Source organism: Streptomyces sp. NPDC038200 (genome assembly GCF_055600785.1).
In genome coordinates this window covers 56,622-113,087 of record NZ_JBVJYH010000017.1, presented here as the reverse complement: position 1 = coordinate 113,087, position 56,466 = coordinate 56,622, and the positions used below count along the sequence as shown (strand labels likewise).

At 70.7% G+C, this 56,466-nt stretch carries 53 protein-coding genes, 1 tRNA gene and 2 pseudogenes (2 of these 56 running past the window's edge); 43 read left to right on the top strand and 13 right to left on the bottom strand.

What is annotated here, in order from left to right:
• The 9 genes and pseudogenes from ACZ7KF_RS29730 to ACZ7KF_RS29690 all read left to right on the top strand — a co-directional run.
• Positions 1-976: the 3' portion of an FtsK/SpoIIIE domain-containing protein gene (locus ACZ7KF_RS29730; protein ID WP_471081576.1), read on the top strand. 392 nt of this gene lie to the left of the window's left edge; the window shows 976 of its 1,368 coding nt (coding positions 393-1,368); its start codon lies off the left edge, out of view; its stop codon occupies positions 974-976.
• A gap of 87 nt (positions 977-1,063) precedes the next feature.
• A complete protein-coding gene (locus tag ACZ7KF_RS29725) occupies positions 1,064-1,777 on the top strand; it encodes a DUF2637 domain-containing protein (protein WP_471081573.1) in 714 nt (237 codons plus the stop codon).
• A gap of 13 nt (positions 1,778-1,790) precedes the next feature.
• The gene (locus ACZ7KF_RS29720) at positions 1,791-1,970 is read left to right on the top strand and encodes a mobile element transfer protein (RefSeq protein ID WP_061927187.1); all 180 of its coding nucleotides are present in this window, start codon (positions 1,791-1,793) and stop codon (positions 1,968-1,970) included.
• 15 nt (positions 1,971-1,985) lie between these two features.
• The gene (locus ACZ7KF_RS29715; RefSeq protein WP_389494740.1) at positions 1,986-2,141 is read left to right on the top strand and encodes a hypothetical protein; all 156 of its coding nucleotides are present in this window, start codon (positions 1,986-1,988) and stop codon (positions 2,139-2,141) included.
• A gap of 20 nt (positions 2,142-2,161) precedes the next feature.
• Entirely contained in the window at positions 2,162-2,467 is a 306-nt protein-coding gene (locus ACZ7KF_RS29710; RefSeq protein ID WP_471081570.1) for a SpdD-like protein, read from the top strand.
• A gap of 100 nt (positions 2,468-2,567) precedes the next feature.
• Positions 2,568-3,945 (top strand): annotated as a pseudogene (locus tag ACZ7KF_RS29705) (replication initiator).
• Complete coding sequence (locus ACZ7KF_RS29700) at positions 3,945-4,115, top strand: helix-turn-helix transcriptional regulator (protein WP_135790125.1); 171 nt, start codon at positions 3,945-3,947, stop codon at positions 4,113-4,115. Before ACZ7KF_RS29705 ends, ACZ7KF_RS29700 begins: the two are co-directional and overlap by 1 nt.
• Positions 4,112-5,485, top strand: a complete 1,374-nt coding sequence (locus ACZ7KF_RS29695; protein ID WP_471081567.1) for a tyrosine-type recombinase/integrase — start codon at positions 4,112-4,114, stop codon at positions 5,483-5,485. Before ACZ7KF_RS29700 ends, ACZ7KF_RS29695 begins: the two co-directional genes overlap by 4 nt.
• A 217-nt stretch (positions 5,486-5,702) precedes the next feature.
• On the top strand, positions 5,703-7,745 hold the full coding sequence (locus ACZ7KF_RS29690) for a TerD family protein (RefSeq protein WP_471081842.1): 2,043 nt from the start codon (positions 5,703-5,705) through the stop codon (positions 7,743-7,745).
• A 287-nt stretch (positions 7,746-8,032) separates the two neighbouring features.
• On the opposite strand, the gene ACZ7KF_RS29685 is transcribed toward ACZ7KF_RS29690, so the two are convergent.
• Positions 8,033-8,104 (bottom strand) — tRNA-Arg (locus ACZ7KF_RS29685).
• Positions 8,105-8,216: 112 nt separating this feature from the next.
• On the opposite strand from ACZ7KF_RS29685, the pseudogene ACZ7KF_RS29680 reads away from it, so the two are divergent.
• The 25 genes and pseudogenes from ACZ7KF_RS29680 to ACZ7KF_RS29560 form a co-directional block, all read left to right on the top strand.
• Positions 8,217-8,744: pseudogene (locus ACZ7KF_RS29680) on the top strand (response regulator); the annotation flags it as partial.
• A 284-nt stretch (positions 8,745-9,028) separates the two neighbouring features.
• A complete protein-coding gene (gene nrtL, locus ACZ7KF_RS29675) occupies positions 9,029-10,126 on the top strand; it encodes an ArgS-related anticodon-binding protein NrtL (RefSeq protein WP_471081564.1) in 1,098 nt (365 codons plus the stop codon).
• Positions 10,127-10,177: 51 nt separating this feature from the next.
• A complete protein-coding gene (gene lysA, locus ACZ7KF_RS29670) occupies positions 10,178-11,569 on the top strand; it encodes a diaminopimelate decarboxylase (RefSeq protein WP_471081561.1) in 1,392 nt (463 codons plus the stop codon).
• A gap of 346 nt (positions 11,570-11,915) precedes the next feature.
• Complete coding sequence (locus ACZ7KF_RS29665) at positions 11,916-13,205, top strand: homoserine dehydrogenase (RefSeq protein ID WP_471081839.1); 1,290 nt, start codon at positions 11,916-11,918, stop codon at positions 13,203-13,205.
• A 6-nt stretch (positions 13,206-13,211) separates the two neighbouring features.
• A complete protein-coding gene (thrC, locus tag ACZ7KF_RS29660) occupies positions 13,212-14,270 on the top strand; it encodes a threonine synthase (protein ID WP_471081558.1) in 1,059 nt (352 codons plus the stop codon).
• A gap of 279 nt (positions 14,271-14,549) precedes the next feature.
• Complete coding sequence (gene thrB, locus ACZ7KF_RS29655) at positions 14,550-15,467, top strand: homoserine kinase (protein WP_471081555.1); 918 nt, start codon at positions 14,550-14,552, stop codon at positions 15,465-15,467.
• Between the two features lie 403 nt (positions 15,468-15,870).
• Positions 15,871-17,895 (top strand): transcription termination factor Rho, encoded by a 2,025-nt coding sequence (gene rho / locus ACZ7KF_RS29650; protein ID WP_471081552.1) that lies wholly within the window; start codon positions 15,871-15,873, stop codon positions 17,893-17,895.
• 411 nt (positions 17,896-18,306) lie between these two features.
• Entirely contained in the window at positions 18,307-19,437 is a 1,131-nt protein-coding gene (locus ACZ7KF_RS29645) for an LCP family protein (RefSeq protein WP_471081549.1), read from the top strand.
• A 229-nt stretch (positions 19,438-19,666) separates the two neighbouring features.
• Positions 19,667-19,888: a 50S ribosomal protein L31 gene (gene rpmE, locus ACZ7KF_RS29640; protein ID WP_030740744.1), complete on the top strand. Its 222-nt coding sequence runs from the start codon at positions 19,667-19,669 to the stop codon at positions 19,886-19,888.
• Between the two features lie 108 nt (positions 19,889-19,996).
• The gene (gene prfA, locus ACZ7KF_RS29635) at positions 19,997-21,064 is read left to right on the top strand and encodes a peptide chain release factor 1 (RefSeq protein WP_471081546.1); all 1,068 of its coding nucleotides are present in this window, start codon (positions 19,997-19,999) and stop codon (positions 21,062-21,064) included.
• 35 nt (positions 21,065-21,099) lie between these two features.
• Positions 21,100-21,945, top strand: coding sequence for a peptide chain release factor N(5)-glutamine methyltransferase (prmC, locus tag ACZ7KF_RS29630; RefSeq protein ID WP_225827325.1), 846 nt, complete (start codon positions 21,100-21,102; stop codon positions 21,943-21,945).
• Positions 21,946-21,997: 52 nt separating this feature from the next.
• Positions 21,998-22,645, top strand: coding sequence for an L-threonylcarbamoyladenylate synthase (locus ACZ7KF_RS29625; RefSeq protein ID WP_471081543.1), 648 nt, complete (start codon positions 21,998-22,000; stop codon positions 22,643-22,645).
• Positions 22,642-23,319, top strand: coding sequence for an arsenate reductase/protein-tyrosine-phosphatase family protein (locus ACZ7KF_RS29620; RefSeq protein ID WP_471081540.1), 678 nt, complete (start codon positions 22,642-22,644; stop codon positions 23,317-23,319). The genes ACZ7KF_RS29625 and ACZ7KF_RS29620 overlap by 4 nt, the downstream gene beginning before the upstream one ends.
• 89 nt (positions 23,320-23,408) lie before the next feature.
• Positions 23,409-24,647, top strand: coding sequence for a serine hydroxymethyltransferase (locus tag ACZ7KF_RS29615; protein ID WP_225827328.1), 1,239 nt, complete (start codon positions 23,409-23,411; stop codon positions 24,645-24,647).
• A 192-nt stretch (positions 24,648-24,839) separates the two neighbouring features.
• Positions 24,840-26,168 (top strand): MraY family glycosyltransferase, encoded by a 1,329-nt coding sequence (locus ACZ7KF_RS29610; RefSeq protein ID WP_471081537.1) that lies wholly within the window; start codon positions 24,840-24,842, stop codon positions 26,166-26,168.
• Positions 26,169-26,470: 302 nt separating this feature from the next.
• A complete protein-coding gene (locus tag ACZ7KF_RS29605; RefSeq protein ID WP_471081534.1) occupies positions 26,471-26,911 on the top strand; it encodes a hypothetical protein in 441 nt (146 codons plus the stop codon).
• 210 nt (positions 26,912-27,121) lie between these two features.
• Entirely contained in the window at positions 27,122-27,958 is an 837-nt protein-coding gene (gene atpB, locus ACZ7KF_RS29600; protein ID WP_471081531.1) for a F0F1 ATP synthase subunit A, read from the top strand.
• Positions 27,959-28,029: 71 nt separating this feature from the next.
• A complete protein-coding gene (locus tag ACZ7KF_RS29595) occupies positions 28,030-28,278 on the top strand; it encodes an ATP synthase subunit c family protein (RefSeq protein ID WP_018544514.1) in 249 nt (82 codons plus the stop codon).
• A 37-nt stretch (positions 28,279-28,315) separates the two neighbouring features.
• Entirely contained in the window at positions 28,316-28,861 is a 546-nt protein-coding gene (locus tag ACZ7KF_RS29590; RefSeq protein WP_225827332.1) for a F0F1 ATP synthase subunit B, read from the top strand.
• A complete protein-coding gene (locus ACZ7KF_RS29585; RefSeq protein ID WP_471081528.1) occupies positions 28,858-29,673 on the top strand; it encodes a F0F1 ATP synthase subunit delta in 816 nt (271 codons plus the stop codon). Before ACZ7KF_RS29590 ends, ACZ7KF_RS29585 begins: the two co-directional genes overlap by 4 nt.
• 132 nt (positions 29,674-29,805) lie before the next feature.
• Positions 29,806-31,398: a F0F1 ATP synthase subunit alpha gene (gene atpA, locus ACZ7KF_RS29580; protein WP_471081525.1), complete on the top strand. Its 1,593-nt coding sequence runs from the start codon at positions 29,806-29,808 to the stop codon at positions 31,396-31,398.
• Between the two features lie 21 nt (positions 31,399-31,419).
• Positions 31,420-32,337 carry a F0F1 ATP synthase subunit gamma gene (locus ACZ7KF_RS29575; RefSeq protein ID WP_471081522.1) on the top strand — a complete coding sequence of 306 codons (918 nt, stop codon included), beginning with the start codon at positions 31,420-31,422 and terminating at the stop codon, positions 32,335-32,337.
• Positions 32,337-33,773 (top strand): F0F1 ATP synthase subunit beta, encoded by a 1,437-nt coding sequence (gene atpD, locus ACZ7KF_RS29570; protein WP_471081519.1) that lies wholly within the window; start codon positions 32,337-32,339, stop codon positions 33,771-33,773. Before ACZ7KF_RS29575 ends, atpD begins: the two co-directional genes overlap by 1 nt.
• A gap of 110 nt (positions 33,774-33,883) precedes the next feature.
• Positions 33,884-34,258 carry a F0F1 ATP synthase subunit epsilon gene (locus ACZ7KF_RS29565; RefSeq protein ID WP_225827337.1) on the top strand — a complete coding sequence of 125 codons (375 nt, stop codon included), beginning with the start codon at positions 33,884-33,886 and terminating at the stop codon, positions 34,256-34,258.
• 153 nt (positions 34,259-34,411) lie between these two features.
• On the top strand, positions 34,412-34,858 hold the full coding sequence (locus tag ACZ7KF_RS29560) for a DUF2550 domain-containing protein (protein WP_471081516.1): 447 nt from the start codon (positions 34,412-34,414) through the stop codon (positions 34,856-34,858).
• 63 nt (positions 34,859-34,921) lie between these two features.
• On the opposite strand, the gene ACZ7KF_RS29555 is transcribed toward ACZ7KF_RS29560, so the two are convergent.
• The 3 genes from ACZ7KF_RS29555 to ACZ7KF_RS29545 all read right to left on the bottom strand — a co-directional run bounded on the left by ACZ7KF_RS29555 (position 34,922) and on the right by ACZ7KF_RS29545 (position 38,689).
• On the bottom strand, positions 34,922-36,742 hold the full coding sequence (locus ACZ7KF_RS29555; RefSeq protein WP_471081513.1) for a glycosyl hydrolase family 18 protein: 1,821 nt from the start codon (positions 36,740-36,742) through the stop codon (positions 34,922-34,924).
• Positions 36,743-36,866: 124 nt separating this feature from the next.
• Positions 36,867-37,520, bottom strand: coding sequence for a response regulator (locus tag ACZ7KF_RS29550; RefSeq protein ID WP_471081510.1), 654 nt, complete (start codon positions 37,518-37,520; stop codon positions 36,867-36,869).
• On the bottom strand, positions 37,517-38,689 hold the full coding sequence (locus tag ACZ7KF_RS29545) for a sensor histidine kinase (protein WP_471081507.1): 1,173 nt from the start codon (positions 38,687-38,689) through the stop codon (positions 37,517-37,519). Before ACZ7KF_RS29545 ends, ACZ7KF_RS29550 begins: the two co-directional genes overlap by 4 nt.
• A gap of 151 nt (positions 38,690-38,840) precedes the next feature.
• Between ACZ7KF_RS29545 and ACZ7KF_RS29540 the strand changes: the two genes are divergently transcribed.
• Both ACZ7KF_RS29540 and ACZ7KF_RS29535 read left to right on the top strand, forming a co-directional pair.
• Positions 38,841-39,437, top strand: coding sequence for a hypothetical protein (locus ACZ7KF_RS29540; protein WP_471081503.1), 597 nt, complete (start codon positions 38,841-38,843; stop codon positions 39,435-39,437).
• On the top strand, positions 39,434-39,937 hold the full coding sequence (locus ACZ7KF_RS29535) for a DinB family protein (RefSeq protein WP_471081500.1): 504 nt from the start codon (positions 39,434-39,436) through the stop codon (positions 39,935-39,937). The genes ACZ7KF_RS29540 and ACZ7KF_RS29535 overlap by 4 nt, the downstream gene beginning before the upstream one ends.
• Positions 39,938-39,984: 47 nt before the next feature.
• Here the strand turns inward: ACZ7KF_RS29535 and ACZ7KF_RS29530 are convergent, their stop codons facing one another.
• From ACZ7KF_RS29530 to ACZ7KF_RS29520, 3 genes are read right to left on the bottom strand one after another with little or no spacing between them, the layout of a single operon-like run.
• The gene (locus tag ACZ7KF_RS29530) at positions 39,985-40,557 is read right to left on the bottom strand and encodes a cob(I)yrinic acid a,c-diamide adenosyltransferase (RefSeq protein ID WP_471081497.1); all 573 of its coding nucleotides are present in this window, start codon (positions 40,555-40,557) and stop codon (positions 39,985-39,987) included.
• Positions 40,558-40,570: 13 nt separating this feature from the next.
• Positions 40,571-41,320, bottom strand: coding sequence for an ABC transporter permease (locus tag ACZ7KF_RS29525; RefSeq protein WP_471081494.1), 750 nt, complete (start codon positions 41,318-41,320; stop codon positions 40,571-40,573).
• An 8-nt stretch (positions 41,321-41,328) separates the two neighbouring features.
• Positions 41,329-42,114 carry an ABC transporter ATP-binding protein gene (locus ACZ7KF_RS29520; RefSeq protein ID WP_471081491.1) on the bottom strand — a complete coding sequence of 262 codons (786 nt, stop codon included), beginning with the start codon at positions 42,112-42,114 and terminating at the stop codon, positions 41,329-41,331.
• 80 nt (positions 42,115-42,194) lie between these two features.
• On the opposite strand from ACZ7KF_RS29520, the gene ACZ7KF_RS29515 reads away from it, so the two are divergent.
• The 4 genes from ACZ7KF_RS29515 (at position 42,195) to ACZ7KF_RS29500 (ending at position 47,178) form a co-directional block, all read left to right on the top strand.
• Positions 42,195-42,836, top strand: coding sequence for a TetR/AcrR family transcriptional regulator (locus ACZ7KF_RS29515; protein WP_471081488.1), 642 nt, complete (start codon positions 42,195-42,197; stop codon positions 42,834-42,836).
• 122 nt (positions 42,837-42,958) lie between these two features.
• The gene (locus ACZ7KF_RS29510; RefSeq protein WP_471081485.1) at positions 42,959-43,807 is read left to right on the top strand and encodes a 3-hydroxyacyl-CoA dehydrogenase family protein; all 849 of its coding nucleotides are present in this window, start codon (positions 42,959-42,961) and stop codon (positions 43,805-43,807) included.
• A 158-nt stretch (positions 43,808-43,965) separates the two neighbouring features.
• A complete protein-coding gene (locus tag ACZ7KF_RS29505; protein WP_030610139.1) occupies positions 43,966-44,289 on the top strand; it encodes an STAS domain-containing protein in 324 nt (107 codons plus the stop codon).
• Between the two features lie 267 nt (positions 44,290-44,556).
• Positions 44,557-47,178 carry an ATP-binding protein gene (locus ACZ7KF_RS29500; RefSeq protein ID WP_471081482.1) on the top strand — a complete coding sequence of 874 codons (2,622 nt, stop codon included), beginning with the start codon at positions 44,557-44,559 and terminating at the stop codon, positions 47,176-47,178.
• Positions 47,179-47,738: 560 nt separating this feature from the next.
• Here the strand turns inward: ACZ7KF_RS29500 and nucS are convergent.
• A complete protein-coding gene (gene nucS / locus ACZ7KF_RS29495) occupies positions 47,739-48,410 on the bottom strand; it encodes an endonuclease NucS (protein WP_471081479.1) in 672 nt (223 codons plus the stop codon).
• Between the two features lie 276 nt (positions 48,411-48,686).
• On the opposite strand from nucS, the gene ACZ7KF_RS29490 reads away from it, so the two are divergent.
• The gene (locus ACZ7KF_RS29490) at positions 48,687-49,079 is read left to right on the top strand and encodes an SCO5389 family protein (RefSeq protein WP_471081476.1); all 393 of its coding nucleotides are present in this window, start codon (positions 48,687-48,689) and stop codon (positions 49,077-49,079) included.
• Positions 49,080-49,197: 118 nt separating this feature from the next.
• On the opposite strand, the gene ACZ7KF_RS29485 is transcribed toward ACZ7KF_RS29490, so the two are convergent.
• On the bottom strand, positions 49,198-50,226 hold the full coding sequence (locus ACZ7KF_RS29485; RefSeq protein WP_471081473.1) for an LLM class flavin-dependent oxidoreductase: 1,029 nt from the start codon (positions 50,224-50,226) through the stop codon (positions 49,198-49,200).
• Between the two features lie 222 nt (positions 50,227-50,448).
• Between ACZ7KF_RS29485 and ACZ7KF_RS29480 the strand changes: the two genes are divergently transcribed.
• Positions 50,449-50,781: an ATP/GTP-binding protein gene (locus tag ACZ7KF_RS29480; RefSeq protein ID WP_225827353.1), complete on the top strand. Its 333-nt coding sequence runs from the start codon at positions 50,449-50,451 to the stop codon at positions 50,779-50,781.
• 11 nt (positions 50,782-50,792) lie between these two features.
• Here ACZ7KF_RS29480 and ACZ7KF_RS29475 read toward each other — a convergent pair whose 3' ends face one another.
• From ACZ7KF_RS29475 to ACZ7KF_RS29460, 4 genes are all read right to left on the bottom strand, one after another.
• Positions 50,793-51,659 carry an ABC transporter permease gene (locus tag ACZ7KF_RS29475; protein ID WP_471081470.1) on the bottom strand — a complete coding sequence of 289 codons (867 nt, stop codon included), beginning with the start codon at positions 51,657-51,659 and terminating at the stop codon, positions 50,793-50,795.
• Positions 51,656-52,990 carry an ABC transporter ATP-binding protein gene (locus ACZ7KF_RS29470; protein WP_471081467.1) on the bottom strand — a complete coding sequence of 445 codons (1,335 nt, stop codon included), beginning with the start codon at positions 52,988-52,990 and terminating at the stop codon, positions 51,656-51,658. The genes ACZ7KF_RS29475 and ACZ7KF_RS29470 overlap by 4 nt, the downstream gene beginning before the upstream one ends.
• Before the next feature lie 131 nt (positions 52,991-53,121).
• A complete protein-coding gene (locus ACZ7KF_RS29465; protein ID WP_471081464.1) occupies positions 53,122-53,895 on the bottom strand; it encodes an ABC transporter permease in 774 nt (257 codons plus the stop codon).
• 3 nt (positions 53,896-53,898) lie between these two features.
• Positions 53,899-54,852: an ATP-binding cassette domain-containing protein gene (locus ACZ7KF_RS29460; protein ID WP_471081461.1), complete on the bottom strand. Its 954-nt coding sequence runs from the start codon at positions 54,850-54,852 to the stop codon at positions 53,899-53,901.
• Between the two features lie 127 nt (positions 54,853-54,979).
• Between ACZ7KF_RS29460 and ACZ7KF_RS29455 the strand changes: the two genes are divergently transcribed.
• Positions 54,980-56,466, top strand: the 5' portion of a protein-coding gene (locus ACZ7KF_RS29455; protein WP_471081457.1) for an outer membrane protein assembly factor BamB family protein. Its footprint extends 22 nt past the window's final position; only the first 1,487 of its 1,509 coding nucleotides appear in the window; its start codon is at positions 54,980-54,982; its stop codon lies beyond the right edge, outside the window.

The window sequence follows — 56,466 nt, the reverse complement described above, 5'->3', positions numbered from 1 at the left end:
GCTGGAGCTGCGGCTCGTCGGCTGGGACGTCCTCGCCGACGTCCGGCCCGCTCGTCGGTGGCTGCAGACCGGACCGCTGTCCCTGCCGCTGGCGCTGCGTGAGGACGGACACTGGCACGTCCGGGACTTCCGGACCGTGCCGCACGAACTCATCCTCGGCGCCACACAGTCGGGCAAGTCCGTATACCTGCGCAACCTGCTATGCGGGCTGGCCCGGCAGCCCGTCGCGCTCGTCGGCATCGACTGCAAATGGGGTGTCGAACTGGCCCCGTTCGCGCCCCGTCTGTCGGCGCTCGCCGATACGCCGGACCGTGCGAATGACCTCCTGGACGTCCTGGTGGAGGAGATGGAAGCGAGGTTCCGCCTGATCGGCATGACGGGCGGGGCCGGTGCGGACGCCGTGCTCACCTCGGACGTATGGGGCTTGCCGGAGAAGGTGCGGCCGGTGCCGGTCGTGGTCGTCGTCGATGAGGTGGCCGAACTCTTCCTCGCCGCGAGCAAGGACGACGAGAAGCGGCGGGACGCCATGGTCACCAAGCTCATCCGCCTCGCCCAGCTCGGCCGCGCGGCCGGCATTTATCTGGAGGTGTGCGGGCAGCGCTTCGGCGCCGAACTCGGCAAGGGCGCCACCATGCTCCGCGCCCAGCTCACCGGGCGGGTCTGCCACCGCGTCAACGACGAGACCTCCGCCAACATGGCACTCGGCGACATCGCACCCGAAGCGGCACTTGCCGCCACCTCCATCCCGACCGAACGGCCCGGCGTCGCGGTCGTCGGCGACTCCTCCGGCGGCTGGTCCCGCGTCCGCTCGCCCCACCTCACCCTCAACGACGCGGCGGCCGTCTGCCGCGACACCTCGGGCCTGGTCCCGGAACTGCCCCGACTCGCCACCTTCCGGCCCGTCGTCGCCGTGAAGCCCGCCGGGCCTTCCCCTGCTGCTCCTGTCGCGCCCACCGCTCGGCCGGTGACCGAGTAACCGCACTCCTTCTCCCACGGCCGGCGTGACCGCCTCGCGCCACGTCCCTACCCCTCCCATGCCCGAAACAGGAAGGAAGCCGAGCCGATGCGAGCCCACCTGGCCCGAGTGGACGCCGTGGTCGTCCAGGCCGTCATCGCGGGCGCCCTGTCCTTCTCCCACCTGCACGACCTCGCCGCCGCGGCCGGACAGGGCGGCTGGAAGGCGTGGGCCTACCCGGTGAGTGTCGACCTGCTGCTGGTCGCAGCCTGGCGGCGGATGCGCCAACAGCAGCAAGCGGGGCAGACGGCAGGGAGCCCCCGGCTGTGGTTCCTGGTGGCCCTGGCCGCATCCCTAGGCGCCAACGTCGCCACCGCCGGCCTCCTCGACCTGGACCACGTACCGGCCTCGCTCCGCGTGGTCGTCGCGGGCTGGCCCGCCGTCGCCTTCTTCGGTGGAACGCTGCTGGCCCACGCTCCGCACGGCAAGGAAGCGCCGGCGGCCCCGGCCCCCTCCTCGATGACGCACACGGATGCGGAACCGCACCCCGCCCCGGCGGCCGTCGACGGGCCCGATCGCGACGCACTTCCGGCGCCTCACTCCGGCCCCGAACCGGCTGCGGAACCCATCACCGAGCCGGTCGCCACTCCGCCCCCGGCGCCCTCCCTCGCCGTCTCATTGCCGCCCGCCCTCGTGGACCGCGTCCGGGCCCTGGCCGAGGAACACCGGTCGGTCACGGGTCACCCGGCCGACCCCGACGCCGTACGCGCTCGGCTCGGCCTGCCTCCGTCCATGACCCCGTCCGTCGCCGCGCACCTCTGAGAGGAGCACCACCGTGAACCGGCGCTTCCGCAACGTCCGCCGCATAGGCCCCGTCAACGTCGCCTCCTACGTCGACCGAGGACGCAACCGCCACCTGGCCGCCTGCACCGCACCCCGCTGCGACTTCTCCGCCGAGTACGACAGCCGCGCCGCCGCCGAACTCGCCGCCCGTACCCACCGCTGCCCGGCCTGACAGGAGACCACCGCAATGGACGTTCCGCTCTGGCTCGCCCTGCTCGTCGTCGGCGTCCTCGGCGTCAAGCTCATCCGCCCGCCCTGGTGGCTCATCGCCGTCCTGCTCCTCGGCGGCTACCTCCTCGCCGACAGCCTGCTCGCCCCCGTCATCAACAGCTTCCTCAAGTGACCCGTGAAGGAGATCCGTTCATGTTCCGTCCGAAGGTCCCGACCATGCCTCAGCCCACCGGTCTCGTCGCCCCGTCCGCCGTGGTCGAACCGACCACCATCGCGCCGGGCGTTCTGGCTCCGCCGCCGGCCATCGCAGCACCGGCCCCGTTCCGCTCGGCCAACCGGCTCACGCCTGGCACCGCGCTTGCTCTCGTCGGCGGAGGCACGGCCGTGGTCCTGGTCGTCGGCGCCGTCCTGGTCAGCATGCTCCTCGCCGTCGCCATCACCGCCACGTCCGTGGCCGTATGCGCCGTCGTCATCCGCTCCATCCTCACCCGCCGCTGACCTCATCACTCCGCGCACTCGGCCTGCGCTCGCTGTCTAGCCCCCTCGACAGGTCGGGCGTCTGCGCCGAATGTCCGTCCCTGCAAGGAGGAACCCGCACATGCGCCCTGCGGCTCCGACCGCAGCTATTCGCCAGCTGGCAGCACTCGCGCAGCACGGCGACCTCAGCTCCTACGCACGTCAGATCCAGCGCCTCGGTGGCTGCGAGCGGCCCGTCCGGATGGAGGGTCACCGGCTCGACGTCCACGCCGCCACGGGTGAGATCGTCCGCGAGATCGCCGACCGCGACCTCCCGGCCGGACAGCTCCTCATCCGCTGCAACAACCGCCGCGCAACCCGATGCGCCTCCTGTGCCGAGATCTACCGCAAGGACACCTTCCACCTCGTCACCGCCGGACTGAGCGGCGGCAAAGGCATCGGCCCCGCCGTCGCCGGGCACCCCCGGGTCTTCGCCACACTCACCGCCCCGTCCTTCGGCCCCGTCCACAACCGGCCTGGCGGTGGCCGGTGCCGCTGTGGGCGCTTGCACTCAGACGACGACCCCGACCTCGGTACCCCCCCTGGACCCGGACCGCTACGGCTACCGCGCAGCCGTCCTGTGGAACGCGCACGCCGGGGCACTGTGGGCCCGCTTCACCATCTACCTGCGCCAGCACCTCGCCTCCCGTGCCGGCATCAAGCGCTCGGAACTGCGCCACTGCCTCAAGGTCTCTTACGCCAAGGTCGCCGAGTACCAGCGGCGCGGAGCCGTCCACTTCCACGCCGTCATCCGCCTCGACGGCCCGGACGGCGCCGAGGACACCCCGCCGGCCTGGGCCACCACGGAACTGCTCACCGACGCGATCCGCTCCGCCGCCCGCCTCGCCGAGGCACCCGGCCCCGTTCTCGACGGCCGCGCTTACGCCTTCTGCTTCGGCGACCAGCTCGACATCCGCCCCATCCGCTCCACCGACTTCGCGGGCACCTCGGAACTGTCCAGCCGCGCCGTGGCCGCTTACATCGCCAAGTACGCCACCAAGGGCGCCGAGACCGCCGGCACCCTGGACCGCCCCATCCGCAACCCGATCACCGACCTGATCGGCTCGGGTGTCACCGACCACGCCCGGCGCATGATCCTCACTTGCTGGTACCTCGGCGCCCTGCCGGAACTCGAGCCTCTGCGCCTGCGCAAGTGGGCCCACATGCTCGGTTTCCGCGGCCACTTCTCCACCAAGTCCCGGGCCTACTCCGTCACCCTCGGCGCCCTCCGCCAGGAACGCGCCGATCACAACGAAGCCCTGGCCCGCGAACGCGCGGTTGAGGCCGGCCACCCGCTGCCCGACCCGGACACCGTCCTCGTCCTCTCCCACTGGGTCTTCGCCGGGACGGGCCTGACTGCGGCAGAACACCTCATCACTCACGGCACTGGCGCCCCTGCGGGCCAGGCAGACGACGACACGGAAGGAGCGCTGACGTGGACCACCGACGCGACGAACTGATGACCGTCCCGCAGATCCTCGCGGAGCTGGGTGGGGTGTCTCGCCGCACCTTCTACCGGTGGCGTGAACTGGGTCAGGGGCCCGCTGCGTTCAAGCTGCCCAATGGCGAACTTCGGGTGTGGCGGGCTGACTTCGCCGCTTGGCTGCGGCAGCTGGAGGCGGCGGCGTGAAGTCTCTTGACGTGAAGGTGTGGGGTGTCCGGAAGCGGAACACCAAGAATCCGTCCTATGACGTCCGGTGGATGGTCGCCGGGAAGGTCTTCTCCGAGCAGTTTCGCACCAAAGGGCTGGCGGACCACTACCGATCCAAGCTGCTCCGCGCTACCCATGCCGGTGAAGAGTTCGACACGGTGACGGGGCTGCCGGAATCGATGGTCGAGAAGGCGGCCTCGATGACCTGGTACGCCTTCGCTCTGAAGTATCTCGCCATGAAGTGGCCGCACGTGGCGCCGAACACGCGCAACGGGATCAATGAAGCGCTGACTGCAGTGACGATGGCCCTTCTCGACGAGCGTCCGGGTCAGCCGTCCGAGGAACTGGTCAGGAAGGCGCTTCGCAACTGGGCCTTTGTCCTCCCCGGTCCGGACGAGCGTGAATTGCCGACCGAGGTCGCGAACGTTTTGCACTGGGTGGCCAAGGCGTCGCGCCCGCTCTCGGACCTCGGGGACGCCGCGATCGGCAGGGCCGTCCTGGACTCGCTCAGACTCAAGCTCGACGGGACGGCGGCAGCCGCGGAGACCGTTCGGCGCAAGCGTCGGACACTGGTCAACGCGCTGCACTACGCGGTGGACCTAGGAGAGTTCAAGGAGAACCCGATCACGGGCATTCGCTGGAAGAAGCCGAAGGTCGCGGGGGAGGTCGACCCCCGGGTGGTTGCCAATCCCGAGCAGGCTCGTTCCCTGCTGACCGCGGTCTCGTACGTCGGTGGGTACGGCCGTGCGCGTGGCCGTCGACTCGTCGGCCTGTTCGCGCTCATGTACTACGGCGCCTTGCGTCCGGCTGAGGCGGTCGGCCTCACCAGCGCGGATGTGAAGCTGCCCGAGACAGGCTGGGGGACAGTCCTGCTGAACCGGACACGTCCCAGTGTCGGCAAGCAGTGGACGGACTCCGGCGAGACCCATGACGACCGCGGTCTGAAGAACCGGCCGGCAGAGGAGGTCCGCATCGTGCCGATCCCGCCCCAGCTCGTCGCCATCCTCCGGCAGCACCTCGACACCTTCGGCACCGCCGAGGACGGGCGGCTGTTCACCAACGAGCGCGGGGGAGTGGTCGGCTCGTCCACGTACTACCGCGTCTGGCAGGAGGCCCGAGCGCTGGCGCTTCCGCCGGCCGCGGTCGCCTCTCCGCTCGCTGCGCGTCCGTACGATCTCCGGCACTCGGCGCTGTCGACCTGGCTCAACTCCGGGGTGGACCCGACCGAGGTAGCCGAGCGCGCGGGAAACAGCGTTGAGGTCCTGCTGAGCCGCTACGCCAAGTGCATCGACGGGCGGCAGGAGATCGCCAACCGCAAGATCGAAGAGTTGTTGCGCGAGTACGAGTGATCACGTACGGCATCAAGCTCAGGCCTCCGGCTTTGTCTGGGGGCTGAGCCATTGATGCAGTTGATCTGAGGGAGGCTTGACGATCCCGTTTGGCCTCGCGCTCCGCTCCGTGGGCACTACAGTTACCTGTGTGCGGCGCGTCACATTGCCTCGCTTGTCAGGCGGCTGGGATTGCGCGCACGCTTCTGTGCCCGGCTTGCGTTGGTTGGGGGGCATTATGCATGAAATGATCAAGGGCTCGAATGTAGCGCTGTCAGCCCTGAGCGAGAACGTCGGTTCGGTGATCGTCAGTTTGGGCTGGGGGAGTCCGACCGGCGAAGGCGACGCAGACGTCTCGGTTCTGCTGCTGGACCTGAACGGGAAGGTTCGTAGCGACACCGACTTCTACTTCTACAACAACCCAGTTGCCGCTGACGGCAGTGTGCAGCTTCTGGGTAAGACGCCGACGGCGGACGGAAGCGAGGACCGGATCAGCTTCGACCTGACTGCAGTCCCTGCTCAGGTCGACCGCATAGTCTTGGCCGCCAGTCGGTACAACGGAGCGCGTTTCGGTGAGCTTGAGGACGTGCAGTTGTCGCTGGCCGACGGAGTTGGTGAGGACCTGCTTCGCTTTGCCGTCGATGACGTCGACTCCATGAGTGCGATCATCTTCGGTGAGCTGTATCGGCGCGGAGAAGAGTGGAAGTTCCGCGCTGTCGGCCAAGGCTATGACACCGGTCTCGCCGGTCTGGCAACGGACTTCGGCGTCGACGTCGAGGACGACGCGGAAGCAGTAGAAGCGCAGGAAGATGAAGCGATTGAAGATCACGAGGGCATGACAGCCTCGGCCTCGGTCGATGAGCCGAGACCACAACAAGCGTCCGAGGCCGTTCCGTCTCCTCGTCAGCCCGAAGGCAGCGAGTCACGGAAGCCGACGACTGCTCGACCTCGTACCGCGAAGAAGAAGGTCACCCTGCCCAAGGTGGCCAAGAAGACCTTGGCGGAGAACGAGTCCTGGAGGGAGGCCCGGCTCTTTCCAGTGTCGGCGCTGAAGAGCGACCGGGACCGTGAAATGCGGGCCACCTCGGTGCTGCTGTCGGTGATGACGCAGGTGCCGGAGTTCGGCAGGAGACTGACCGCAGCCTTCGGAGCGCCGGCAGGCCGCATGGAGACCTTCACCGAGGTCACTCTGCCGCACGGCGACACACCGCGGCGCCCCGACGGGGTGATCCGCGTCGAGCGGGCCGGCAAGCTGTGGACGGCCTTGGTCGAGACGAAGACCAACGGCAACGCCCTCAAGGCTGATCAGGTGCAGGCGTACATGGACATCGCCGCGCGCCGTGGCTACGAGGCCGTTATCACGCTGTCGAACGACGTGGCGCTGGAGGGCAGTCCGCTCATCGACGTCAAGATCGACGGACGGCGCAAGCACAAGGTCGCTCTCTGGCACCTCTCCTGGGCAGAAGTTACGCATCAGGCACAGATGCTGATCCGCCATGAAGGCGTTGGCAACGCGGCGCACGCCTGGCTGCTTCAGGAGCTGCTGTACTACCTGCAGCACGACAACTCCGGTTGCCACGGCTTCCAGAACATGGGCCCGGCCTGGGTACCCGTACGCAACGGAATCGATGACGAAACCCTGTGCCAGGGAGATGTGCGCGCACTGGAAGTCATCGAGAGCTGGGAGCGGCTCATCCGGCAGGTATGTCTCGGACTGGGCGGCGAACTGGGGCAGAAGGTACTGCCTGTGCAGCGCACCAGGCGGGGAACGGATCCAGGGGCACGCAGGAGCCGTTTCGCCGATCAGCTCTGCCTCGATGGAAAACTGCAGGCGGAACTGCGCATCGAGGGAACGCCCGGCATCCTGGCGGTCAGCGCGGACCTTCGCACAGGCAAGCTGCGCACCTCTATCGAGATCCCTGCACCAGAACAGGGCTACCCCCTGTCCTGGGCGAAACGGCTCATCCGGAACTTGGAAGAAGCACCAGCGACTCTCCATATCGAAACCCTCGTTGACGGGGAGCAAGGTGGCCCGCGGGGGACCTTGGAACGGCTCCGCCCCGAGCCGGCGGACATGCTCCCGAAGGGCAGCGGCACCCGCATCACCGGCTTCCGCCTGTCTTTGGTCAAGAGCATGGGAAGCAGTCGCGGCAACGCCGAGTCCGGCTTCATCCGCAGCGTCGACGACGCGGTGCACCGCTTCTACTCCACCGTGGTGGTCCCTTTGGATCGTGCGACACCCCGCCGAGTATCGTCCAAGGGAGGGGCGGCGACGGGCTGAGCCGTAGCAATCACGTTGGCCGGCGGGCTGCGTGTGGCTGCCGCTGGCAGTCGTGGGCTCCTGTCGGCGAAGGGCTACGGTCATTGAGGAGCATGAGCCCCTGGACTCGTCCGGGGGCCTTCCCATTCGCTGGGGCTGACCTGGGCAGACGTCTCAAGATCCTGTCCACGAATAGTCCACAGACCCCGGCATACGCTCGCTCCGGGCCGCACACGCCTGCACATACGCGAAGACCCCGGCCTCAGCGTTTCCGCTGGTGACGGGGTCTTTGGGCACCTAATCCAAGGTGCCCCCGGCAGGATTCGAACCTGCGCACACGGCTCCGGAGGCCGTTGCTCTATCCCCTGAGCTACGGGGGCGTGTCGGGCGCTGAGCTTCTCGCTCGCGGCGACGGGTAGAACACTAGCAGGTCCCGAGGGGTGATCAGGAACCCGTTTCCCCGCGTGGGGATGGGTGGGTCCCCTGTAGGGGGTGGAAGTGGGGAAAACCCGGACGCGGTGGCCGGTCCGGACCTACTCTCGAGTTGTGCCAGGCGCTTCGGGTCGGGTGCTTGTTGTGGACGACAACAAGGTCATCCGGCAGCTGATCAGGGTCAACCTCGAGCTGGAAGGGCTGGAGGTCGTGACCGCGGCCGATGGTGCCGAGTGTCTGGACGTGGTGCACGAGGTGCGTCCCGACGTCGTGACGCTCGATGTCGTCATGCCCCGGCTGGACGGACTGCGCACCGCCGCCCGACTCCGGGCCGATCCCCGTACGCGCCACCTGCCCCTCGCCATCATCAGCGCCTGCACCCAGTACGAGGTCGAGACCGGCCTCGACGCGGGTGTGGACGCCTTTCTCGCCAAGCCCTTCGAACCCGCCGAGCTGGTGCGGCTGGTGAAGGGCCTCCTCGAACGGAACACCGGACAGGAGGGGCGTGGGGGAGAGGGGCGCGGTCGTGGGGGAGACGGTGGTCTTGGGGGCGGTGGCGGAGCAGGTCGCGGAGGAGGCCGAGGAGGCCTCGGTGGCGGGCGTGGTGGCGGAGACGGCACCGGAGAGTTCGCCAGGGACAAGGCCGGAGAGGTCGCCGAAGACGCGGCGGTCGGAGAGGTCGCCGGAGGGGCCGACGGCGAGCGGTGACGGTGGGGCGTCCGACTCCGGGCGGTGACGGTCGGGCCTCCGACGGGGTGTCCGGAGGGAGTCCGGAAGGGATGTTCTTCGTCCGGGGGATGTTCTTCGTAGGGTGGGCCGGCAAGGGATAACCGCCTCGCGTACCCACCCCCCTCCTCCCCTAGGCTTGTCCCGTGACCCCCGCCGAGCTCTCCCGCACCGTGTTGCACGCGGTGCGTCGTGCTGTCGATGACGGGGAGCTGAGCGTGACCGTTCCGGAGCGGGCCGTGGTGACCGAGCCGGGGCCGGGAGGGTGCGGGGACTTCGCCACCACCATCGCGCTGCGACTCGCCCGGTCGGCCGGACAGCCCCCGCAGCACGTCGCCGAGATCCTGCGCCATCGTCTCGTCGAAGCCGACGGCATCCGGGACGTCGCCGTCACCGGGCCCGGGTTCCTCAACATCAGCCTCGACGACGACGCCGATCCGGTCACCGGGCTCGTCCGGGAGATCCGGGAGCAGGGCCTCCGGTACGGGCATGGGGACGCCCTCGCCGGGCAGGTCCTCGCGCTGCGCGTGCCGTACGAAGTGCGGGCCGAGGTCGTCGCCGACGCCGTCGTACGTCTCGTGGGAACCCAGGGCGGGCGCGCCACCGTCGAGCACGGCGAGCCCGCGAACCTGCGGCCCGTCCCCGCTCCGGAGGACCCCGCCCCGCTGGGCCTCGACGCCGCCCAGTGGGCCCTGCTCCACCCCGCCGCGCACGACCGGCCGCGGATCACCGCCGATCATCTGGTCCAGCGCGAGGGCAACCCCCTCTTCCGCGTCCGGTACGCCCACGCCCGCGTCCGCTCCCTGAGCCGCAACGCCGCCCGCCTGGGCTTCACCGCCGACCCCGGCCCCCTGATGCCCCCCGCCACCTCCGCGGGCGCCGCCGCCGACCCCGGCCCCCTGATGCCCCCCGCCACCCCCGCGGACGCCGCCGCCGACCCCGGCCCCCTCGCGCCCGCCACCCCCCCGGACGCCGCCGCCGTCGCCCGGCCCCTTCTGGCCCCCCTCGCCGACCACCCCCGCATCCTCGCCGCGGCCGCCACCCACCGTGCCCCGGACCGGCTTGCCCGGCATCTCGTCACCGTCGCCGATGCCGTGCTGCCCCTGCTGCCCTTCGTGCTTCCCCTCGGTGAGGAGAAACCCTCGGCCGCCCACCGTGCCCGGCTGGCCCTCGCCGAAGCCGCCGGGACGGTGCTGGCCGGTGGCCTGTCCCTGCTCGGCATCGACGCACCCGAACACCTCTGAGGGCGAGCGAGAGCAGATGCGCCCCGGAGAGAGACAGAGAGTCTGAGAGTCATGAGCCGTTCCGCCCATCCCGCCGGGCCCCGCCACGCCGATGTCCTGCCCGAGGGGCACTACTCCGCGCCGCCCGCCGACCTCAACGTCCTGGACCGGAAGGTGTGGGCCCAGACGGTCACGCGCGGCGAGGACGGTGTGGTCAGCGTCGGGGACATCCCCGTCACCCGGCTCGCCGAGGAGTTCGGCACCCCCGCCTACATCCTCGACGAGACCGACTTCCGCGCCCGGGCGCGTGCCTGGCGTACCGCGTTCGGTCCGGACGCCGACGTCTTCTACGCCGGGAAGGCATTCCTCTCCCGGGCCGTGGTGCGGTGGCTGAACGAGGAGGGGCTCAATCTCGACGTGTGCTCCGGTGGCGAGCTGGCCACCGCGCTGTCCGCCGGGATGCCCGCCGAGCGCATCGCCTTCCACGGCAACAACAAGTCCGTCGAGGAGATCCACCGCGCCGTCGACGCCGGCGTGGGGCGGATCGTCCTCGACTCCTTCCAGGAGATCGTGCGCGTCGCCCATATCGCGCAGTCCCTGGGCAAGCGGCAGAGGGTCCAGATCCGGATCACCGTGGGTGTGGAGGCACACACGCACGAGTTCATCGCCACCGCCCACGAGGACCAGAAGTTCGGGATCCCGCTCGCCGGGGGGCAGGCCGCCGAGGCGGTACGGCGGGCGCTCCAGCTGGACGGTCTCGAACTGATCGGCATCCACTCCCACATCGGGTCGCAGATCTTCGACATGTCCGGGTTCGAGGTCGCCGCCCACCGGGTCGTCGGGCTGCTGAAGGACATCCGGGACGAGCACGGGGTCGAGCTGCCCGAGATCGACCTCGGCGGCGGCCTCGGCATCGCGTACACCAGCGGCGACGACCCGCGCGAGCCGCACGAGATCGCCAAGGCGCTCACCGAGATCGTCACGCGGGAGTGCGAGAGCGCCCGGCTGCGGACGCCGCGGATCTCGGTCGAGCCCGGCCGTGCCATCGTCGGGCCGACCGCCTTCACGCTGTACGAGGTCGGCACGGTCAAGCCGCTGGACGGGCTGCGGACGTACGTCTCCGTCGACGGCGGTATGTCGGACAACATCCGGACGGCGCTGTACGACGCCGAGTACAGCGTCGCGCTCGTCTCCCGTGTCTCCGACGCCGAGCCGATGCTCGCCCGGGTCGTCGGCAAGCACTGCGAGAGCGGGGACATCGTGGTCAAGGACGCGTTCCTGCCGGCCGACCTGGCACCGGGTGACCTGGTCGCCGTGCCGGCCACGGGCGCGTACTGCCGGTCGATGGCCAGCAACTACAACCACGTGCTGCGGCCGCCCGTCGTCGCCGTGCGCGACGGCGAGGCCCGCGTGATCGTCCGGCGGGAGACGGAGGAGGACCTCCTGCGTCTCGACGTCGGGTGAACCTTCCGGTGGAGACCGTCGGGCGACCCCTCCGGCACAGGGCGCCGGGTGAGCCGTTCGGCGAAATCCGCCGGGTGAGTCCTCCGGCGAAAACCGCCGGGTGATCCTTCCGGTGGGAACCGCCGGGTGAGCCCTTCGGTGGAGACCGTCGGGTGGGTCGCTCAGCCGGGAGCCGGTGGCTCCGAGGGCGGGAACCCGCCGGAGACACCGGGGGTGGAAGATCTACGGTCTGCCACCCCCGTACAAATGAAATAGATGTCTCACGATCCGGACGAAGGGTAGAAACTCCCGTCCGGTGAGTGAGACTGGTCCAACCGTAGACGGTATGAGGAAACGAGGTCGGATGATGCGTACGCGTCCGCTGAAGGTGGCGCTGCTGGGCTGTGGAGTGGTCGGCTCAGAGGTGGCGCGCATCATGACGACGCACGCCGACGACCTCGCCGCCCGGATCGGCGCCCCGGTCGAGCTGGCCGGTGTCGCCGTGCGACGCCCGAGCAAGGTGCGCGAGGGCATCGACCCGAGTCTGGTCACCACCGACGCCACCGCCCTCGTCAAACGCGGCGACATCGACGTGGTCGTGGAGGTCATCGGAGGGATCGAGCCGGCCCGGACGCTCATCACCACCGCCTTCGAGCACGGCGCCTCCGTCGTCTCCGCCAACAAGGCCCTGCTCGCCCAGGACGGGGCCGCCCTGCACGCCGCCGCCGGGCAGCACGGCAAGGACCTCTACTACGAGGCCGCCGTCGCCGGCGCCATCCCGCTGATCCGGCCGCTGCGCGAGTCCCTCGCCGGCGACAAGGTCAACCGCGTGCTGGGGATCGTCAACGGGACGACCAACTTCATCCTCGACAAGATGGACTCCACCGGGGCCGGGTACCAGGAGGCCCTGGACGAGGCCACCGCCCTCGGGTACGCGGAAGCCGACCCCACCGCCGACGTCGAAGGGTTCGACGCCGCCGCCAAGGCCGCCATCCTCGCCGGCATCGCCTTCCACACGCGCGTGCGCCTGGACGACGTCTACCGCGAGGGCATGACCGAGGTCACCGCCGCCGACTTCCGCTCCGCCAAGGAGATGGGCTGCACCATCAAGCTGCTCGCCATCTGCGAGCGCTCGGCGGACGGGGCGTCCGTCACCGCCCGTGTGCACCCGGCCATGATTCCGCTGAGCCATCCGCTCGCCTCCGTGCGCGGCGCGTACAACGCCGTCTTCGTGGAGAGCGACGCCGCCGGGCAGCTCATGTTCTACGGTCCGGGCGCCGGCGGCTCGCCGACCGCCTCCGCCGTCCTCGGCGACCTCGTCGCCGTCTGCCGCAACCGGCTGAACGGCACCACCGGACCCGGCGAGTCCGCCTACGCCGACCTGACCGTCTCCCCGATGGGCGACGTCGTCACGCGCTACCACATCAGCCTCGACGTCGCGGACAAGCCGGGCGTGCTCGCCCAGGTCGCGACGGTGTTCGCCGAGCACGGGGTGTCGATCGACACCGTTCGGCAGCAGGGCAAGGACGGCGAGGCCTCCCTCGTCGTCGTCACCCACCGGGCCTCCGACGCCTCCCTCTCCGGGACCGTCGAGGCACTGCGCAAGCTCGACACCGTGCGGGGTGTCGCCAGCATCATGCGGGTTGAAGGAGAGTAACCAGCAATGACCCACCAGTGGCGCGGAATCATCGAGGAGTACCGGGACCGGCTGCCGGTATCCGACACCACGCCGGTCGTGACGCTCCGCGAGGGCGGCACGCCGCTCGTGCCCGCGCAGGTGCTCTCCGAGCGCACGGGCTGCGAGGTCCACCTCAAGGTGGAGGGGGCCAACCCGACCGGCTCCTTCAAGGACCGTGGCATGACCATGGCCATCAGCAAGGCGAAGGAGGAGGGGGCCAAGGCGGTCATCTGCGCCTCCACGGGCAACACGTCCGCCTCCGCCGCCGCCTACGCCGTACGCGCGGGCATGGTCTCCGCCGTGCTCGTGCCGCAGGGCAAGATCGCCCTGGGCAAGATGGGCCAGGCCCTCGTGCACGGTGCGAAGATCCTCCAGGTCGACGGCAACTTCGACGACTGCCTCACCCTCGCCCGCGCGCTGAGCGAGAACTACCCCGTGGCGTTGGTGAATTCGGTCAACCCGGTGCGTATCGAGGGCCAGAAGACGGCCGCCTTCGAGATCGTGGACATGCTCGGCGACGCGCCCGACATCCACGTCCTCCCGGTCGGCAACGCGGGCAACATCACCGCCTACTGGAAGGGCTACACGGAGTACGCCGCCGACGGCATCGCCTCCCGGACCCCCCGGATGTGGGGCTTCCAGGCGTCCGGCAGTGCCCCGATCGTGCGCGGCGAGGTCGTCAAGGACCCCTCGACGATCGCCACCGCGATCCGCATCGGCAACCCCGCCTCCTGGCAGTACGCCCTCGCCGCCCGCGACGAGTCCGGCGGCGCCATCGACGAGGTGACGGACCGTGAAATCCTGCGCGCCTACCGTCTGTTGGCCGCGCAGGAGGGCGTCTTCGTGGAGCCCGCCTCCGCCGCCTCCGTGGCCGGTCTGCTCAAGGCCGCCGAGCAGGGCAAGGTCGACCCGGGCCAGCGCATCGTGTGCACCGTCACCGGCAACGGCCTGAAGGACCCCGACTGGGCCGTGGCCGGAGCCCCGCAGCCGGTCACCGTTCCGGTCGACGCGGCGACCGCGGCCGAGCGCCTCGGCCTCGCCTGACCTGCCCGGTCCGGGATTCCCTGACAGGGTGCACAGGGGGCTTACGACACGCATCGTGCGCCTCCTGTGCGCCCTATGTCGCCACAGAACCTTCCTTCGATAGGCTGTACTGAACCCGCCTACCGCATATGCCCTCGCGTGTGGCACGGCGCCGCGTCGTCTCCGCGGCCCCACGGGTCTTCGTACGTCATCGGATGTCCACCGAAACATCGGTCGAATGTCCACCGAGCCCCTCGATGTCATTCGACCGTCACGCAGCTCAAGGAGAGTCTTCGAGCGATGGCCGGTCCAGCGTTCCGCGCCGCCGCCGTCCGGGTGCGCGTCCCCGCCACCAGCGCCAATCTCGGCCCGGGCTTCGACGCCCTCGGCCTCGCGCTGGGGCTGTACGACGACGTGGTCGTCCGGGTGGCCGACTCCGGGCTGCACATCGACATCGCGGGTGAGGGCAGTGAGACCCTGCCGCGGGACGAGAGTCACCTCCTCGTCCGCTCCCTGCGCACCGCCTTCGATCTGCTGGGCGGACAGCCCCGCGGCCTGGAGATCGTCTGTGCGAACCGCATCCCGCACGGCCGGGGCCTGGGTTCCTCCTCCGCCGCCATCTGCGCCGGGATCGTCGCGGCCCGCGCGGTGACCATAGGCGGCGAGGCCCGCCTGGACGACGCGGCGCTGCTGGAGCTGGCCACCGAGATCGAGGGCCACCCGGACAACGTGGCCGCCTGTCTGCTCGGCGGCTTCACCCTGTCCTGGATGGAGGGCGGCACCGCCCGTGCCATCAGGATGGAGCCCGACGATTCCATCGTTCCGGTGGTTTTCGTGCCCGGAAAGCCGGTCCTGACCGAGACCGCGCGCGGTCTGCTCCCGCGCACCGTGCCGCACGTCGACGCCGCCGCCAACGCGGGCCGCGCCGCCCTGCTCGTCGAGGCCCTGACCAGGCGCCCCGAGCTGCTGCTGCCCGCCACCGAGGACCGCCTCCACCAGGAGTACCGCGCGCCGGCCATGCCGGAGAGCGCCGCGCTGGTGGAGCGGCTGCGCGCCGACGGCATCCCGGCCGTCATCTCGGGCGCCGGGCCCACTGTCATGGCCCTCGCCGACGTCGGCTCCGCCGACAAGGTGGAGGCCCTGGCCGGCACCGACTGGGCCGCCAACCGGCTGAGCCTGGATGTGCAGGGAGCGAGCGTGCTGCCGCTTGCGACCTGACACACGGTTGCCGGATTTGGAGAGGGGGAATGTTTGTTGGATCCGGTAGTGTTAATCTCAAGTCTGCACCCGACCCCACCATGGCGAGGTGCCTCGTGTCCCCGTCCGGGACAGACATTCTTCCGGGAGCCTCCCGCGCCACTCCGTGTTCCCTGCGCCGTACCTGGGCAGTACGTCGTATGCGAACACTGAGCGGGCCGCCGGGCACGCTTCGGAATCGGTGCTACCACGCCACGTGACACTGGGTGCCACGGCTCGCGGAAGCGCCATCACCGCACATTTCTTCCGCCGCTTTGGCGGACCACCGCCCCGGCACGGTTCACAGAAGACAGGACCGTAGCCGGACAGCACAACCGGTCGCCGAGCCAGACAGGCCGACGTCCGCTCCAGGGAAGGACCCTTCGTGAGCGACACCACCGATCTGATGGGCGCACGTGTCGAGGAGACCGCTGCCGCGCCCGCCACGGACGCCTCCGCGCCTGCCACCGGTGCCGGCTCCCGGCGGCGCCGCGGTACCGGCCTCGAGGGCATGGTGCTGGCCGAGTTGCAGCAGGTCGCCTCGGGCCTCGGGATCAGGGGCACCGCGCGGATGCGCAAGAGCCAGCTGATCGAGGTCATCAAGGAGGCGCAGGCCGGGAGCGGAAGCGCCGCCCCGGCCGCCAAGGCCGACGCCCCCGCCGAGACCAAGCCGAAGCGCCGGGCCACCTCCAAGGCCCGCACGGGCGACGACGCCGAGAAGAAGGCGGAGAAGGCCGCCGAGGCTCCCGCCGAGAAGGCCGTGGCCCAGCAGCAGATCGAGATCCCCGGCCAGCCGGCCTCCGACGACGCCCCGACCGAGCGCCGCCGCCGGCGTGCCACCGCCGAGGCGGGTGCCCCGGCGAACAGCGGCACGGAGACGATCGCCGCCGAGGCGAAGAGCGAGTCCAAGGCCGAGGCGCCCGCCCAGCAGGCGCAGGGCGACGCCCCCAAGGGCGACGCGGGCGACGGCGAGGGCCGTGGCCGCCGCGACCGCCGCGAGCGAGGCCGGGACCGCGACCGTGGTGACCGCGGTGAGCGTGGCGACCGCCGTGGCGGCAAGGGCGACGACCAGCAGCAGGGCCAGGGCGGCGGCCGTCAGGACCGCCAGCAGCAGGGCCAGCAGCAGGGCGGCGGCCGTCAGGACCGCAACGCCGGCCCGCAGGACGACGACGACTTCGAGGGCGGCCGGCGCGGCCGTCGTGGCCGCTACCGCGACCGCCGGGGCCGTCGTGGCCGCGACGACATCGCCGAGCCGCAGGTCGCCGACGACGACGTGCTGATCCCCGTCGCGGGCATCCTGGACATCCTCGACAACTACGCCTTCATCCGGACCTCCGGCTACCTGCCCGGTCCGAACGACGTGTACGTCTCCCTCGCCCAGGTCCGCAAGAACGGCCTGCGCAAGGGTGACCACGTCACCGGTGCGGTCCGCCAGCCGAAGGAGGGCGAGCGCCGCGAGAAGTTCAACGCGCTGGTCCGTCTCGACTCCGTCAACGGCATGGCGCCCGAACACGGCCGCGGCCGCCCGGAGTTCAACAAGCTGACCCCGCTCTACCCGCAGGACCGGCTCCGTCTGGAGACCGACCCGGGCGTGCTCACCACCCGCATCATCGACCTGGTGTCGCCGATCGGCAAGGGTCAGCGTGGTCTGATCGTGGCCCCGCCGAAGACCGGCAAGACCATGATCATGCAGGCGATCGCCAACGCGATCACGCACAACAACCCCGAGTGCCACCTGATGGTCGTCCTCGTCGACGAGCGTCCGGAAGAGGTCACCGACATGCAGCGGTCGGTCAAGGGCGAGGTCATCTCCTCGACCTTCGACCGTCCGGCCGAGGACCACACGACCGTCGCCGAGCTGGCCATCGAGCGCGCCAAGCGACTGGTGGAGCTGGGTCACGACGTCGTCGTCCTGCTCGACTCCATCACCCGTCTGGGCCGTGCCTACAACCTGGCCGCGCCGGCCTCCGGCCGCATCCTGTCCGGTGGTGTCGACTCGACCGCGCTGTACCCGCCGAAGCGGTTCTTCGGTGCGGCGCGCAACATCGAGGACGGCGGCTCGCTGACCATCCTGGCCACGGCGCTCGTGGACACCGGGTCCCGCATGGACGAGGTGATCTTCGAGGAGTTCAAGGGCACCGGCAACATGGAGCTGAAGCTCGACCGGAAGCTCGCCGACAAGCGCATCTTCCCGGCGGTGGACGTGGACGCGTCCGGCACCCGTAAGGAAGAGATCCTGCTCGGCAACGAGGAGCTGGCCGTCGTCTGGAAGCTCCGCCGGGTGCTGCACGCGCTGGACCAGCAGCAGGCGATCGAGCTGCTTCTCGACAAGATGAAGCAGACCAAGTCGAACGTCGAGTTCCTGATGCAGATCCAGAAGACGACGCCGACGCCGGGCAACGGCGACTGAGCGCCGTTGAGGTGACTGTGCTCGGCCGGCCGCGGATCTTCCGTGGCCGGCCGAGCCGTTTCTCCGCGCCCCCAGGGTGTCGAGGCCGCCCCCCGTCCAAGGCGACGGGGGGCGGCGTCGTACGCGGACACGGGCGCCGGAAGGACCCCGGGCGAGATCTTTGCCACAGGGAGCCGCGCGGGAGCCGTTTTCCGGGCGTACGACCTCCTGGCCCGAATCCCCTGGTGAGCGCGGATCGTCCGCAGCGAGCGACTACACAGGGTGCCCATCGTCGTACGCGATGGGCATTGAGCGTTGTGCAACCCTTTCCCGAGTTTCTCCGTCTGACCTGGCGGAGCGACTATGGAGCGGTGACGACCGCACCTGACCCTGACCGCAGGGGGTAACCGACCGCCGAGACCTAGGAGCGATGTGGCCGCCGAGAGCACACCGGAGCCGGGCATAACCGAGCCGGGCGTGACCGCGCCCCGCCGCGGGGGCAAGGGGCGCCGCCGCAAGACCCGCAGCACGGGGAGCAAGGCCCTGCGCGCGACGGCCTGGACGGCCGCGGGCGTGGTCGTGCTGGGCGGCGCCGGCGCCGGGGTCGTGTACTTCAAGCTCAACGGCAACCTGCACAGCGTCGACATCAACCAGGCCCTCGGCAGCGACCGGCCGTCGAAGATCGACAACGGCTCCCAGAACATCCTGGTCCTCGGCTCGGACACCCGCTCCGGCAAGAACAAGAAGCTGGGCGGCGGCACGGACGACGGCAGTGCCCGCTCCGACACGGCGATGATCGTCCACGTGTACGAGGGCCACAAGAAGGCCAGTGTGGTCTCCATCCCCCGGGACACCCTCGTCGACCGCCCGCAGTGCACCGACACCAAGGGCACCACGCACTCCGCCGCGTCCGGGGTGATGTTCAACGAGGCGTACTCCACCGGCGGCGCGGCCTGCGCGGTGAAGACCGTCGAGTCGATCACCGGTATCCGTATGGACCACTACCTGGAGGTCGACTTCGAGGGCTTCCAGAAGCTCATCGACGACCTCGGCGGGGTCCAGGTCACCACGACCAAGGACATCGACGACCCGCAGAGCCACCTGAAGCTCAAGGCCGGCCCGCACAACCTCAGCGGTGAGCAGGCCCTCGGCCTGGTCCGCACCCGGCACGGCGTGGGCGACGGCTCCGACCTGGGCCGCATCCAGCTCCAGCAGGCCTTCATCAAGGCGCTGATCGACCAGGTCAAGCACGTCGGCGTGTTCACGAGCCCCAAGAAGCTGTACGACCTCGCCGACACCGCCACCAAGGCCGTCACCACCGACTCCGACCTCGGCTCGGTCAACGACCTGATCGACTTCGCGGGCGGGCTCAAGGGCATCAGTTCGTCGCACATGAAGATGGTCACGATGCCGGTCGAGTACGACCCGGCCAACCCCAACCGGGTCCTGCTGGCGAAGGCCAAGGCCCAGCTGGTCTGGGACGCCCTGAAGAGCGACAAGCCGATCCCGGCGTCGGCCACCGAGGGAACGGCCACGGGCGAGGCCAAGGGCGTCGTGAGCTGAACCCTCGCCCGCGGGCGCCCTTCCTCCGCCGCAGCCCCTCACCCGCAGCCCCTGCCCTCTGAGGCCCCCGGCGCCCGCAGGCGCCCCCCCGCACCTCCAGGAATAGAACAACCGCACCCCCGGTTTGGGTGGATGGCCCCAGTCCTGGCAGACTGGTACGTCGGCTCCGGTTCACGCTCCCGCACCCCGCGGCGGCGACCCGGCGCCCTCCCGAAACCTAGGAGACACCTTGAAGCGCGACATCCACCCCGCGTACGTCGAGACGCAGGTCAGCTGCACCTGCGGCGCGTCGTTCACCACCCGTAGCACCATCGAGTCCGGCACCATCCGGGCCGAGGTCTGCTCCGAGTGCCACCCGTTCTACACGGGCAAGCAGAAGATCCTCGACACCGGTGGCCGTGTGGCCCGCTTCGAGGCCCGCTTCGGCAAGGCTGCCGGCTCCAAGAAGTAGCGAGCCCCATTTCGCCGGTCCACGGCCACGCCCTTCACGGGGGTGTGCCCGGGACCGGCGTTTTTGGTCGTCGCCCTTCCCTTTCCCACGCAGTACAGGAGCCGAAAGATGTTCGAGGCCGTCGAGGAACTCGTCGCCGAGCACTCCGATCTGGAGCAGAAGCTCGCCGACCCGTCGGTCCACGCCGACCAGGCGAACGCGCGCAAGCTGAACAAGCGCTACGCCGAGCTGACCCCGATCGTCGCCACGTACCGCTCCTGGAAGCAGACCGGCGACGACATCGAGACCGCGCGCGAGTTCGCCGCCGACGACCCCGACTTCGTGGCCGAGGTCAAGGACCTGGAGAAGCAGCGCGAGGAACTGACCGAGAAGCTGCGCCTGCTGCTGGTCCCGCGCGACCCGAGTGACGACAAGGACGTCATTCTGGAGATCAAGGCGGGCGCCGGCGGCGACGAGTCGGCGCTGTTCGCCGGCGACCTGCTGCGCATGTACCTGCGCTACGCCGAGCGCGTCGGCTGGAAGACCGAGGTCATCGACTCCACCGAGTCCGAGCTGGGCGGCTACAAGGACGTCCAGGTCGCGGTGAAGACCCGCGGGCAGACCGAGCCCGGCCAGGGCGTCTGGGCCCGACTGAAGTACGAGGGCGGGGTGCACCGGGTGCAGCGCGTCCCGGCCACCGAGTCCCAGGGCCGTATCCACACCTCCGCCGCCGGTGTGCTCGTCACGCCCGAGGCGGAGGAGGTCGACGTCGAGATCAACCCGAACGACCTGCGCATCGACGTCTACCGGTCCTCCGGCCCGGGCGGTCAGTCCGTGAACACCACCGACTCCGCCGTGCGCATCACGCACCTCCCGACCGGAGTCGTGGCCTCCTGCCAGAACGAGAAGAGCCAGCTCCAGAACAAGGAGCAGGCGATGCGCATCCTGCGTTCCCGGCTGCTCGCCGCGGCGCAGGAGGAGGCGGAGAGGGAGGCCGCCGACGCCCGCCGCAGCCAGGTCCGCACCGTCGACCGCTCCGAGAAGATCCGCACCTACAACTTCCCGGAGAACCGCCTCTCGGACCACCGCGTCGGCTTCAAGGCGTACAACCTGGACCAGGTCCTGGACGGCGACCTCGACGCGGTGATCCAGGCCTGCGTCGACGCCGACTCGGCGGCGAAGCTCGCCGCCGCGTAAGACCCGCACGCACGAGTACGACACGGAGGACTCGCGTGAACCTGCTGCTCGCCGAGGTGGCCCAGGCCACCCAGCGGCTGGCCGACGCCGGCGTGCCCTCGCCGCGCACCGACGCGGAGGAGCTGGCCGCGTTCGTGCACGGGGTGAAGCGCGGCGCACTGCACTCCGTGAAGGACGCCGACTTCGACGCCCGGTACTGGGAGGTCATCGCCCGGCGCGAACAGCGCGAGCCGCTGCAGCACATCACCGGGCGGGCCTACTTCCGGTACCTGGAGCTCCAGGTCGGACCGGGGGTGTTCGTGCCGCGGCCGGAGACCGAGTCCGTCGTCGGCTGGGCCATAGACGCCGTGCGCGCCATGGACGTCGTGGAGCCGTGCATCGTCGATCTGTGCACCGGCTCCGGCGCCATCGCGCTCGCCCTCGCCCAGGAGGTCCCGCGCTCGCGGGTGCACGCCGTGGAGCTGTCGGACGACGCCCTGGTGTGGACGCGGAAGAACGTGGCCGGATCCAGGGTCGACCTGCGCCAGGGCGACGCCCTGACCGCCTTCCCCGACCTCGACGGACAGGTCGACCTGGTCATCTCCAACCCGCCGTACATCCCGCTCACCGAGTGGGAGTACGTCGCTCCCGAGGCCCGTGACTACGACCCGGAGATGGCGCTCTTCTCCGGCGAGGACGGACTCGACCTCATCCGGGGCATCGAACGCACCGCCCACCGGCTGCTGCGCCCGGGCGGCGTCGTCGTGATCGAGCACGCCGACACCCAGGGCGGCCAGGTGCCGTGGATCTTCACCGAGGAGCGGGGCTGGGCCGACGCGGCCGACCACCCCGACCTCAACAACAGGCCACGTTTCGCCACCGCCCGCAAGGCGCTGCCGTGACCACCCCGCAGACTTCATCCCCGCAGTACGTGTACGAGGAGGCCAGCTAGTTATGGCACGGCGATACGACACCAACGACGCGACCGACCGCGTGACGGGTCTGCGCGAAGCCGCGTCCGCCGTCCGCCGGGGCGAGCTGGTGGTGCTGCCGACCGACACGGTCTACGGCATCGGCGCCGACGCGTTCTCCTCGGAGGCGGTCGCCGACCTGCTGGCCGCCAAGGGCCGGGGCCGCAACATGCCCACGCCCGTCCTCATCGGCTCCCCGAACACCCTGCACGGCCTCGTCACCGACTTCTCCGAGATGGCCTGGGAGCTGGTCGACGCGTTCTGGCCGGGCGCGCTGACACTCGTCGCCAAGCACCAGCCGTCCCTCCAGTGGGACCTCGGCGACACCCGGGGCACGGTCGCGGTGCGCATGCCGCTGCACCCCGTCGCCATCGAGCTGCTCACCGAGGTCGGCCCCATGGCCGTCTCCTCGGCGAACCTCACCGGTCATCCGGCACCGGAGGACTGCGACGCCGCCCAGGGGATGCTCGGCGACTCCGTCTCCGTCTACCTCGACGGCGGCCCCACCCCGGGCAACGTGCCGTCGTCCATCGTGGACGTCTCCCGGGAGGTGCCGCTGCTGCTGCGCGAGGGCGCGATCTCCCCGGACGAACTGCGGAAGGTCGTACCCGACCTCGAGGTGGCGAATTGACGGCCCCTGAAGCGGGGCGTGGCATAGGCGGCGGGGGTTACAGCGCGGAGGAGACGACGACGTTCGGGTTCCCCCGCGACACCTTCCGCATCCTCCATGTCAGCACCGGCAACGTGTGCCGCTCACCCATCACCGAGCGGCTGACCCGCCACTTCGTCGCGGAGCGGCTCGGCGTACTCGGCGGCGGGCTGATCGTGGAGAGCGCCGGCACCTGGGGCCACGAGGGCGCGCCCATGGAGGCCAACGCGGAGACCGTGCTGTCCGAGTTCGGCGCGGACGCCGCCGGGTTCGTCGGCCGGGAGCTGCTGGACGAGCACGTGATCATGGCCGACCTCGTGCTGACCGCCACCCGTGACCACCGTGCCCAGGTCATCTCCATGGGCCATTCGGCGGGCCTGCGCACCTTCACCCTGAAGGAGTTCACCCGCCTGGTCCGGGCGATAGATCCGGCGACGCTGCCGCCGCTGGAGGACGGTGTGGTCATGCGGGCCCGGGCGCTGGTGCGCGCGGCGGCGGCGCTGCGCGGCTGGCTGCTCGCCCCGACCGCCGAGGCGGACGAGGTGTACGACCCCTACGGCGCCCCCCTGACCTTCTTCCGGTCCGTCGGCGACGAGATACGGGACGCGCTGGACCCGGTGGTCACCGCGCTGACGGGCGTACCCGCACACACGTAGGCGGACCCGGACGGTCGGCACGACCGCGCGTCCGCCGCACCCCGGGCCTACATTGGGGATACGTCACCGTCGACCGCCCGGAGCCCGTCATGTCGGTCAGCACCGTTCACGAGACCGATGTCCTGCGGCGACAGGACCCGGCGATGGCCGAAATCCTGCTGGGCGAACTGGCGCGGCAGTCCACGACCCTCCAGCTCATCGCCGCCGAGAACTTCTGCTCGCCGGCCGTGCTCGCGGCCCTCGGCTCGGCGCTCGCCAACAAGTACGCGGAGGGCTACCCCGGTGCCCGGCACCACGGCGGCTGCGAGATCGTCGACGTCGCCGAACGCGCCGCCGTCGACCGGGCCAAGGCCCTCTTCGGCGCCGAGCACGCCAACGTCCAGGCCCATTCCGGCTCCTCGGCCGTCCTGGCGGCCTACGCGGCCCTGCTGCGCCCCGGCGACACCGTCCTCGCCCTCGGCCTGCCCTACGGCGGTCATCTCACCCACGGTTCGCCGGCGAACTTCTCCGGCCGCTGGTTCGACTTCGTGGGGTACGGCGTCGACGCCGAGACCGGGCTGATCGACCACGACCAGGTGCGTCACCTCGCCCGGAACCACCGCCCCAAGGCCATCGTCTGCGGCTCCATCGCCTACCCCCGCCACATCGACTACGCCTTCTTCCGGGAGGTCGCCGACGAGGTCGGGGCCTATCTGATCGCCGACGCCGCGCATCCGATCGGGCTGGTCGCCGGGGGAGTGGCGCCGAACCCGGTGCCGTACGCGGACATCGTGTGCGCGACCACCCACAAGGTGCTGCGCGGCCCGCGCGGCGGGATGATCCTGTGCGGTGCCGAGCTGGCGGGACGTGTCGACCGGGCCGTCTTCCCCTTCACGCAGGGCGGTGCCCAGATGCACACCATCGCCGCCAAGGCCGTCGCGTTCGGCGAGGCGGCGACACCGGCGTTCACCGTGTACGCCCATCAGGTGGTCGCCAACGCCCGGGTGCTGGCCGGTCACCTGGCGGCGGAGGGGCTGGTCGTCACCACCGGCGGCACGGACACCCACCTGATCACCGCGGATCCGGCCCCGCTCGGCGTGGACGGCCGCACCGCGCGCGGCCGGCTCCTCGCGGCCGGGCTGGTGCTGGACTGCTGCGTGCTGCCGCACGGCGACAGCCGGGGGCTGCGCCTGGGGACGGCGGCGGTGACCACCCAGGGGATGGGGGAGGCGGAGATGGTGCGGATCGCGGCGCTGCTGGCGGCCGTGCTGCGCGGCGGGACGGAGCCGGCGGCGGCGCGTGAGGAGGTGCGCGCGCTCACCGGCCAGTTTCCGCCGTACCCCGGCTGAGCGGGGGAAGACGCGGATCCGTACACCCTGGTGTGTCCCGATGTGGGGCCCCCGGGGCCGCCCCGAACCAGGCCCGGACCAGGGCGCACAGCCCTGCGTGCAACCATCGTCGCTACCCGGCAGTCCTCATCCATATGCGTCCGTCGCTAGGGTGTGTGGCTGTGATGGCCAGCGAGACCTGTGGGGAAGCCCGTGCGTGAATACCTCCTGACGCTCTGCATCACGGCCGCGGTGACGTATCTCCTGACGGGGCCGGTACGCAAGTTCGCGATCGTGGCAGGGGCGATGCCGGAGATCCGGGCCCGGGACGTGCACCGGGAGCCCACTCCGCGCCTCGGTGGTATCGCGATGTTCTTCGGGCTGTGCGCGGGGCTGCTGGTGGCGGACCACCTGACCAACCTCAACGAGGTCTTCGCGAAGTCGAACGAGCCGCGCGCGCTGCTCTCCGGCGCCGCCCTGATCTGGCTGATCGGCGTCCTGGACGACAAGTTCGAGATCGACGCGCTGATCAAGCTGGGCGGTCAGATGATCGCCGCGGGCGTGATGGTCATGCAGGGTCTGACGATCCTGTGGCTGCCCATCCCGGGCGTCGGGAACGTCGCCCTGACCCAGTGGCAGGGCACGCTGCTGACGGTGGCCCTCGTGGTCATCACGATCAACGCGGTGAACTTCGTGGACGGCCTGGACGGTCTCGCGGCCGGCATGGTGTGCATCGCGGCGGGCGCGTTCTTCCTGTACGCCTACCGGATCTGGACCTCGTACGGCATCGAGGCCGCCGCCCCCGGCACGCTGTTCGCGGCGATCCTCATGGGCATGTGCCTCGGCTTCCTGCCGCACAACATGCACCCGGCGCGGATCTTCATGGGCGACTCCGGGTCGATGCTGATCGGCCTGGTGCTGTCGGCCGGCGCGATCTCGATCACGGGGCAGGTGGACCCGGACGCCCTGGCCCTGTTCACGGGGTCGGAGAAGGCGGCGGTGCACCAGACGGTGCCGGTCTACATCCCGCTGCTGCTGCCCCTGACGATCATCGCCGTCCCGGCCGCCGACCTGGTCCTGGCGATCGTCCGCCGCACCTGGCGCGGCCAGTCCCCGTTCGCCGCCGACCGCGGCCATCTGCACCACCGCCTGCTGGAGATCGGCCACTCGCACAGCCGGGCCGTGCTGATCATGTACTTCTGGTCGGCGCTGATCGGTTTCGGGGCGCTGGCGTACTCCGTGAACTCGGCGTCGATGTGGATAGTGCTGGGCGTGGTCTTCCTGAGCGCGGTCGGTCTGGTCCTGCTGCTGCTCCCGCGCTTCACCCCGCGTGTGCCGGTGTGGGCCCAGCGGTTCGTGCCGCCGCGCTACCGCAGGCGCCGCCGGTCCCTGGAGACGGCGGCGGCGGAGTCCGTGGCGGCGGAGTCCACGGGCCAGGAGGCCCCCGGGGCGGAGCAGCGCGCCCCTGTCACGGCCGGGGCTCCGGGCGTCAACGGGGCGACCGCGATCGGCGCTCGATCGCGTTTCGTCGATCGCCGTTGAGACGGCCAAGGTAAGAATCTGACTAGAGCATTGCCAAGTCGTGGGGGAGCAAAGACCCCTAATACCAGACAAGTCGGCTCGGTTTTTGCACAGACGGGCACTGTCACTCTCATGTGTGACAGCAAGCACACCCAGCAGGTAAAGACCTCATCAAATAGTTTGTGATACGGTTCACGAGAACCCCGGATAGGACCGAAGGACCTGAGTGCGACGGTCCATTGGTGTGAGGTCTCGATCACTCAGCCCGGGACTACGCTCGTCCATGACGACACCCTGCCCCCTGTGAAAGCGGAGTTGCCGCCATGCCGTCCAATGACGCCCGGATCCTGGCCCAGACCGCCGTACCCACGGCCGTCGCCGGCGCGATTGCCGCCGTCGTCTGCGGAGTGGTCGCGGGGGGCAAGGGGGCCATCGGGGCCGTCGTCGGCACGCTGGTGGTGATCGTGTTCATGGGACTCGGTCTCTACGTGCTCCAGCGCACCGCCAAATCCTTTCCCCAGCTGTTCCAGATGATGGGCCTGATGCTCTACGCGGCCCAGCTGCTGCTGCTGGTCATCTTCGTCGCGCTGTTCAAGAACACCACGCTGTTCAACCCGCGCGCCTTCGCCATCGTGCTGGTGGTCACCACCCTGACGTGGATCGCCGCGCAGGCACGTGCCCACATGAAGGCGAAGATCCTCTACGTCGATCCCGAAGCCTCGTCGAAGGGCGACAAGCCCGAGAAGACAGGCCACTCGTCGTGAGAGGTAGGGCCGGGATAAAGGCGCATGAGAGATGCTGCTATCGTCCGGTGCCAACTGCGGCATCGCGGGCGCGGGCATCTGAGCTGACGCCTGTTCCATCGCGAGGCGAGATGCCCCACAGCCGCCCCCACACCCGTAACACCAGTCCCGTGCCGACCCGCGGCCGTGCGCCGCGCCGACACAACGAGGTTGCCGTACCTATGCGCCACGATGAAGGAGCCCGCGGTGAGTGCTGACCCGACGCAGACGCTCGCTTTCGAAACGAGCTGTCACCTGTTCGACGGGTGCGGCTTCCCGGCTCCGGGCCTGCACTCGTTCCTGTTCAAGCCGCTCTGGGGCGACGCGGACAGCGACTTGTACTTCAACAAGACGATGCTGCTGGCGCTGCTCGGTTCCATCATCATCGTGGGCTTCTTCTGGGCCGCCTTCGCCAAGCCGAAGGTCGTCCCGGGCAAGCTCCAGCTGGTGGCCGAGTCCGGTTACGACTTCATCCGCCGGGGCGTCGTCTACGAGACCATCGGCAAGAAGGAAGGCGAGAAGTACGTCCCGCTCGTCGTCTCGCTGTTCTTCTTCGTCTGGATGATGAACCTCTGGTCGGTCATCCCGGTCGCCCAGTTCCCGGTCACGGCGATCATCTCGTACCCCGCCGTCCTGGCCGGCATCGTCTACATCCTCTGGGTCGGGCTGACCTTCAAGCGGCACGGCTTCGTCGGCGCCTTCAAGAACTTCACCGGCTACGACAAGTCGCTCGGCGCGGTCCTGCCGCTGTCGATGACGATCGAGCTGTTCTCGAACCTGCTGGTGCGGCCCTTCACCCACGCCGTCCGACTCTTCGCGAACATGTTCGCCGGTCACACCCTGCTGCTGCTCTTCACGATCGCCAGCTGGTACATGCTGAACGGCATCGGCATCGCCTACTCCGCCGTCTCGTTCGTGATGGTCATCGTCATGACGGCCTTCGAGCTCTTCATCCAGGCTGTTCAGGCATACGTCTTCGTACTGCTGACCTGCAGCTTCATCCAGGGCGCGCTCGCCGAGCACCACTGAGCCCCCGACCACCCACCCAGACATCCGGTGGCCAACCCCCACCGGTCATTGAAAGAGAAGGAAGAACCGGCATGTCCGCTCTCGAAACCCTTGCCGCCGGCGTCCAGATCAAGGGCAACCTCGGCTCCATCGGTTACGGTCTCGCCGCCATCGGCCCGGGCGTCGGCGTCGGCATCATCTTCGGTAACGGTACGCAGGCTCTCGCCCGCCAGCCCGAGGCCGCCGGTCTGATCCGTGCCAACCAGATCCTCGGCTTCGCCTTCTGTGAGGCGCTCGCCCTGATCGGTCTGGTCATGCCGTTCGTCTACCCGGCCTCCTGACCCGACCGCCGCGCACCAATAGACGAAAGGCACTGATATGAGCCCCCTGGTTCAGCTTGCGGCTGAGGAGGCCGAGAACCCCCTCATCCCGCCGATCCCAGAGCTCGTCATCGGCCTGATCGCCTTCGTCATCGTCTTCGGCTTCCTCGCCAAGAAGCTCCTCCCGAACATCAACAAGGTTCTGGAAGAGCGCCGCGAAGCCATCGAGGGCGGTATCGAAAAGGCCGAGGCCGCGCAGACCGAGGCCCAGAGCGTCCTTGAGCAGTACAAGGCCCAGCTCGCCGAGGCCCGGCACGAGGCCGCGCGCCTGCGCCAGGAGGCGCAGGAGCAGGGTGCCGCGCTCATCGCCGAGATGCGGGCCGAAGGCCAGCGGCAGCGCGAGGAGATCGTCGCCGCCGGTCACACCCAGATCGACGCCGACCGCAAGGCCGCCGCGTCCGCGCTGCGTCAGGACGTCGGCAAGCTCGCCACCGAACTGGCCGGCAAGCTCGTCGGCGAGTCCCTCGAGGACCACGCCCGCCAGAGCCGTGTGATCGACCGCTTCCTCGACGAGCTCGAGGAGAAGGCCGAGGCCACGCGATGAACGGAGCGAGCCGCGAGGCACTGGCAGCCGCACGGGAGCGTCTCGACGCGCTGACGGACTCCACGTCCGTGGACGCCGCGCAGCTCGCCGACGAGCTGGCGGCCGTCACCGCGCTGCTCGACCGCGAGGCCGGCCTGCGCCGGGTCCTCACCGACCCGGCGCAGTCCGGAGAGGCGAAGGCCGCGCTGGTCCAGCGTCTGATCGGTGGCCAGGTCAGCGGGTCGACCGTCGACCTGGTGTCCGGGCTGGCGCGCTCCCGCTGGTCGCAGCCCCGCGACCTGGTGGACGCGCTGGAGGAGCTGGCGGACACCGCCGACCTCACGGCCGCGGAGAAGACGGGCACGCTCGACGACGTCGAGGACGAGCTGTTCCGGTTCGGCCGGATCGTCTCCTCCAGCACCGAGCTGCGCGCCGCGCTCACCGACCGTGCCGCCGGCACCTCGGCCAAGACCGAGCTGCTGAACCGGCTCCTCGGCGGGCGGGCCAAGCCGGCCACCGAGCGTCTGGTGACGCGCCTCGTGACCGCGCCGCGTGGACGTAGCCTGGAGTCGGGACTGGAGTCCCTGTCCAAGCTCGCCGCCGAGCGCCGGAACCGCATGGTCGCCGTCGTCACCTCGGCGGTGCCGCTGAGCGACGGGCAGAGGGAGCGCCTCGGCGCCGCCCTGACCAAGCTCTACGGGCGTCGGATGCACCTCAACCTCGACGTCGACCCCGAGGTCGTCGGCGGGATCCGGGTGCAGGTCGGTGACGAGGTCATCAACGGCTCGATCGCGGACCGGCTGGACGAGGCCGCCCGCCGCATGGCGAGCTAGCAGCAACTCGATAATTCGAGAAAAGCAGTACGTACTTACGGCCCTGGTTGGGCCGTGCAGAGGATTCCTGGGGGTCGCCCCCAGACCCCCAAAGTGAAACTTCGGGCCCAACAAGGAGAGCAGGGAACCCAGATGGCGGAGCTCACGATCCGGCCGGAGGAGATCCGGGACGCGCTGGAGAACTTCGTCCAGTCGTACAAGCCGGACGCGGCCTCGCGCGAGGAGGTCGGTACGGTCACCCTTGCCGGCGACGGCATCGCGAAGGTCGAGGGCCTGCCCTCGGCCATGGCCAACGAACTGCTGAAGTTCGAGGACGGCACCCTCGGCCTCGCGCTGAACCTGGAAGAGCGCGAGATCGGTGCCATCGTCCTCGGTGAGTTCAGCGGCATCGAGGAGGGTCAGCCGGTCACCCGTACCGGTGAGGTCCTCTCCGTCGCGGTCGGCGAGGGCTACCTCGGCCGTGTCGTCGACCCGCTCGGCAACCCGATCGACGGTCTCGGCGAGATCGAGACGTCCGGCCGCCGCGCCCTCGAGCTGCAGGCCCCCACGGTCATGCAGCGCAAGTCGGTGCACGAGCCGATGGAGACGGGCTACAAGGCCGTCGACGCGATGACCCCGATCGGCCGTGGTCAGCGTCAGCTGATCATCGGTGACCGCCAGACCGGCAAGACCGCCCTGGCCGTCGACACGATCATCAACCAGCGCGACAACTGGCGCTCGGGCGACCCGAAGAAGCAGGTCCGCTGCATCTACGTCGCCATCGGCCAGAAGGGCTCCACCATCGCCGGCGTGCGCCGCGCGCTGGAGGAGAACGGCGCCCTGGAGTACACGACCATCGTCGCCGCCCCGGCGTCCGACCCGGCCGGCTTCAAGTACCTGGCGCCGTACACCGGTTCGGCCATCGGTCAGCAGTGGATGTACGAGGGCAAGCACGTCCTGATCATCTTCGACGACCTGTCGAAGCAGGCCGACGCCTACCGCGCCGTGTCGCTGCTGCTGCGCCGCCCGCCGGGCCGTGAGGCCTACCCGGGTGACGTCTTCTACCTGCACTCCCGCCTGCTGGAGCGCTGCGCCAAGCTCTCCGACGACATGGGCGCCGGTTCGATGACCGGTCTGCCGATCGTCGAGACCAAGGCCAACGACGTCTCGGCGTTCATCCCGACCAACGTCATCTCCATCACCGACGGCCAGTGCTTCCTGGAGTCGGACCTGTTCAACGCCGGTCAGCGCCCCGCGCTGAACGTCGGTATCTCCGTCTCCCGAGTCGGTGGTTCCGCGCAGCACAAGGCGATGCGCCAGGTCTCCGGCCGCCTCCGTGTGGACCTCGCCCAGTTCCGTGAGCTGGAGGCGTTCGCCGCCTTCGGTTCCGACCTGGACGCGGCCTCGAAGGCGCAGCTGGAGCGCGGTGCGCGCATGGTCGAGCTGCTGAAGCAGGACCAGTACCAGCCGATGGCCACCGAGGACCAGGTCGTCTCCGTCTGGGCCGGCACCAACGGCCGTATGGACGACGTCCCGGTCGCCGACATCCGCCGCTTCGAGCGCGAGCTGCTGGACTACCTCCACCGCAAGGAGGCGGGTCTGCTCACCTCGATCCGCGAGGGCGCCAAGATGTCGAACGACACGATCCAGGCGATCGACGACGCGGTGGCGGAGTTCAAGAAGCAGTTCGAGACCTCGGACGGCAAGCTGCTCGGCGAGGACACTCCGGCCGCTGCCGCCAAGTGACGTAAGGAAGGGACCTGACTCATGGGAGCCCAGCTCCGGGTCTACAAGCGTCGCATCCGATCCGTCACCGCGACCAAGAAGATCACCAAGGCGATGGAGATGATCGCCGCCTCGCGCGTCGTCAAGGCGCAGCGCAAGGTGGCGGCCTCCACGCCGTACGCGACCGAGCTGACGCGTGCGGTCACGGCGGTCGGTACGGGTTCGAACACCAAGCACCCGCTCACCACGGAGGCGGACAACCCGACCCGTGCCGCGGTCCTGCTCCTCACGAGCGACCGCGGTCTGGCCGGCGCCTTCAACTCCAACGCCATCAAGGCGGCGGAGCAGCTGACCGAGCGCCTGGAGCGCGACGGCAAGCAGGTCGACACGTACATCGTCGGCCGGCGCGGTGTCGCCCACTACAACTTCCGTGAGCGCAAGATCGCGGAGTCGTTCACGGGCTTCACCGACGAGCCGTCGTACGCGGACGCCAAGAAGGTGGCGGCGCCGCTGATCGAGGCCATCGAGAAGGAGACGGCCGAGGGTGGTGTGGACGAGCTCCACATCGTCTTCACCGAGTTCGTCTCGATGATGACGCAGACGGCGCTCGACGCGCGGCTGCTGCCGCTGCGCCTCGACGAGGTCGCCGAGGAGGCCTCGCCCAAGGGCGAGATCCTCCCGCTGTACGACTTCGAGCCCTCGGCGGAGGACGTCCTCGACGCCCTGCTGCCGCGCTACGTGGAAAGCCGTATCTACAACGCGCTGCTCCAGTCGGCCGCTTCGAAGCACGCCGCCACGCGGCGCGCGATGAAGTCGGCCACCGACAACGCGGGCGAGCTGATCAACACGCTCTCCCGTCTTGCCAACGCGGCCCGCCAGGCCGAAATCACCCAGGAAATCAGCGAGATCGTCGGTGGCGCGAGCGCCCTGGCCGACGCGACCGCGGGGAGTGACCGATAATGACCACCACTGTTGAGACCGCGACGGCTACGGGCCGCGTCGCCCGGGTCATCGGCCCGGTCGTCGACGTGGAGTTCCCCGTCGACGCGATGCCGGAGATCTACAACGCCCTTCACGTCGAGGTGGCCGACCCGGCCAACGCCGGCGAGAAGAAGACGCTGACCCTGGAGGTCGCCCAGCACCTGGGTGACGGCCTGGTCCGCACCATCTCGATGCAGCCCACCGACGGTCTGGTCCGCCAGGCCGCGGTCGTCGACACCGGCGACTCCATCACGGTGCCCGTCGGCGACTTCACCAAGGGCAAGGTGTTCAACACCCTCGGTGAGGTGCTGAACGTCGACGAGCGGTACGAGGGCGAGCGCTGGGGCATCCACCGCAAGGCCCCGAACTTCGACGAGCTCGAGTCCAAGACCGAGATGTTCGAGACGGGCGTCAAGGTCATCGACCTGCTCACCCCGTACGTCAAGGGCGGCAAGATCGGCCTGTTCGGCGGCGCCGGCGTCGGCAAGACGGTGCTCATCCAGGAGATGATCTACCGTGTCGCCAACAACCACGACGGTGTCTCCGTGTTCGCCGGTGTCGGTGAGCGCACCCGTGAGGGCAACGACCTGATCGAGGAGATGTCGGACTCCGGCGTCATCGACAAGACCGCGCTGGTCTTCGGTCAGATGGACGAGCCCCCGGGCACCCGTCTGCGCGTCGCGCTGGCCGGCCTCACCATGGCCGAGTACTTCCGTGACGTCCAGAAGCAGGACGTGCTGTTCTTCATCGACAACATCTTCCGCTTCACGCAGGCCGGCTCCGAGGTCTCCACCCTGCTCGGCCGTATGCCGTCCGCGGTGGGTTACCAGCCGAACCTGGCCGACGAGATGGGTCTCCTCCAGGAGCGCATCACCTCGACCCGTGGTCACTCGATCACCTCGATGCAGGCGATCTACGTCCCCGCGGACGACCTGACCGACCCGGCCCCGGCCACCACCTTCGCCCACCTCGACGCGACGACGGTTCTCTCCCGTCCGATCTCCGAGAAGGGCATCTACCCGGCCGTGGACCCGCTGGACTCCACGTCCCGGATCCTGGACCCGCGCTACATCGCCGCGGATCACTACAACGCGGCCATGCGCGTGAAGACGATCCTGCAGAAGTACAAGGACCTCCAGGACATCATCGCGATCCTCGGTATCGACGAGCTGGGCGAGGAGGACAAGCTCGTCGTCCACCGTGCCCGTCGTGTGGAGCGCTTCCTGTCCCAGAACACCCACGTCGCCAAGCAGTTCACCGGCGTGGACGGCTCGGACGTGCCGCTCGACGAGTCGATCGCCGCGTTCAACGCGATCTGCGACGGCGAGTACGACCACTTCCCCGAGCAGGCGTTCTTCATGTGCGGTGGCCTGGAGGACCTCAAGGCCAACGCCAAGGAGCTGGGCGTCTCCTGAGCCTCGCGCTCGTGTGAGGGGGCGGGCGCGTCCCGCCCCCTCATCCACGCCTACTAGAATTGACCCCAACACCCGGCACTACCGCCGGGTGGTGACCCGAGGAGCCACCCTTGGCTGCTGAGCTGCACGTCGAGCTGGTCGCCGCCGACCGCCAGGTCTGGTCCGGCGAGGCCACCCTGGTCGTCGCGCGCACCACGTCCGGCGACATCGGCGTCATGCCCGGTCACCAGCCGCTGCTCGGTGTGCTGGAGTCGGGCCCGGTGACCATCCGTACGAGTGATGGTGGAACGGTCGTCGCCGCGGTGCACGGCGGTTTCATCTCGTTCGCGGACAACAAGCTGTCCCTGCTGGCCGAGATCGCCGAACTGTCGGACGAGATCGATATCCAGCGCACGGAGCGGGAGCTGGAGCGCGCGAAGGCGGAGGGCGACGCCGCCGCCGAGCGCCGCGCGGACGTCCGACTGCGTGCCGCGGCGGCGCGCTGAACCAGTCGCGCCGACGTTGACGTCACTCAGCCGCGGCCGGCCCGGAGCAATCCGGTGCCGGTCGCGGCTGAGGCAGATGTGGGTGTCTTTTCCGTTTCATTACCCAGAGACTGAAGCAGTTCCCCTACCTAGGAGACGAGGAGGTCGGTGTCGATGGTCCTCGCTCTGACTGTGTGCGGAATCGTGGTCGCGCTCGTGGTGGTGGGGCTGTTCCTGTTCGGGTTGCGGCGCAGGCTCATCCAGCGATCGGGCGGCACCTTCGACTGCTCGCTGCGCTGGGACGTGGCCGAGAAGCCCGACGCGGGCGGCAAGGGCTGGAGCTACGGCGTCGCCCGCTACAACGGCGACCGCATCGAGTGGTACCGGGTCTTCTCCTACGCCTTCCGTCCCCGCCGCGTCCTGGAGCGCGCGCAGATCGAGGTGGCCGGACGCCGGCTGCCCGAGGGCGAGGAGGAACTGGCGCTGCTCTCGGACGCGGTGGTGCTGGCCTGTACGCACCGGGGCATCCGCCTCGAACTCGCCATGAGCGAGGACGCGCTGACCGGATTCCTCGCGTGGCTGGAGGCGGCCCCGCCCGGACAGCGGGTGAATGTGGCCTGACGGCACTCACCCTCCCCCGGGCGGTGCCCGGGGGAGGGTGACGGTGTTCGGTGCGGTGCTCTCTTACAGGTTGTTGCTGATGGCGCTCACCAGTTCACCGTCGCTGGTGTCGCCGCTGAACTCCCAGAAGAACGCGCCGCCGAGGCCCTGGCTGTTGGCCCAGGCCATCTTCGACTTGATGGTGGCGGGAGTGTCGTACGACCACCAGTTGCTGCCGCAGTGCGCGTACGCGGTGCCGGCGACGGTGCCGGTGGCCGGGCAGGACGACTTCAGGACCTTGTAGTCCTCGATGCCCTGCTCGTAGGTGCCGGCCGCGGGGCCGGTGGCGGTGCCGCCGGGGGCGTCCTGGGTGACGCCGGTCCAGCCGCGGCCGTAGAAGCCGATGCCGATGAGCAGCTTCTTGGCGGGCACGCCGATCGCCTTGAACTTCGCCAGCGCGTCGGCGGTGGTGAAGCCCTCCTTCGGGATGCCGCTGTACGAGGTGAGCGGGGAGTGCGGGGCGGTCGGGCCCTTGGCGTCCCACGCGCCGAAGAAGTCGTACGTCATCACGTTGTACCAGTCGACGTACTGGGCGGCGCCCGCGTAGTCCGCGGCCTCGATCTTGCCGCCGGCGGAGCCGTCGGCCGTGGTGGCGGAGGTGACCAGGTTGTTGGAGCCGAACTTGGCGCGCAGCGCGGCCATCAGGTTCTTGTAGGCCGCGGCCCCGCTGGTGTCACAGGTCAGGCCGCAGGCGTTCGGGTACTCCCAGTCGATGTCGATGCCGTCGAAGACGTCGGCCCAGCGCGGGTCCTCGACCAGGTCGTAGCAGGACTGGGCGAAGGCGGCCGGGTTCTTCGCGGCGTCACCGAAGCCGCCGGACCAGGTCCAGCCGCCGAAGGACCACAGCACCTTGATGTTCGGGTACTTGGCCTTCAGCTGGCGCAGCTGGTTGAAGTTGCCGCGCAGCGGCTGGTCCCAGGTGTCGGCGGTGCCGCTGACGGACTGGTCGGCGGTGAACGCCTTGTCGTAGTCGGCGTAGGAGTCGCCGATCGCGCACTTGCCGCCGGTGACGTTGCCGAAGGCGTAGTTGATGTGCGTGATCTTGGACGCGGAGCCGGACGTCACCAGGTTCTTGACGTTGTAGTTGCGGCCGTAGATGCCCCACTCGGTGAAGTAGCCGAGCTTCACCTTGTCGCCGGTGGGCGGGGGAGTGGTGCCGCCGCCGGTGGTGTGCACCTTGACCGCGCCGCTGACCGGGCCGGTCTGGTCGGCGGTGTCGCGGGCCTGCACGGTGTACGAGTAGTCGGTGCCGGCGGTCAGGCCGGAGTCCGAGTACGACGGGGTGGTGACGGTGGCGACCTTGGTGCCGTCGCGCAGCACGTCGTAGTTCTTGATGCCCTTGTCGTCGGTGGCCGCGCTCCAGGAGAGCTTCACCGAGGTGTCGGTGACGGAGGAGGCGGTCGGGGTGCCGGGGGCGGAGGGGGCCGCGTCACCCGGGACCGTCGTGCCGTCGCAGCTGTCGCCGTTCAGCTTGCAGTTGGACGGGGAGCCGGAGCCCGCGCCGTTGAAGCCGAAGGAGACCGAGGCGCCGGGGGCGAGGGTGCCGTTGTAGGACTTGTTCTTCGCCGTCCAGTGGGTGCCGGAGCTGGTGACGTCGGCGTCCCAGGCGGAGGTCACGGACGTGCCGGAGGGGAAGTCCCACTCGACGGTCCATGAACTGATGCTGCTGCTGCCGGTGTTCTTGATGGTCCACTGGCCGCCGAAGCCGCTGCCCCAGTCGCTGCTCTTGGTGAAGCTGGCCGTGGCGTTCGTCGCGGCCTGGGCGGGACTGGCGAGACCGACCAGGCCGGCCAGGGGGAGCAACAGGGTCGCGAACCCTGCCGCGGCTCTGTGTCTGAAGCGCATGCTGCGCCTCCCTCGTCGTCGGGGGTGTCAGGGGCATGACTGAGCCTTCACGCCCCATGGTGCTGCGAGGGTAGAAAGGTCTGGACCACAGGTCAATAGGTCTGGACCATTCCGGCTCGATGCCTCAGCGGAGCCCCAACTCCCGGGCCAGCACCGCGGCTTGCACCCGGCTGCGCAGCTCCAGCTTGGCCAGCACCCGGCTGACGTGCGTCTTCACCGTGCCCTCCGCCATGTCCAGCCGGACCCCGATCTCCGCGTTCGACAGCCCTTCGCCGACACAGCCCAGCACCTCCCGCTCCCGTGGGGTGAGGTCCGCCAGCACGGCCGGATCGGCCACCGCCTCCCGCGCCGGCGCCGCGGCGAACTCGGCGATCAGCCGCCGCGTCACGGCCGGTGCGACGATCCCCTCCCCGCGCGCCACCGTCCGCACCGCGTCCAGCAGATCCCGCGCCTCGGTGTTCTTCAGCAGAAACCCCGCCGCCCCGGCCCGCAGCGCCCCGAACACGTACTCGTCGAGATCGAAGGTGGTCAGCACCAGCACGTCCGCGAGCTGTTCGGCGACGATCCGCCGGGTCGCCGTCACCCCGTCCAACCGGGGCATCTGGACGTCCATCAGGACCAGGTCCGGGCGCAACTCCCGGGCCAGTTCCACCGCCCGCTCGCCGTCCTCCGCCTCGCCGGCCACCTCGATGTCCGGCGCGCTGCGCAGGATCAGGACCAGTCCGGCGCGGACGGCGGACTGGTCCTCGGCCACGAGGACCCGGACGGGGCGGCTCATACGGGGTCTCCTTCGGTGAGCGGAAGAGTGGCGCGGACGGACCACAGGGCATCCCGGGGGCCGGCCTCGAACGTGCCGCCGAGCAGCGCCGCCCGCTCCCGCATCCCGGTCAGCCCGGCACCGGATCCCGGTGCGCGGGGCGCGTCCCCCGGCCGGTAGGGGCTGGTCACCCGGATGTCCAGGATGCCGTCCGCCTGCCGGAGCACGACGTGCACGCGGCCCTCGGCCGCATGCTTCAGCGCGTTGGTCAGCGCCTCCTGCACGATCCGGTAGGCGGCGAGTTCCACGGGCGTCGGCACCTTGCCGTGGCCGGCGTCCAGGATGACCTCCAGACCGTTGGCGCGAGCGCCGTCCACCAGGGCGCCGAGGCCCTCCAGGGTGGGGGACGCGGCCGGTTCCCGGTCACCGGAGCCGTCCCGCAGGATGCCGATCAGCCGGCGCATCTCGGCCAGCCCCGCCACGCTGTTCTCCCGGATGACGGCCAGCGCGTCCCGCGAGGTCTCCGGGTCGTCGAGGGAGAGCGCCGCCGTGGAGTGGATGGCGATGGCCGACAGATGGTTGGCGACCATGTCGTGCAACTCGCGTGCCATCCGGGACCGCTCGGCCGTGACCGCCTGGGCGCGGTCCATCTCGGCCAGCAGCGCGGTCTGTTCGGCCCGCAGCCGCGCGGCCTCGGCCGCGTCACGGTGGTCACGCACGAGCACGCCGGTGGCGGCCGGTCCGAACGCCACCACCCCGACGCCCACGCCGATGAGCAGGCCCTGCGGATCCCGCCAGAGCGCGGCGGGGACGACGCCGGCGACGACCGTCAGCATCCCCGTCACCCAGGGGATGCGGCGGGCCGCGGCCGGGGTGCCGTACAGCACGGCCGCGTACATCAGGTCGGTGTACAGCACGATCGTGACGATGCTGCCGAGGGTCACCGTGTCCAGGACGAGCGCCGCCGTGCCGATCAGCAGACCGGTGCGGGGCAGGATGCGGCGCAACGGCTCGCAGGCCGCCGTCACGGCCAAGGGCACGAGCGGGCCCCAGGACGCGTGCCACAGCACGAGGGCGTCGTCGCCGACGCGGGGGTGGATCCCCAGCGCCCACAGCAGCACCCCGCCGACCAGCCCGCCCACGGCGATGCGCCAGTCGTCGCGGTGCGGACGGGGCGGTGCGAGGGACATGCCCCCATCCAACACGGCCCCCGGCCGCCGCGCCTGCACCCCGGGAAGGGTCCCCGACTGCGACTTTCGCTTACGGCGCTCTCGTCGGCGCCGACGATGAACCGGGCGCCGGCCCGGGGGAGCCTGGGAGGGTGGACGAGGGGAGCGAACCGTGATCGTCGGACTGATCATCGCCTGCGAGGTGGCGTTCTGGGTGCTGCTGGCCGCCGGGCTGGCCTTCCGGTACGGGCTGCGGATGCCCCGTACGGGCCTGGCCCTGCTGCTGTGCGAGCCGCTGCTGGAGATCGTGCTCTTCACCGTCACCGCCATCGACCTCAGGAACGGCGCCGAACCCGACTGGCGGCACGGCCTCGCCGCGGTCTACATCGGCTTCACGGTCGGTCTCGGCCACTCCACGGTCAAGTGGGCCGACGCCCGGGCGGCCCATCGCTTCGCCGGGGGACCGCCGCCGGTGAGGCCGCCGAAGTACGGCACGGCCCGGACCCTCCACGAGTGGAAGGTCGCGGGGCGCTGGATCCTGGCCTCGGCCGTCGCCCTCGCCCTGCTGCAGGGCGCCGTCTGGTACGTCGGCGACCACGGCGACACCGGTTCGCTGCGGGCGTGGCAGACCCGCATGCTCTGGGTGATCGGCGTCAACCTGGTCATCGCCGCCAGTTACACCCTCTTCCCGAAGCGGGAGCCGGAGCGCACGGCAGTCGAAAATCCGCTCGACACCGAGGCGGGCACCGGAGGATCATCGCGGCGATGACACGCACCGACACGCCTCCCGCCTGGGACGAGCGCACTCAGCTGACCACCTTCCTCGACTACGTCCGCGCCACCGCGCGCGCCAAGTGCGAGGAACTCTCCGACGAGGACGCCCGCAAGGCGCTCCTGCCCGGTTCGCCGCTGATGACCCTGAGCGGGCTGATCAGCCACCTGCGCTGGGTCGAGTACTACTGGTTCCGCGTGGTCTTCCTCGGGGAGGAGGACGAGGGTCCCTGGACCGAGGAGGACCCCGACCGCGAGATGCGCATCGCCGTCGACATCCCGCTGTCCCAGCTGCTCGACGAGTACGCCGCCGACTCCGCCCGGCACAACGAACTGATCGCCGCGCACGGCCTGGACGAAAAGGCGCAGCGCAAGCGGGACGACGGCAGCGTGTTCGACCTCCGCTGGATCCTGCTGCACCTCATCGAGGAGACGGCCCGGCACAACGGCCACCTCGACATCCTGCGCGAGATGACCGACGGCCGCACCGGCGACTGACCGGCTCGGCAGGGCCCAGGGCCGGTCCGGCGACTGCCGGGCCGGCCCTAGCGCTCCCCGCCCGGCACCCACAGCACGTCCCCGGTCTCCCGGTTGGCGCCGCGGGCCAGGATGAACAGCAGATCGGACAGGCGGTTGAGGTAGGTCGCGGTGAGCGGGTTCATCGTCTCGCCGTGCACCTCCAGGGCCGTCCAGGTGGAGCGTTCGGCCCGGCGCACGACCGTGCACGCCTGGTGCAGCAGGGCCGCACCGGGGGTGCCGCCGGGGAGGATGAAGGAGCGCAGCTTCTCCAGCCGCTCGTTGAAGCGGTCGCAGTCCGCCTCCAGCCTGTCGATGTAGAACTGCTCCACCCTGAGCGGCGGGAACTCCGGCTTCTCCACCACCGGCGTCGACAGGTCCGCACCCACGTCGAACAGGTCGTTCTGGACACGGGTGAGGACCGTGACGATCTCCTCCTCCAGGCCGCCCAGCGCGATCGCGGTGCCGATGACCGCGTTGGCCTCGTTGGCGTCCGCGTAGGCGGAGATCCTCAGATCGGTCTTGGGCACCCGGCTCATGTCGCCGAGGCTGGTGGTGCCCTGGTCGCCGGTCCTGGTGTAGATGCGCGTCAGATTGACCATGTGGCCAGCGTAGTTACGCTCCGGCCGTCCGGAACACCCGTGTGCCCGCCGTCACGGCCAGCGCCGCGAATCCGACGGCGACCAGGACGCCGTAGAGCATGTGCGCCGTCGCGTACTGGCCGGCGTAGGCGTCGCGGACCGCGTCCACCAGGTAGCGGAACGGCACGAAGTGCGACAGCACGTCCAGCCAGGCGGGTGCCAGGGACATCGGGAGCATCAGCCCGGACAGCAGCATCGACGGCATCGACACCGCGTTGACCAGCGGGCCGAACTCCTGCGGCGTGCGGACCTTCATGCCGAGCGCGTAGGACAGCGAGGCCAGCGACACCGTGAGCAGGGCGACGAAGGCGAAGCCGATCAGGATGCCGGCCAGCGGCGCGCGCAGCCCCATCACCAGCGCGGCCAGCACCAGCAGCACCGCCTGGAAGACGAAGACCGTGGCGTCGCGCAGCACCCGCCCGAGCAGCAGGGCGAGCCGGCTGACCGGGGTCACCCGCATCCGCTCCACCACCCCCTGCCCGTTCTCCATGATGACCGTGAAGCCGGCGAACAGGGCTCCGAACAGGCCGAGTTGCAGCAGCAGACCGGGGACCAGCACCTGCCAGGAGCTGCCCCGTCCGCCCAGTGGCAGGCCGGTGAGCAGCGGGCCGAAGAAGAGCAGATAGAGCAGGGGCGTCAGCACCCCGAAGAGCAGGGCGAAGCGGGAGCGCAGGGACTGGCGGAGATAGCGGCCGTAGACGAGGGCCGTGTCGTGGAGAAGCATGTTCGGTCCTATACGGCGACGGGGGCGGAGTCGGCGGGGGCGGGGCCGCGGCCGGTGATCGCGAGGAAGGTGTCCTGGAGCGTGGCGTCGAGCGAGCCGCCGTAGCGCAGTCGGAGCGCGCTCGGGGTGCCCTCGGCGGCGACCGTGCCCCGGTCGACGACGACCAGGCGGTCGGCGAGGGCGTCGGCCTCGTCCAGGTAGTGGGTGGTCAGGAAGACGGTCGTACCGTGCTCGTCGCGCAGCCGGCGGACCAGGTCCCACAGGTCGGCGCGACTGCCGGGGTCGAGGCCGGTCGTCGGTTCGTCCAGGAACAGCACCTTCGGCCGGTGGGTGAGTGCCATCGCGATGTCGAGACGGCGGCGCTGGCCTCCCGAGAGCGCTCCGGCCCTGCGGTCGAGCAGTCCGGTGAGATCCAGCTCCCGGGCGAGTTCCCCGGCCCGCGCCACCGCCTCGGACCTGGGCAGGCGGTACATCCGGCCCTGGGTGACCAGCTCCTCCCGGACGGTGATCTGCGGATCGACCCCGCCGGACTGGGCGACGTAGCCGCTGGCCCGGCGTACTCCGACCGGATCGGCCGCGAGATCGCAGCCGGCGACGGTGGCCGCGCCGCCGGTCGGTTTCAGCAGGGTGGTGAGCATCCGCAGGGTGGTGGTCTTGCCCGCGCCGTTGGGGCCGAGGAAGCCGAGGATCTCGCCCTCGTGGACGGTGAGGTCGATACCGCGGACGGCGTCGACGGGGCCGGCTTTCGTCTGGAAGGTGCGGGCGAGGCCCGCCGTGCTGATGACTGCTGGCATGCCTCCCAGAAAAACAGAGTCCCTGAAATTTTGCAATGACACCAAGTTTTCAGCCGACCCAGCGAAGCTAGGATGCGGACATGGCAGAAGGGCTCAGGGAGCGGAAGAAGCGGCAGACCCGGCAGTACATCTCGGACGTCGCCACGGGCCTGTTCCTGGAGCGCGGCTTCGAGGCGGTCACCGTCGCGGAGATCGCCGACGCGGCGAACGTCTCCGTCAACACCGTCTACAACTACTTCCCCGCCAAGGAGGACCTCTTCTTCGACCGCTCGGCCGGGATGGTCGACCGGCTGGCCCGCTGGGTCCGCGGCCGGGACGCCGGCGAGTCCGCCGCGCGCGCCGTCCTGCGGGAGCTGCGCGGAGAGGTCGAGGCCGTCTCGCCCCGGGTCGGCCTGATGGAGGGCTACGACCGCTTCATGCGCGTCATCCACGGGGCGCCGTCGCTGCGCTCCCGGCTGTGGAGCCTGCAGCAGGAGGTCCACGACGCCCTGGAGTCGGCCCTGCGCGAGGAGACCGGGACCACGGCCGACGACCCGCTGCCCGACCTGATCGCCGGTCAGATCTGCTGGATCCATCAGGCGGTCTTCGTCACCATCGGCCGCGAGATGCTCGCGGGGCGCAAACCGGCCGAAGTGTCACGAGAGGTACTTGTCCTCCTGGACGACATCGAGGACCTGTTGAGTGAAAAGGTGCTCAACTACGCCGTCCGAGGCGCGGAATGACCCCTGCCGGTGTGATGTCCGTCAAATGAGACGTGACGCGCGTTACTTACCGGTCACACAGCGGCGCCGGAGCGCTATGGTCCGCCGAAGAAGCAGACGTCCATAGCGTTCAGGGAGTCGGAGTGGCACGGAAGCTCGCCGTCATCGGGGCCGGTCTCATGGGTTCCGGCATCGCCCAGGTCGCCGCGCAGGCGGGCTGGGACGTCGTCCTGCGGGACGTCACCGACGAGGCACTGAAGCGCGGCACCGACGGCATCGAGGCGAGCTACGACAAGTTCGTCGGCAAGGGCCGGCTGGCGGCCGAGGACGCCGAGGCCGCCCTCGCGCGCATCACCGCGACCACCGACCTGGACGCGGCCGCCGACGCGGACGTCGTCGTCGAGGCCGTCTTCGAGAAGCTGGAGGTCAAGCACGAGATCTTCCGCGCGCTCGACAAGCTCGTGCGCGAGGACGCCGTGCTCGCCTCCAACACCTCCGCCATCCCGATCACCAAGATCGCCGCGGTCACCGAGCGCCCGGAGCGGGTCGTCGGCGTGCACTTCTTCTCGCCGGTGCCGATGATGCAGCTCGTCGAGCTGGTCCGCGGCTACAAGACCAGCGACGAAGCCCTCGCCACGGCACGGGAGTTCGCCGAGTCCGTCGGCAAGACCTGCATCGTCGTCAACCGCGACGTGGCCGGCTTCGTCACCACCCGGCTGATCTCCGCCCTGGTGGTGGAGGCCGTCAAGCTCTACGAGTCCGGTGTCGCGACGGCCGAGGACATCGACCTCGCCTGCAAGCTGGGCTTCGGCCACGCCATGGGTCCGCTCGCCACCACCGACCTGACCGGTGTGGACATCCTGCTGCACGCCGCCGGCAACATCTACACCGAGTCCCAGGACGAGAAGTTCGCCCCGCCGGAGCTGATGCGCCGGATGGTGGACGCCGGTGACATCGGCCGTAAGAGCGGGCAGGGCTTCTACAAGTACTGAGTCAACCCACCCGCGCACGAGCGCCCCGGGAGTATCACTCCCAGGGGTGAATTCGGTATCGGTTCGCTTACAAACAGCAACCGCACCGCCACCCGCACAGTCAGACGTTGCACAGCACCGTCACCGAGTACGCCAACCGCAGCCAACGGGGAGCGCATATGCACATCAGGGGCGACCACGCCGAGCTGGTCGTCGGGGGCCGCCTCGACGTCCGCAGCGCGGCGGACGCCCGTACGGCCCTGCACTCGGCCGTCGACACCGGTGTCGGCGACCTGGTGCTCGACCTGTCCGAACTGGATTCCTGGGACGCCACCGGGCTCGGGGTGATCATGGGTGCCCACCGGCGGGCCGGCCGCTGCGGGCGCCGCCTGGTGCTGCGGGGTGTACCGGCGCAGATGCAGCGCCTGCTGGTCGCCACCCGGCTGCACCGCATCCTCGCCATCGAGGGCGGCATCGGGGTGGAGTCGCTGCCCCGGGTGTGAGACGTGCACGGGGCGGACCGGGCGACGGCAGAGACCCGGGCGCACCCGCCGAAGCGCGCGTCGAGGGCAATCCTCACGAGACCGTGACGTCTCGGACCGCACGGCACCCCGCCCTGTCGGAGATACTGACCGAAGGTTTAGGGTGCGGTCGCCCGCCGCCTCGCATCCCTCGACCGAGCGGGCCCGGACCAGAAGCTACAGCGCGGTGTGCGACAAGGCCGGGAGGGCCGGAACACGGGCACACGACGCTTTTGGGGGCTGGAACCCATGGACCCGATCAACCCGGGACCCGACGAGCACGGTCAGGCGCACGGCCGCCGCCCGCCCCGGGACTCCCTCACCTCCGACTTCGCCTCCGGCGCCCCCGCGCCCGCCCGCATGGTGCAGCTCGTCACCGGCGACCTCCAGCTGACGGTCAATCCGGTCGACGGCAGCGAGATAGAACCCTGCCCGCCGGCCGAGCGCCCCGGCAGGCCCCGCAAGCGCACCGCCGACGAGCGTGCCGAGACCGAACGCGCCGCCCGGCCGCCCGTACCGCCCGGCCCCGGCCGGCCGGTGCTCTCCCTGCTGGAACGCCAGGACGAACGCGAACGCCTCGTCCGCCTGCTCGCCCGCGGCCGCTCGGTCCGCGTCACCGGCCCGGCCGGCTCCGGCCGCACCGCCCTGCTCGACCTGGTCGCCGAGGACTGCGCGGACCTCGCCCCCGACGGCGTGGTCCGCCTGAACGGCTTCCGCCGCACCGCCGGTGACGTCCTGCAGGACCTGTTCCACGCCGTCCACGACGCCCCACGGCACCGCCCCGGCCCCGACGAACTGGCGGCCTGCGTCCGGGAGATCGGCGCGGTCGTCGTCCTGGACGACCTGGAGTTCGGCGGCACCGCCCTGGACGAACTGCTCGACGCCACCCCCGAATGCGCCTTCCTGCTCGGAGCCACCCCCGACGTGCCCGCGCCCTCCGCCGAGTCCGAGGTGGAGGAGATCTTCCTCACCGGCCTCGACCGCGCCGCCGGCGTGGAGATCCTGGAGCGGACCGTCGGCCGGGTGCTCACCGAGGAGGAGGCCAACTGGGCCGGCGACCTGTGGTTCGAGTCCGAGGGGCTGCCCCTGAGGTTCGTCCAGGCCGGTGCCCTGCTGCGGCAGCGCGACCAGCTGCGGGCCAGCACCGGCGCGGTGGACGAGTACGGCGTCTTCGAGGACGTACTCCCGCCCGCGGACACGCCCGCGGACCTCGACGACGACGTCCCGCTGCCGTCCCTCGGCGAAGCCGCCGCACCCGCCCCGCTGCTGGCCTCCCGGCTCAGCGCCGACGCCCGCGCCGCCCTCCGCTTCGCGGTCGCCCTCGGCGGCGAGATACCCCACCAGGCGCACCTGCCCGCGCTGGTCGGCGACACCCACGCCGACGCCGCCCTCGGCGAGCTGGCCGCCTGCGGCCTGGTCTCCCCCGTCGGCTCCCGCTACCGGCTCGCGGCCGGCGTGCAGACCCAGCTGGAGGCCGCCGGATACGCCGACGACGCCCCCGCCCACGCCCTCACCGCCGCCCAGCACTACGCCTGGTGGGCCGGACACCCCTCCGTCACTCCCGAACGGGTGTCCGTGGAGGCCGACGCGGTCCTGGCCGCGCTCGCCGCCGTCGTGCCGCAGACGACCCCGCCCGTCGAGGGCGAGGAGAGCAGCGCCGTACGGCTGGCCCGCACGGCAGCGCCCGCCTTCGCCGCCGGACTGCACTGGAGCGCCTGGGAACGGGCCCTGCGGTCCGGTGCGGAAGCCTCCCGGCTGGCCGGCGAGGTATCCGAACAAGCCTATTTCCACCACGAGTTGGGCATCCTCGCGCTCTGTGTCGGACAGCTCGACCGGGCCCGTGCCGAGCTGGAGGCCTCGGGCGGGCTGCGCGGCGCCCTCGCCGACAAGCGGGGCACGGTCGCCGGCCGCCGCGCCCTCGCGCTGCTCGCCGACCGGGCCGGCGAGGTGCCCGGGCCGTCGGCGCAGGCGGGGGAGGAGGTGCCGGAGGTGCGGCAGGAGGGGCCGACGCCGCGGCCGTACGTCCCCGCGGGCGACACCCTCGTCACCCGGCAGCTTCCGCAGGCCGGGCCGCGGAACGGGCCGCAGGGCGGCGGTGTCCGGAGCATGGTCCGGCGCAACCTGGTGGCGGTCGGCTCCGGCGCGCTGCTCGCCGCCGTCCTCGGCACCGTCATCACGCTCGGCATGACGTCCGACCAGGACGGCGACCGGAACCCGGCGGGCAGGGTCGAGGTCAATCCGTCGGCCGGGCAGGAGATCGGCGACGGTGGCCAGGAAGCCGACCCGGCCGGGACCGGCTCCGGCTCGGGCGGTGGCACCGGTGCGGCCGCAGGCCGGCCCACCTCGCCGGGCCCCGACGGCAGGTACGGCACGGCCGACGACCCGGCGCCGCCGGCGGACACGGCCCGGCCGTCGGAGAGCATCGCCCCGTCCGGCTCCGGCTCGCCCTCCGGCTCACCGTCGAAGTCCCCCAAGCCATCGGGCTCGTCCGGTTCGTCGGGCGGCGGTACGACGGGCGGCACGAGCGGGGGCACCTCCGGCGGCACGACGGGCGGTTCGACCGGCGGCTCGACCGGCGGGACGACCGGCGGGACGACCGGCGGTTCGACGGGCGGCACGAGCGGGGGCACCACCGGCGGCACGTCGGGCGGTTCGACCGGCGGCTCCACCGGCGGGACGACCGGGGGCACCACCGGCGGCACGACGGGCGGGTCCACGGACGGCACCACCGGCGGCGACACCACGGGCGGCGACAGCGGCGGAACGACGACGGGCGGCACGGACGCGGGCACGACCGGCTCCGCCGGGGGGACGTCGAGCAGCGCTTCGGCCTCGGAGAGTGCTCTGGGGACGACCGCCGAGGTGATGTGACACCGGGCCTCGCACCCCCCTCACCGACTCACCGAGCCCGCCCCACGCTGCCGCTACCGCTGCTGCCGCTCCGCTGCCCCCTGCTGCCGCTCCGCTGCTGCTGCCGCCTCTTGCGGCCGGCGCACCCTCTTCTCCGCCGCGACGGCGTTCTGCCACCGCGGCGGTGTTCGGCGGTGCCTGACGGGCCTCAGGGCCGTTCGGCACCGCCGGTGCGCGCCGTCGTGGTTGAGCGCCGTCGCGGCGGAGAGAAGTGACCGGTGCGGAGAAGAGGTCGCGCGAGGAGCGGCCGGTCGGGATAAGCAGCCGGTGGGGACGAGTGACCGGTGGGGAGAAGAGGCCGCGCGAGGAGCGGCCGGTCGGGACGAGTGGTCGGTGGAGGCAAGGGGCCGCGCGAGGAGCAGCCGGTGGGGATAAGCAGCCGGTCGGGATGAGTGGCCGGTGGGGACGCGTGGCCGGGGGAGGTAAGTGGCCGCGCGAGGAGCAGCCGGTGGGGATAGGCAGCCGGTCGGGATGAGTGGCCGGTGGGGACGCGTGGCCGGGGGAGTGGGCTGCGGGGGTGGTCAGAACAGGCGGAGTTTGTCGTCCTCGATGCCGCGGAGGGCGTCGTAGTCCAGGATCTGGCAGTTGATGCCGCGGTCGGTGGCGAGGACGCGGGCCTGGGGCTTGATCTCCTGCGCGGCGAAGACTCCGCGGACCGGCGCCAGATGCGGGTCGCGGTTCAACAGGTCCAGGTAGCGGGTGAGTTGCTCCACACCGTCGATCTCACCCCGCCGCTTGATCTCGACCGCGACCGTCTGGCCGTCGGCGTCCCGGCACAGGATGTCCACCGGGCCGATCGCGGTCATGTACTCGCGGCGGATGAGGGTGTAGCCCTCGCCCAGCGTCTCGATGCGGTCGGCGAGCAGTTCCTGGAGGTGCGCTTCCACGCCGTCCTTGATCAGGCCGGGATCCACGCCGAGTTCGTGCGAGGAATCGTGGAGGATCTCCTCCATCGTGATGATCAGTTTCTCGCCCGCCTTGTTGACGACGGTCCACACACCCTCGTCCTCGCCCGCCCCCTCCTTCAGCGTGCAGGGCGGCGACATCCAGTTGAGCGGCTTGTAGGCCCGGTCGTCGGCGTGGATGGAGACGCTGCCGTCCGCCTTGACCAGGATCAGGCGGGGCGCCGAGGGCAGGTGGGCGGTGAGCCGGCCGGCGTAGTCGACCGAGCACCGGGCAATGACGAGACGCATGGTCGGCAACGCTACTCGACGCGTGCCGGTGCACGCGATCCGCCTATCCCGCTCCCTGTGAATCGCCCCAATTGTCCCTGGAAACTCTTGTTCATCCCTGGCCGATAGTGAGCATGAGTCGACCGTTCCATATACGCATTCTGCTGGTGTGGTCACCGACGGTTGCCTACCGTAGAGAACGGGAGGTTGCGGCCCATCTACTGAGCGTGTTCGAAATCGCGAACTCCCACATCTGTCCGGCAACCCCTGTGCATCGGGGGTGCGAGAGGAGAACCCATGTCGCTCGACGTCTCACCGGCCCTACTCGAACAGGCCGAGCGAGGCGAGGTCGACGAAGCAGCATTCGTCGACTGCGTCCGGACCTCCCTGCCCTACGCATGGGAGATGATCAGCTCCCTGGTGGCCCAGCTGAAGGTGGACGGCGGAACCTTCGCCGACAACCAGACGCCCCCGCCGGACGAGCAGGCCCGCGGTCAGCTGCTGCGTGCGCTCGCGAGTGACGCCATCCGCGGCGCGCTGCAGCGGCACTTCGGTGTGCGGCTGGCCTTCCAGAACTGCCACCGGGTGGCGGTGTTCCCGCTGGACGCCTCGGTGGACGACACGTTGGCCCGCTTCACGTCGGTGCGCAGCCAGTTGCTGAACCAGTCGCCGGAGCTTCGGGACTGCTGACGCGCGGCCTCGGTTCGGCCGCAAGACGGAGAGCCGTCGGCTTGCCGCTCCACCTGCGGGAGGTGCATTCGGTACTGGGGCGGCAAGCCCCCCAGGCGGCTTGCTTGTCGGGGGCGGGTCAGCGCAGCTGGGGCAGCACTTCGGCGCCGAGGCGCCGCAGGTTCTCCTCGGTGGCCGCGAGATCGCCCGAGCCCTCGACCAGGAGGGCGAAGCGGGAGATGCCGGTGCGCTCCGAGGTGGCCGCGAGCCGGTCGGCGGCGAGCCGCGGGGTGCCCACCGGGTGCAGGCCGCAGAGCAGCTCGGTGTAGGCGTACGGGTCGCGCATCGCGCGCTCCCGCCCGTCCACCGTGACATGGGCCGCGAGTCCCTGCCGCAGCCATCCCGGCATCGCCTTCAGCAGCGTCTCCGCCGCGTCCGTGCGCCGGTCGGCGAGCTGGCACACCCCGGCGGAGACGTGGGCGGCGCCCGCGATCTCCTCGGCCGGCCGGCCCGCCGCGCGGGCGCAGCGCCGCCACAGGGCGACCATCTCGGCCTTCTCCTCGTCCCCGATGTGCATGCCGAGCAGCATCGGCAGCCCGCGCTCGGCGGCCAGCCGCACGCTCGCCGGCGAGGTGCAGGCGAGGACGACCTCGGGGCCGGGGGTCTCGGTCAGGGCCTCCGACGGCCGGGGGACGACGGGCACCTCACGGAAGGAGAACCGCTCGCCGGAGGCCGCCACGGACGGTTCGCCCAGCCAGCGGAGCAGCAGATCGAGCGACTCCGGGAACCCGTGTTCGTACGCCTCCAGGCCCGTGCCGAACACCTCCAGATCCACCCAGGGGCCGCCGCGTCCGACGCCCAGGGTGAACCGTCCGCCGCTGGTCAGGTGCAGCAGCGCGGCCTGTTCGCCGAGGGCGACCGGGTGGGCGGTGGGCAGGACGCTCACCGCCGTGCCGACCCGGATGCGGCGGGTGCGGCCGAGCAGCAGCGCGGCCAGGGTGACCGCGGACGGGCATGTGCCGTAGGGCACGAAGTGGTGCTCGGCCAGCCATACGGCGTCCAGCCCGGACTGCTCGGTGACCTCCGCGGAGCGGACCGCCCGGTGCAGCGCCTCCCCCGGGCCCTGGCCCGGGAACTGGGCGGCCAGCACAAAACTTCCTACGTGCATCGCATTTCCTGCTTCCTTGGCTCCGACCCGGAGCTCCCCCACCCGGCATAACCGTCTGACACGTGCCCAGGACACGGCCTGGCGGAGAGATTTGCCGATTGTCTGCAGAATGGGTCGCCTTGGAGGGGGACTTGTACGGGTTGGTTCCCTACGCGTACCCCGCTCGGCGGCGCGTAGGCTGGATGCATCCCGTGCTTCCTGTATAGCCCCGAGAGGTGTCCTGTGTCCCCGCGTCGCAACCGACCGAAGGCAGCCGGATCGTCGGGCCGGAGCGCCGAGGACGACCATGCCGGCCGGTACGGCGGCTGGCAGTCCACGGAGAGCTGGCAGGGCGAGGAGTGGAGCGTCCGGCATGTCGCCGGGGCCAGCTCCGAGGGCAAGACCTACCGCTGCCCGGGCTGCGACCAGCTGATCCCCTCCGGTGTCCCGCACGTGGTGGCCTGGCCGGAGCACGCGGGCGTCGACGACCGCCGGCACTGGCACAAGGCGTGCTGGAACGCGAAGGACCGCCGCACCACGCGGGTGCAGCGGTCCCGTAACGCGCCGAGGTTCTGAGCCCCCCCGGGTCACACGTCCCGGCTCTGCAGCAGCGCGTACGTCCCCGCGTACACCGCCGCCGTCAGCCCGAGCATGATCCACAGCGGGTCCCAGCCGGACGGGCCGGACTCGGTCAGCGAGTTGGCGTAGAAGACGCTCAGCTGGTTCGGGATCGAGTACTCGAACAGCCACTCGCGCACCTTGTCGAGCGACTCCGTCGCCATGAACAGCGCGAGCACCAGCGGCGCGAGCAGCACGCCGATCATGATGGTGATGGCGCCCGCGGAGTGCCGGATGACCGAGCCGATGAGCAGCGAGAGCAGACCGAGCAGCGCCATGTAGAGGCTGATGCCGACGGTGGCCTTGAGCCAGTCGCCGCCGGTGGGCGTGCGGGCGCCGGTGCTCTCCAGCATGGACGCCTGGACCATGGCCACGAAGCCGGACGTGGCCAGGGTGAAGACGAAGGCGACGGCGAAGAACACGATCGACTTGGCGGCGAGCACCCGGGCCCGGCTGGGGCACGCGGTCATCGTCGTGCGGATCATGCCCGTGCCGTACTCCGAGGCCGTGGTCAGCACGCCCAGCGTGATGATGCAGATGCTGCCGAGCAGCAGACCGAAGAAGCCGAACGACAGCGGGTTCTCGCCGGACAGGGTCTCGGAGTCGGAGTTGGCCTCGACCAGCGCGCCGGCCATCAGGCCGATGCCGACGACGAGCAGCACGAACACGCCGAGCGTCCACATCGTGGAGCGCACCGACTTGATCTTCGTCCACTCCGAGGCCAGCGCGTGCCCGAGGTGGGTGCGCACGACCGGGATGGGCGAGGTGTAGCCGGGGTACGGCCCACCGGGCGCGGCTGCCGGGGCCTGCTGCATCGGGGGCTGGTGGGTGCTCATCGGGCGTCCTCGGGCTGGGTCGGGTCGGCGGGGGCGGAGGCGGTGGCCGGGGCGGCCACGGGGGCCTGCTGCGGCGCGGGCGGGGCGGCCGGGGCCGGCGGGGCGGCGGGCGCCTGCGGCGCGGGGGCGGCCGGAGTCTCCTTGGTCAGGGCCGGCGGCTGGTCCTGCGGCGCCACGGCGGCCGGCGGGGCCGGCGCGGGCTGCTGGGCCGGCGCGCCCGGCTGGGCGTAGGGGTTGCCCGGAGTCCCCGGAGCGCCGCCGTACGGGCCCGCGGGCGGGGCCGGCATGGCGAAGGCCTGGCCGCCCTGCTGGGGCGGCGGCGGGGCGTACCAGCCGGGCTGGCCCTGGCCGGGGACCGGCACGGGCGGCTGGGCGCCGGGCGGCAGCGGCTGCTGGAGCCCCGCCTTCTGGTCGACGGTCGAGCGGTAGTCCACGGCGCCCTGCGTCATCCGCATGTACGCCTCCTCCAGCGAGGCCTGGTGGGGCGACAGCTCCCACAGCCGGACGCCCGCCTCGTACGCGAGGTCGCTGATGCGGGGGAGCGGCAGCCCGGTCACCCGGAGCGCGCCGTCCTGCTCCGGCAGGACGTGCCCGCCGGCCTCGGCGAGCGCGGAGGAGAGCTTCTCACGCAGCTGCGGCTCGGTGTCCGGGGTGCGCACGCGCGCGAAGTCCGCGGAGTTCGCCGAGATGAAGTCCTTCACGCTCATGTCGGCGAGCAGCTGACCGCGCCCGATGACGATGAGGTGGTCGGCGGTGAGCGCCATCTCGCTCATCAGGTGCGAGGAGACGAAGACCGTACGGCCCTCGGCCGCGAGGGCCTTCATCAGGTTGCGGACCCAGAGGATGCCCTCGGGGTCGAGGCCGTTGACCGGCTCGTCGAAGAGCAGCACCTGCGGGTCGCCGAGCAGCGCGGCGGCGATGCCGAGGCGCTGGCCCATGCCGAGCGAGAAGCCCTTGGAGCGCTTTTTGGCCACGCCCTGGAGGCCGACGACCCCCAGCACCTCGTCCACGCGGCGGGCCGGGATGCCCGACAGCTGGGCGAGGCTCAGCAGGTGGTTGCGGGCGGTCCGGCCGCCGTGCACGGCCTTGGCGTCGAGCAGGGCGCCGACCTGCCGTGGGGCGTTGGGCAGCTTGCGGTACGGGTAGCCACCGATGGTGACCGCCCCGGACGTGGGGTTGTCCAGCCCGAGGATCATCCGCATCGTCGTGGACTTGCCCGAGCCGTTGGGCCCGAGGAAACCGGTCACGGCTCCGGGCCGCACCTGGAAGGAAAGGTTGTACACGGCGGTCTTGTCGCCGTAGCGCTTGGTCAGGCCGACAGCCTCGATCATGCTCCGCACCCATCGAAAGGTTCAGGACAGCGGGGCACACGCCCCCGTAAGGGTTAGGAGGATATCGGTGCGCTGACGGTTCCGGCCAAGAGAAAGTAAAGCCTGAGGATTACGCGGGGTGACACCGGGGACTACTGGGCGTCCCGGCGCTTGAGGAGGACGTAGCCGCCGGCCAGCGCGGCGATCACCCACAGCGCCATGATCCCGAGCCCGGCCCAGGGGCCGTAGGGCGTGTCGTCGCCGACGCGCGGCACCACCTGCATGATCCGGCTGCCCGCCTGGTCCGGCAGGAACCGGCCGATCTTCTTCGTCGCGTCCACGTTGCCGAGGATGTTGGAGATCAGGAAGAAGAACGGCATCAGGATGCCGAGGGACAGCATCGGCGAGCGCAGCATCGCGGCGACGCCCATGGAGAACATCGCGATCAGGGTCATGTACAGCCCGCCGCCGCACACCGCGCGCAGCACACCGGGGTCGCCGATGCCGGCCCGGTGGGAGCCCAGCACCGCCTGGCCGAGGAAGAACGCCGCGAAGCTGGTGACCAGCCCGACGGCCAGCGCGAGCGCGGCGGCCACCGCGACCTTGCTGAACAGGAAGGTGCCGCGCCGCGGTACGGCGGCCAGGGAGACCCGGATCATGCCGGTGCTGTACTCGTTCGAGACGACCAGCACACCGAACACGATCATGGCGAGCTGACCGAGGGTCATGCCCGCGAAGCTGATGACCGTGGGGTCGAAGGAGAGCCGCTCCCGCGCGGGCATGCGGTCGAACTGGCTGTTCGACAACGCGGAGAGCAGCGTCCCGACGGCGACGGTGACCACCACGGCCAGCGACAGCGTCCACACCGTGGACGCCACGGAGCGGATCTTGGTCCACTCGGAGCGGATCGCCTGGACGGCCGCCATGGCTCAGGCCCCCTTCCAGCCGGCGCCCCGGTCCCGCGGGGCGGGCTCCGGACCGGCCTGCGCGTGGTACTCCACCGCTTCCGCCGTCAACTGCATGAACGCCTCCTCCAGCGAGGCCTGCTGCGGGCTCAGCTCGTGCAGCACGAGCCCGTACCGCGCGGCCAGCTCACCGATCTGCTCGGCCTTGCCGCCCTCCACCTCCAGCGCTCCGCCGCCCGCCTCCACGACGGTGATCCCGGCCTGGTGCAGCACATCGCGCAGCCGCTCGCGCTGCGGGCAGCGGATCCGGACGTACGACCGCGAGTTCGCCCGGATGAAGTCGGCCATCGAGGTGTCCGCGAGCAGCCGCCCCTGCCCGATGACCACCAGGTGATCGGCCGTCAGCGCCATCTCGCTCATCAGATGGCTCGACACGAACACCGTCCGGCCCTGCGCGGCCAGCGACTTCATCAGGTTCCGGATCCAGTGGATGCCCTCCGGGTCGAGCCCGTTGACCGGCTCGTCGAACATCAGGATCCGCGGGTCGCCGAGGAGCGCGCCCGCGATCCCCAGCCGCTGGCCCATGCCCAGCGAGAACCCCTTGGCCTTCTTCCGCGCGACGGCCGTGAGCCCGACCGTCTCCAGCACCTGGGCCACCCGGCTCGCCGGGATGCCGTTGCTCTGCGCCAGACAGAGCAGGTGGTTGTAGGCGCTCCGGCCGCCGTGCACGGCCTTGGCGTCCAGCAGGGCGCCGAGGTACGTCAGCGGGTCCTCGAGCCGGTCGTAGTGCGTGCCGTCGATGCGGACGTCACCGGCGGTGGGACGGTCGAGTCCGAGGATCATCCGCATGGTGGTGGACTTCCCGGCCCCGTTGGGCCCGAGGAACCCCGTCACGATGCCCGGCCGGACCGAGAAGGTGAGGTGGTCCACCGCCACCTTCTCGCCGTACCGCTTGGTCAGCCCCTCCAGCTCGATCATGCGGCCACGCTAGGACGGCCTCCGGTGGGCTGCCACTCGAGCGTCCGCGGTATGCTCCAGCCCCCTTGATCGGCGGGGGCGGTGCCGGGGGGGGCGCCGAGGGGACGGGACGCGGGCGGGGGCGGCGGTGGTCCAGGACGGCAGACCGGGCGCGGGGTGGCATCCGGTCCGGGCGGGGCTGGCGGTGATGGCCGCCGGGGCCGCGGCCGGGCTCGCGGTGGAGTTCCACGTACTCGGGTGGACGTCGATCCCGGGCAACTCCTGCGGCGGCCGGTACCGCCCCTGCCCGGACGGCACCGCCCCCACGCTCCTGCTGGCGTTCGCGCTGACGTTCGTCGGGTACATCGCCCTCCTGGTCACCATCGGCAGGTTCATCGACCGGCGCCCCGGCAAGACCGTGCCCGCCGTCCTGGCCGTCCTGGGCGTGCTCTGCGCGCTGTGGCCCGGCTGGCAGGCGTACCTGTGGCTGCGCGGACCGGTGCTGGACCTCGCCTGGCGGGCCGGCCCGGACCGGCCGTCCAGCGTGCGGGCCGAGGGTGTGTGGACCGTCGGCGAGCACGGCTCGACCGTGGTCCGGGTGCGCACCGACGCGCTGGTCGCCTACGCCGCCCACGACGGCGACCGCCGCTGGACGCTGCGGGCGCCCGTGCGCGAGTCGGTGTGCGGGATGAGCGGGGGCGTCGCCGACGGCGTCGGTCTGGTCGCCTTCGCCCGCCACGGCCAGGTCTGTGACACCGTGTGGGGTGTCGACACCCGCACCGGCCGCAGGCTGTGGGAGCGGAAGATCACCGGGATCGGCACCGGCGAGGACAGCGTGCTCGCGACCGACGGGCACGTGGCCCTCGCGCTGACCGACACCGGGGTGCGGGCGTACGGCCTCACCGACGGCCGGCCGCGCTGGACCGCCGACCTGCGGGGCCGCGAGACGGGGCGGACGTGCGCGCCCCGGGTCGTCTCCGCGGCCCGCGGCACCACCCGGGTCGTGGTCACCTGCCGGACGGGGGAGAAGGACGGCGCGCGGCTCGTGACCCTGGACAACGCCACCGGCAGGCAGCGCGCCACCCAGGCGCTGCCGGTGGAGAGCCCGCTCGACACGGCCGTGGTGCTCTCGGCCGAGCCCTTCACCCTGCTGCTGAAGGAGAGCGACGAGCGCGGTGTCGCGGCCGTCCTGTCCTATCCCGACGACGACGGCGACCCGGTACGGATCCCGCTCTCCGCCGACGACGAGGACCTCGACCTCCCAGGGGTCCGGGGCGAGAGCTTCACGGCCCAGGCCGCCCTGAGGGCGACGATCAGCGGGGGCACCCTCGTCGTCGCCACGGTGGAGCCCGGCGGTTTCGGCGCCGACCACGTCTCCGGCTACGCCCTGCGCGACGGACGGCGGGTGTGGCGCGCCGCGGTGGACGATGCCGCCGCGCTGGCGCCCACCGGCGACGGCCGGGTGGCCGTACTCGGCACGAAGGGCCGGCTGTGGACCTTCGACGCGGCCGACGGGCACCGGATCGGCGAGGACGACGGCGTCATGGTCCGCACCAACCGCCTCACCGAACGCCTGCGGCTGCTGCGCACGGCCGGCACCTGGATCGTCGTCAACGGCGAGGGCACCGAGGAGCC

Coding starts and splice junctions, on each gene's coding strand:
- ACZ7KF_RS29725 (WP_471081573.1), top strand. CDS start 1,064: ATGCGAGCCCACCTGGCCCGAGTGGACGCCGTGGTCGTCCAGGCCGTC.
- thrB (WP_471081555.1), top strand. CDS start 14,550: ATGGCCGGTCCAGCGTTCCGCGCCGCCGCCGTCCGGGTGCGCGTCCCC.
- ACZ7KF_RS29585 (WP_471081528.1), top strand. CDS start 28,858: ATGAACGGAGCGAGCCGCGAGGCACTGGCAGCCGCACGGGAGCGTCTC.
- ACZ7KF_RS29500 (WP_471081482.1), top strand. CDS start 44,557: ATGGACCCGATCAACCCGGGACCCGACGAGCACGGTCAGGCGCACGGC.
- ACZ7KF_RS29560 (WP_471081516.1), top strand. CDS start 34,412: ATGGTCCTCGCTCTGACTGTGTGCGGAATCGTGGTCGCGCTCGTGGTG.
- ACZ7KF_RS29515 (WP_471081488.1), top strand. CDS start 42,195: ATGGCAGAAGGGCTCAGGGAGCGGAAGAAGCGGCAGACCCGGCAGTAC.
- prfA (WP_471081546.1), top strand. CDS start 19,997: ATGTTCGAGGCCGTCGAGGAACTCGTCGCCGAGCACTCCGATCTGGAG.
- ACZ7KF_RS29460 (WP_471081461.1), bottom strand. CDS start 54,852: ATGATCGAGCTGGAGGGGCTGACCAAGCGGTACGGCGAGAAGGTGGCG.
- ACZ7KF_RS29590 (WP_225827332.1), top strand. CDS start 28,316: ATGAGCCCCCTGGTTCAGCTTGCGGCTGAGGAGGCCGAGAACCCCCTC.
- ACZ7KF_RS29575 (WP_471081522.1), top strand. CDS start 31,420: ATGGGAGCCCAGCTCCGGGTCTACAAGCGTCGCATCCGATCCGTCACC.
- ACZ7KF_RS29715 (WP_389494740.1), top strand. CDS start 1,986: ATGGACGTTCCGCTCTGGCTCGCCCTGCTCGTCGTCGGCGTCCTCGGC.
- ACZ7KF_RS29535 (WP_471081500.1), top strand. CDS start 39,434: ATGACACGCACCGACACGCCTCCCGCCTGGGACGAGCGCACTCAGCTG.
- atpB (WP_471081531.1), top strand. CDS start 27,122: ATGAAGGAGCCCGCGGTGAGTGCTGACCCGACGCAGACGCTCGCTTTC.
- ACZ7KF_RS29465 (WP_471081464.1), bottom strand. CDS start 53,895: ATGGCGGCCGTCCAGGCGATCCGCTCCGAGTGGACCAAGATCCGCTCC.
- ACZ7KF_RS29710 (WP_471081570.1), top strand. CDS start 2,162: ATGTTCCGTCCGAAGGTCCCGACCATGCCTCAGCCCACCGGTCTCGTC.
- ACZ7KF_RS29595 (WP_018544514.1), top strand. CDS start 28,030: ATGTCCGCTCTCGAAACCCTTGCCGCCGGCGTCCAGATCAAGGGCAAC.
- atpA (WP_471081525.1), top strand. CDS start 29,806: ATGGCGGAGCTCACGATCCGGCCGGAGGAGATCCGGGACGCGCTGGAG.
- atpD (WP_471081519.1), top strand. CDS start 32,337: ATGACCACCACTGTTGAGACCGCGACGGCTACGGGCCGCGTCGCCCGG.
- ACZ7KF_RS29520 (WP_471081491.1), bottom strand. CDS start 42,114: ATGCCAGCAGTCATCAGCACGGCGGGCCTCGCCCGCACCTTCCAGACG.
- ACZ7KF_RS29490 (WP_471081476.1), top strand. CDS start 48,687: ATGTCGCTCGACGTCTCACCGGCCCTACTCGAACAGGCCGAGCGAGGC.
- ACZ7KF_RS29550 (WP_471081510.1), bottom strand. CDS start 37,520: ATGAGCCGCCCCGTCCGGGTCCTCGTGGCCGAGGACCAGTCCGCCGTC.
- ACZ7KF_RS29485 (WP_471081473.1), bottom strand. CDS start 50,226: ATGCACGTAGGAAGTTTTGTGCTGGCCGCCCAGTTCCCGGGCCAGGGC.
- ACZ7KF_RS29665 (WP_471081839.1), top strand. CDS start 11,916: ATGCGTACGCGTCCGCTGAAGGTGGCGCTGCTGGGCTGTGGAGTGGTC.
- ACZ7KF_RS29530 (WP_471081497.1), bottom strand. CDS start 40,557: ATGGTCAATCTGACGCGCATCTACACCAGGACCGGCGACCAGGGCACC.
- ACZ7KF_RS29605 (WP_471081534.1), top strand. CDS start 26,471: ATGCCGTCCAATGACGCCCGGATCCTGGCCCAGACCGCCGTACCCACG.
- thrC (WP_471081558.1), top strand. CDS start 13,212: ATGACCCACCAGTGGCGCGGAATCATCGAGGAGTACCGGGACCGGCTG.
- ACZ7KF_RS29700 (WP_135790125.1), top strand. CDS start 3,945: ATGACCGTCCCGCAGATCCTCGCGGAGCTGGGTGGGGTGTCTCGCCGC.
- ACZ7KF_RS29475 (WP_471081470.1), bottom strand. CDS start 51,659: ATGAGCACCCACCAGCCCCCGATGCAGCAGGCCCCGGCAGCCGCGCCC.
- ACZ7KF_RS29625 (WP_471081543.1), top strand. CDS start 21,998: ATGGCACGGCGATACGACACCAACGACGCGACCGACCGCGTGACGGGT.
- ACZ7KF_RS29505 (WP_030610139.1), top strand. CDS start 43,966: ATGCACATCAGGGGCGACCACGCCGAGCTGGTCGTCGGGGGCCGCCTC.
- lysA (WP_471081561.1), top strand. CDS start 10,178: ATGAGCCGTTCCGCCCATCCCGCCGGGCCCCGCCACGCCGATGTCCTG.
- nucS (WP_471081479.1), bottom strand. CDS start 48,410: ATGCGTCTCGTCATTGCCCGGTGCTCGGTCGACTACGCCGGCCGGCTC.
- ACZ7KF_RS29545 (WP_471081507.1), bottom strand. CDS start 38,689: ATGTCCCTCGCACCGCCCCGTCCGCACCGCGACGACTGGCGCATCGCC.
- ACZ7KF_RS29470 (WP_471081467.1), bottom strand. CDS start 52,990: ATGATCGAGGCTGTCGGCCTGACCAAGCGCTACGGCGACAAGACCGCC.
- ACZ7KF_RS29555 (WP_471081513.1), bottom strand. CDS start 36,742: ATGCGCTTCAGACACAGAGCCGCGGCAGGGTTCGCGACCCTGTTGCTC.
- ACZ7KF_RS29690 (WP_471081842.1), top strand. CDS start 5,703: ATGCATGAAATGATCAAGGGCTCGAATGTAGCGCTGTCAGCCCTGAGC.
- ACZ7KF_RS29525 (WP_471081494.1), bottom strand. CDS start 41,320: ATGCTTCTCCACGACACGGCCCTCGTCTACGGCCGCTATCTCCGCCAG.
- ACZ7KF_RS29615 (WP_225827328.1), top strand. CDS start 23,409: ATGTCGGTCAGCACCGTTCACGAGACCGATGTCCTGCGGCGACAGGAC.